The organism is Flagellimonas zhangzhouensis (genome assembly GCF_900102925.1).
In the GTDB taxonomy this organism is placed as follows: domain Bacteria; phylum Bacteroidota; class Bacteroidia; order Flavobacteriales; family Flavobacteriaceae; genus Flagellimonas; species Flagellimonas zhangzhouensis.
The window spans coordinates 1,266,312-1,323,982 of sequence record NZ_FNKI01000002.1 but is presented as its reverse complement, the minus strand read 5'-3'; the positions used below and the strand labels follow the sequence as shown (position 1 = coordinate 1,323,982).

Annotated in this window: 48 protein-coding genes (2 of these 48 cut by a window edge); 18 read left to right on the top strand and 30 right to left on the bottom strand. The window is 38.7% G+C overall.

Going from position 1 to position 57,671, the window contains the following annotated elements; all coding sequences use genetic code 11:
* Positions 1-832, bottom strand: partial view of a transporter gene (locus tag BLQ18_RS12890; RefSeq protein WP_090296926.1) — the 5' portion only. Its footprint begins 152 nt before the window's first position; only the first 832 of its 984 coding nucleotides appear in the window; the start codon lies at positions 830-832; its stop codon lies off the left edge, out of view.
* An 86-nt stretch (positions 833-918) separates the two neighbouring features.
* Between BLQ18_RS12890 and BLQ18_RS12885 the strand changes: the two genes are divergently transcribed.
* Genes BLQ18_RS12885 through BLQ18_RS12870 form a run of 4 tightly spaced genes read left to right on the top strand, consistent with a single transcriptional unit; the run spans position 919 to position 6,373 of the window.
* The gene (locus BLQ18_RS12885) at positions 919-1,182 is read left to right on the top strand and encodes a DUF4834 family protein (RefSeq protein WP_090296922.1); all 264 of its coding nucleotides are present in this window, start codon (positions 919-921) and stop codon (positions 1,180-1,182) included.
* A 24-nt stretch (positions 1,183-1,206) separates the two neighbouring features.
* On the top strand, positions 1,207-3,639 hold the full coding sequence (locus BLQ18_RS12880; RefSeq protein WP_090296919.1) for a YfhO family protein: 2,433 nt from the start codon (positions 1,207-1,209) through the stop codon (positions 3,637-3,639).
* Entirely contained in the window at positions 3,639-4,907 is a 1,269-nt protein-coding gene (locus BLQ18_RS12875; protein ID WP_090296914.1) for a glycosyltransferase, read from the top strand. The genes BLQ18_RS12880 and BLQ18_RS12875 overlap by 1 nt, the downstream gene beginning before the upstream one ends.
* Positions 4,907-6,373 (top strand): lipopolysaccharide biosynthesis protein, encoded by a 1,467-nt coding sequence (locus BLQ18_RS12870; RefSeq protein ID WP_090296908.1) that lies wholly within the window; start codon positions 4,907-4,909, stop codon positions 6,371-6,373. Before BLQ18_RS12875 ends, BLQ18_RS12870 begins: the two co-directional genes overlap by 1 nt.
* A 42-nt stretch (positions 6,374-6,415) precedes the next feature.
* Here the strand turns inward: BLQ18_RS12870 and BLQ18_RS12865 are convergent, their stop codons facing one another.
* From BLQ18_RS12865 to uvrA, 5 genes are all read right to left on the bottom strand, one after another.
* The gene (locus BLQ18_RS12865) at positions 6,416-7,597 is read right to left on the bottom strand and encodes a hypothetical protein (RefSeq protein WP_090297617.1); all 1,182 of its coding nucleotides are present in this window, start codon (positions 7,595-7,597) and stop codon (positions 6,416-6,418) included.
* 113 nt (positions 7,598-7,710) lie between these two features.
* Positions 7,711-9,627 carry an OmpA family protein gene (locus BLQ18_RS12860; protein WP_090296900.1) on the bottom strand — a complete coding sequence of 639 codons (1,917 nt, stop codon included), beginning with the start codon at positions 9,625-9,627 and terminating at the stop codon, positions 7,711-7,713.
* Positions 9,628-9,636: 9 nt separating this feature from the next.
* Positions 9,637-10,587 (bottom strand): PorP/SprF family type IX secretion system membrane protein, encoded by a 951-nt coding sequence (locus BLQ18_RS12855; RefSeq protein WP_090296896.1) that lies wholly within the window; start codon positions 10,585-10,587, stop codon positions 9,637-9,639.
* 54 nt (positions 10,588-10,641) lie between these two features.
* The gene (locus BLQ18_RS12850) at positions 10,642-15,135 is read right to left on the bottom strand and encodes a gliding motility-associated C-terminal domain-containing protein (protein ID WP_090296892.1); all 4,494 of its coding nucleotides are present in this window, start codon (positions 15,133-15,135) and stop codon (positions 10,642-10,644) included.
* A 285-nt stretch (positions 15,136-15,420) separates the two neighbouring features.
* Positions 15,421-18,198, bottom strand: a complete 2,778-nt coding sequence (gene uvrA / locus BLQ18_RS12845; RefSeq protein WP_090296889.1) for an excinuclease ABC subunit UvrA — start codon at positions 18,196-18,198, stop codon at positions 15,421-15,423.
* A 249-nt stretch (positions 18,199-18,447) separates the two neighbouring features.
* On the opposite strand from uvrA, the gene BLQ18_RS12840 reads away from it, so the two are divergent.
* Complete coding sequence (locus tag BLQ18_RS12840) at positions 18,448-19,029, top strand: RNA polymerase sigma factor (protein WP_090296884.1); 582 nt, start codon at positions 18,448-18,450, stop codon at positions 19,027-19,029.
* A 251-nt stretch (positions 19,030-19,280) separates the two neighbouring features.
* Here BLQ18_RS12840 and BLQ18_RS12835 read toward each other — a convergent pair whose 3' ends face one another.
* Entirely contained in the window at positions 19,281-19,943 is a 663-nt protein-coding gene (locus tag BLQ18_RS12835) for an endonuclease III domain-containing protein (RefSeq protein ID WP_090296881.1), read from the bottom strand.
* Positions 19,944-19,999: 56 nt separating this feature from the next.
* On the opposite strand from BLQ18_RS12835, the gene bcp reads away from it, so the two are divergent.
* Entirely contained in the window at positions 20,000-20,455 is a 456-nt protein-coding gene (gene bcp, locus BLQ18_RS12830; RefSeq protein WP_090296878.1) for a thioredoxin-dependent thiol peroxidase, read from the top strand.
* Positions 20,456-20,684: 229 nt separating this feature from the next.
* Here bcp and BLQ18_RS12825 read toward each other — a convergent pair whose 3' ends face one another.
* The gene (locus BLQ18_RS12825) at positions 20,685-22,136 is read right to left on the bottom strand and encodes a nicotinate-nucleotide adenylyltransferase (protein WP_090296874.1); all 1,452 of its coding nucleotides are present in this window, start codon (positions 22,134-22,136) and stop codon (positions 20,685-20,687) included.
* 89 nt (positions 22,137-22,225) lie between these two features.
* Between BLQ18_RS12825 and BLQ18_RS12820 the strand changes: the two genes are divergently transcribed.
* Positions 22,226-22,990, top strand: coding sequence for an MBL fold metallo-hydrolase (locus BLQ18_RS12820; protein WP_090297614.1), 765 nt, complete (start codon positions 22,226-22,228; stop codon positions 22,988-22,990).
* 4 nt (positions 22,991-22,994) lie between these two features.
* The gene (locus tag BLQ18_RS12815; RefSeq protein ID WP_090297611.1) at positions 22,995-23,489 is read left to right on the top strand and encodes a hydrolase; all 495 of its coding nucleotides are present in this window, start codon (positions 22,995-22,997) and stop codon (positions 23,487-23,489) included.
* Between the two features lie 193 nt (positions 23,490-23,682).
* On the opposite strand, the gene BLQ18_RS12810 is transcribed toward BLQ18_RS12815, so the two are convergent.
* From BLQ18_RS12810 to BLQ18_RS12765, 10 genes are all read right to left on the bottom strand, one after another.
* A complete protein-coding gene (locus tag BLQ18_RS12810; protein ID WP_090296869.1) occupies positions 23,683-24,345 on the bottom strand; it encodes an alpha/beta hydrolase in 663 nt (220 codons plus the stop codon).
* Between the two features lie 9 nt (positions 24,346-24,354).
* Complete coding sequence (locus tag BLQ18_RS12805) at positions 24,355-24,678, bottom strand: hypothetical protein (protein WP_090296864.1); 324 nt, start codon at positions 24,676-24,678, stop codon at positions 24,355-24,357.
* On the bottom strand, positions 24,678-25,931 hold the full coding sequence (locus BLQ18_RS12800; protein WP_090296861.1) for a dihydroorotase: 1,254 nt from the start codon (positions 25,929-25,931) through the stop codon (positions 24,678-24,680). The genes BLQ18_RS12805 and BLQ18_RS12800 overlap by 1 nt, the downstream gene beginning before the upstream one ends.
* The gene (locus BLQ18_RS12795; RefSeq protein WP_245668119.1) at positions 25,928-27,850 is read right to left on the bottom strand and encodes a BatA domain-containing protein; all 1,923 of its coding nucleotides are present in this window, start codon (positions 27,848-27,850) and stop codon (positions 25,928-25,930) included. Before BLQ18_RS12795 ends, BLQ18_RS12800 begins: the two co-directional genes overlap by 4 nt.
* Positions 27,851-28,294: 444 nt before the next feature.
* A complete protein-coding gene (locus tag BLQ18_RS12790) occupies positions 28,295-29,302 on the bottom strand; it encodes a glycosyltransferase family 2 protein (RefSeq protein WP_090296854.1) in 1,008 nt (335 codons plus the stop codon).
* A gap of 35 nt (positions 29,303-29,337) precedes the next feature.
* The gene (locus BLQ18_RS12785; RefSeq protein ID WP_090296850.1) at positions 29,338-29,787 is read right to left on the bottom strand and encodes a hypothetical protein; all 450 of its coding nucleotides are present in this window, start codon (positions 29,785-29,787) and stop codon (positions 29,338-29,340) included.
* A gap of 11 nt (positions 29,788-29,798) precedes the next feature.
* Positions 29,799-30,569 carry a sterol desaturase family protein gene (locus BLQ18_RS12780; RefSeq protein WP_217630554.1) on the bottom strand — a complete coding sequence of 257 codons (771 nt, stop codon included), beginning with the start codon at positions 30,567-30,569 and terminating at the stop codon, positions 29,799-29,801.
* 74 nt (positions 30,570-30,643) lie between these two features.
* Positions 30,644-32,425 carry a tetratricopeptide repeat protein gene (locus tag BLQ18_RS12775; RefSeq protein WP_139150396.1) on the bottom strand — a complete coding sequence of 594 codons (1,782 nt, stop codon included), beginning with the start codon at positions 32,423-32,425 and terminating at the stop codon, positions 30,644-30,646.
* A 109-nt stretch (positions 32,426-32,534) separates the two neighbouring features.
* Positions 32,535-33,224: an SGNH/GDSL hydrolase family protein gene (locus BLQ18_RS12770; protein WP_090296842.1), complete on the bottom strand. Its 690-nt coding sequence runs from the start codon at positions 33,222-33,224 to the stop codon at positions 32,535-32,537.
* A 109-nt stretch (positions 33,225-33,333) separates the two neighbouring features.
* A complete protein-coding gene (locus BLQ18_RS12765; protein WP_090296838.1) occupies positions 33,334-34,818 on the bottom strand; it encodes a S10 family peptidase in 1,485 nt (494 codons plus the stop codon).
* A 144-nt stretch (positions 34,819-34,962) separates the two neighbouring features.
* Between BLQ18_RS12765 and BLQ18_RS12760 the strand changes: the two genes are divergently transcribed.
* Positions 34,963-36,102, top strand: coding sequence for a Gfo/Idh/MocA family protein (locus BLQ18_RS12760; RefSeq protein ID WP_090296835.1), 1,140 nt, complete (start codon positions 34,963-34,965; stop codon positions 36,100-36,102).
* Positions 36,103-36,114: 12 nt separating this feature from the next.
* On the opposite strand, the gene BLQ18_RS12755 is transcribed toward BLQ18_RS12760, so the two are convergent.
* The 3 genes from BLQ18_RS12755 to BLQ18_RS12745 all read right to left on the bottom strand — a co-directional run bounded on the left by BLQ18_RS12755 (position 36,115) and on the right by BLQ18_RS12745 (position 39,463).
* A complete protein-coding gene (locus tag BLQ18_RS12755; protein ID WP_090296831.1) occupies positions 36,115-37,914 on the bottom strand; it encodes a serine hydrolase in 1,800 nt (599 codons plus the stop codon).
* Between the two features lie 114 nt (positions 37,915-38,028).
* Entirely contained in the window at positions 38,029-38,793 is a 765-nt protein-coding gene (locus BLQ18_RS12750; protein WP_090297605.1) for a TIGR02757 family protein, read from the bottom strand.
* A 1-nt stretch (position 38,794) separates the two neighbouring features.
* The gene (locus tag BLQ18_RS12745; RefSeq protein WP_090296826.1) at positions 38,795-39,463 is read right to left on the bottom strand and encodes an ABC transporter ATP-binding protein; all 669 of its coding nucleotides are present in this window, start codon (positions 39,461-39,463) and stop codon (positions 38,795-38,797) included.
* A 143-nt stretch (positions 39,464-39,606) separates the two neighbouring features.
* Here BLQ18_RS12745 and msrA point away from each other — a divergent pair, with 143 nt between their 5' ends.
* From msrA to BLQ18_RS12730, 3 genes are read left to right on the top strand one after another with little or no spacing between them, the layout of a single operon-like run.
* Entirely contained in the window at positions 39,607-40,170 is a 564-nt protein-coding gene (msrA, locus tag BLQ18_RS12740; RefSeq protein WP_090296821.1) for a peptide-methionine (S)-S-oxide reductase MsrA, read from the top strand.
* A complete protein-coding gene (folE, locus tag BLQ18_RS12735) occupies positions 40,157-40,756 on the top strand; it encodes a GTP cyclohydrolase I FolE (RefSeq protein ID WP_090296816.1) in 600 nt (199 codons plus the stop codon). The genes msrA and folE overlap by 14 nt, the downstream gene beginning before the upstream one ends.
* 40 nt (positions 40,757-40,796) lie before the next feature.
* Positions 40,797-41,093 (top strand): hypothetical protein, encoded by a 297-nt coding sequence (locus tag BLQ18_RS12730; RefSeq protein ID WP_090296813.1) that lies wholly within the window; start codon positions 40,797-40,799, stop codon positions 41,091-41,093.
* A 154-nt stretch (positions 41,094-41,247) separates the two neighbouring features.
* Here the strand turns inward: BLQ18_RS12730 and BLQ18_RS12725 are convergent, their stop codons facing one another.
* From BLQ18_RS12725 to BLQ18_RS12690, 8 genes are all read right to left on the bottom strand, one after another.
* Positions 41,248-43,509 (bottom strand): TonB-dependent receptor, encoded by a 2,262-nt coding sequence (locus BLQ18_RS12725; protein WP_175443759.1) that lies wholly within the window; start codon positions 43,507-43,509, stop codon positions 41,248-41,250.
* Between the two features lie 39 nt (positions 43,510-43,548).
* Positions 43,549-43,887, bottom strand: coding sequence for a hypothetical protein (locus tag BLQ18_RS12720; RefSeq protein WP_090296810.1), 339 nt, complete (start codon positions 43,885-43,887; stop codon positions 43,549-43,551).
* A gap of 54 nt (positions 43,888-43,941) precedes the next feature.
* Positions 43,942-44,457: a DUF6787 family protein gene (locus tag BLQ18_RS12715; protein WP_090296807.1), complete on the bottom strand. Its 516-nt coding sequence runs from the start codon at positions 44,455-44,457 to the stop codon at positions 43,942-43,944.
* Positions 44,458-44,490: 33 nt separating this feature from the next.
* Positions 44,491-44,949 carry a DUF6146 family protein gene (locus tag BLQ18_RS12710; RefSeq protein WP_090296802.1) on the bottom strand — a complete coding sequence of 153 codons (459 nt, stop codon included), beginning with the start codon at positions 44,947-44,949 and terminating at the stop codon, positions 44,491-44,493.
* Between the two features lie 69 nt (positions 44,950-45,018).
* The gene (locus BLQ18_RS12705) at positions 45,019-45,660 is read right to left on the bottom strand and encodes a DUF937 domain-containing protein (protein ID WP_090296798.1); all 642 of its coding nucleotides are present in this window, start codon (positions 45,658-45,660) and stop codon (positions 45,019-45,021) included.
* Between the two features lie 78 nt (positions 45,661-45,738).
* A complete protein-coding gene (locus BLQ18_RS12700; protein ID WP_090296794.1) occupies positions 45,739-46,692 on the bottom strand; it encodes a D-2-hydroxyacid dehydrogenase in 954 nt (317 codons plus the stop codon).
* Between the two features lie 5 nt (positions 46,693-46,697).
* Positions 46,698-47,762: a 3-phosphoserine/phosphohydroxythreonine transaminase gene (gene serC / locus BLQ18_RS12695; protein WP_090296790.1), complete on the bottom strand. Its 1,065-nt coding sequence runs from the start codon at positions 47,760-47,762 to the stop codon at positions 46,698-46,700.
* 71 nt (positions 47,763-47,833) lie between these two features.
* Positions 47,834-48,850, bottom strand: coding sequence for an acyl-CoA reductase (locus BLQ18_RS12690; protein ID WP_417935108.1), 1,017 nt, complete (start codon positions 48,848-48,850; stop codon positions 47,834-47,836).
* 106 nt (positions 48,851-48,956) lie between these two features.
* Between BLQ18_RS12690 and BLQ18_RS12685 the strand changes: the two genes are divergently transcribed.
* The 6 genes from BLQ18_RS12685 (at position 48,957) to BLQ18_RS12660 (ending at position 57,238) form a co-directional block, all read left to right on the top strand.
* Positions 48,957-49,307 (top strand): 4Fe-4S dicluster domain-containing protein, encoded by a 351-nt coding sequence (locus BLQ18_RS12685; RefSeq protein ID WP_090296783.1) that lies wholly within the window; start codon positions 48,957-48,959, stop codon positions 49,305-49,307.
* Positions 49,308-49,542: 235 nt separating this feature from the next.
* A complete protein-coding gene (gene ychF / locus BLQ18_RS12680; RefSeq protein WP_090296779.1) occupies positions 49,543-50,637 on the top strand; it encodes a redox-regulated ATPase YchF in 1,095 nt (364 codons plus the stop codon).
* Positions 50,638-50,704: 67 nt separating this feature from the next.
* On the top strand, positions 50,705-51,601 hold the full coding sequence (locus BLQ18_RS12675) for a DMT family transporter (RefSeq protein WP_090296775.1): 897 nt from the start codon (positions 50,705-50,707) through the stop codon (positions 51,599-51,601).
* A gap of 108 nt (positions 51,602-51,709) precedes the next feature.
* Positions 51,710-53,569 carry a DNA topoisomerase IV subunit B gene (locus BLQ18_RS12670; RefSeq protein ID WP_090296769.1) on the top strand — a complete coding sequence of 620 codons (1,860 nt, stop codon included), beginning with the start codon at positions 51,710-51,712 and terminating at the stop codon, positions 53,567-53,569.
* Between the two features lie 24 nt (positions 53,570-53,593).
* A complete protein-coding gene (locus BLQ18_RS12665) occupies positions 53,594-56,221 on the top strand; it encodes a DNA gyrase/topoisomerase IV subunit A (RefSeq protein ID WP_090296766.1) in 2,628 nt (875 codons plus the stop codon).
* A gap of 60 nt (positions 56,222-56,281) precedes the next feature.
* Complete coding sequence (locus BLQ18_RS12660; RefSeq protein WP_090296763.1) at positions 56,282-57,238, top strand: sterol desaturase family protein; 957 nt, start codon at positions 56,282-56,284, stop codon at positions 57,236-57,238.
* On the opposite strand, the gene BLQ18_RS12655 is transcribed toward BLQ18_RS12660, so the two are convergent.
* Positions 57,235-57,671, bottom strand: partial view of a TerC family protein gene (locus tag BLQ18_RS12655; protein ID WP_090296759.1) — the 3' portion only. It continues 379 nt past the right edge of the window; only the last 437 of its 816 coding nucleotides appear in the window; the start codon falls outside the window, past its right edge — the gene reads right to left on this strand; the stop codon is at positions 57,235-57,237. The genes BLQ18_RS12660 and BLQ18_RS12655 overlap by 4 nt on opposite strands.

Here is a 57,671-nt window from a genome sequence, read left to right as displayed (position 1 = left end):
GCACGGCAAATACTCTAGATGGAGAATTGTTAAAACCAGATCCTAAATGAAAATCGGCCTGAAAGTTTTTATTGATCAAACGGGCGACACCAGTTCTTAAAATAACATCAGAATAGCGTTCACCAGAAATCCCCTGTCCTTCAAAAAACACACTCCATCTTGGATCACGGAACGCATGGGAAACCGAAAGCGCAAAGCGCCATTCAGGAAAATCAGTGGTAATTCTGTCGTAAACAATATTGGAAATCAAAACAAACCTTGGTGAAAGCCTACTTTGTGTAGATACGGCACCACGATAAGATACAGTCGGTTCGCCAACATAAAAAGGATTATCGCCCAGGGTAAAATTGGCACCACCATAAAGCGACACGGCAGGAATCAAGTTTTTCCATTGGAACAAATTGTTGGCCCTCCAGCTGTATAAATTGGGCTTATTTCGTTCTGGATCTTTATAGGGATCAAAAATCAAATATTTTATACCTGCGCGATTACGGGAAAAGTTGGTCAATTTACCTTCGATGCCCAAATCGGGGTAGGTAATATTTTGGGTGATAAAGGAGCCTTCCACAAGAACTTCCAATTCTTCAAAAAGTAATCCGTATCTAAGAGCATAATCAACTCCTAGAATATTGGAATCGGAATTTAAATCTACATTATCCTGCTGTTCATACAACATACCCACCTCGGCCTGAACCACATTTTTACCTACGGAATAGGCGCTTGGGGCCCTTCCTGGTCGGTTAGAATTGATAACATCGGTATATTGTGCACAAAGAATGGCAGGAAAAAATAAGAATAAGGGTAATGACTTTTTGATGATGGAAAAATCCATATAACTAGGTTTTAATACTATTTTAAGATACGTTTTACGGGTTTACGTGACTAACAGTGTAATTTTGATACAATAATGAAAGCTATATGGTTTTACTGAAAACGATATTAATAGCCATCTTATTATACTATGGCTTTAAATTGCTTTGGAAATGGCTCGCACCCAAAATGCTGAACTATGCCGTAAAAAAGACGGGGGAAAAGTTCGGTCAGCAGTTTGGCAATTATGAAGATAGCTACCGAGAACAAACAAGAGAAGGGGAGACCACTGTGGATAAAAAGCCTTTCAGAAGAAAATCGAATCCCTCAAAAAAAGTTGGAGAATACATAGATTTTGAAGAAATTGATTAATATTTGTCTTTTCAAAACCTATCCATGAATCTTTCTCCAAAAGCCCTTATTACACATATTTGCGTTATCGGTTTATTTATTCTTGCCTCGCTGGTTTATTTCTATCCAGTGCTGCAGGGGAAGGCCATTTACCAATCGGATATTGCCCAATACAAGGGTATGGCCAAGGAAAGAAACGATTTTAAGGAGGTCACAGGTGAGGAATCTTATTGGACCAATAGTGCCTTTGGAGGTATGCCCACCTATCAGTTGGGCGCCAACTATCCGCACGATTATGTGAAAAAACTGGACCGATTGATTCGGTTTTTGCCCAGACCAGCAGATTATCTCTTTTTGTATCTGATTGGATTTTACATTTTATTGCTTTGCCTTAAGGTCGATTTTAGACTGGCAGCCTTAGGTGCACTGGCTTTTGGATTTTCCACCTATCTGATTATTATTTTAGGGGTAGGACATAATGCCAAAGCCCATGCTTTGGGCTACATGCCCATGGTTTTGGGTGGAATCATTCTGGTCTTTCGAAAAAAATACATCCTCGGATTTATACTTACGGCATTGGCCATGGCCTTGGAGATTAGTGCCAACCATTACCAAATGACCTATTATTTTATGTTGTTGGTCTTGGTTTTTGGATTGGTCTATCTTATTTATGCCATCAAGGAAAAGGAGTTAAAACATTTTTTTATTTCTGTTGGACTTTGTGTGTTAGCGGTTGTTTTATCCATAGCCACGAATGCAACTGGACTAATGGCCACCAAAGAATATGCAGACTGGAGTACGCGTGGCAAATCGGAATTGACCATTAATCCTGATGGAAGTCCAAAAGCAATTAGTACAGGATTGGACAGAGATTATATTACCCAATACAGTTATGGCATTGCTGAATCTTTGGATTTGTTTGTTCCAAGATTGTTTGGAGGTTCAGGAAATGAGGATTTGGGTAAAAATTCCAAGGCTTTTGAATATTTAACCAATCAAGGATTAGCGCCAAGCAAGGCATTGGAATTATCCAGTGGTTTGCCCTTATATTGGGGAGACCAGCCGATTGTTGCAGGTCCAGCCTATGTGGGTGCTATAATTTTCTTTTTGTTTGTATTGGGCGTGATTTTGGTGCCTGGCAAGAAAAAATGGTGGTTGCTTTCTGGAGCAATTTTGTCATTGGTGCTGTCTTGGGGTAAAAATTTCCCAGTGCTCACCGATTTCATGATAGATTACTTCCCACTCTATAATAAGTTTAGGGCCGTTTCCTCTATTCAGGTAGTGTTGGAACTTTGTTTACCGTTACTTGGTGTATTGGGACTTCGAGAATTGTTCAAATCTTCAGTGGATTCCAAAGAAAAATTAAAGGCGTTAAAGTTGAGTTTCTTTATTGCTGCAGGATTGGGCATTTTGATTTTCCTATTAAAAGGTTTCTTCAATTTTGAAGGATTACGCGACGAAATGTACCGTGGTTATTTTGGTGATGAACTTATGGGCATGATCCAACGAGATCGTGAGTCCGTTTATATCAGTGATACCATAAGATCTTTAATTTATGTTGGCTTGGCCGCTGCTGTATTATGGTTTTTCATCAAGGAAAAAATCAATAAAAATATCATGGTTTTTGCCATGAGTGCTTTGATACTTTTTGATTTGGTGGGTATTGCCCTTCGCTATGTGAACGAAGATGATTTTGTGCGTCAACGTCAAGTAAACGAACCTTTTCAGGCAAGTCAAGTTGACCAGATGATTCAGCAGGATACTGGAATCTTTAGGGTTTTTGATCCTAGTGAAGGTATCAATGGAGCAAGAACATCCTATTTCCATAAATCTGTTGGGGGATATCATGCTGCAAAACCAAGAGCCTTGGAAAATTTGGTGGAATACCATTTGTACCGAAACAATTTGGAGGTATTGAACATGTTGAATGTGAAATACATTATTCAACAAGATGAAGATGGCAGTAGTTTCCCTGCATTGAATGATGATGCCAATGGGAATGCTTGGTTTGTTTCACAATTATTGCCCGTTTCCAGTGCTGATGAGTCTATTCAAAAATTGGCAGATTTTAATTCCAAGTCACAAGCAATTGTAAATACACAATCCTATCCAAGTCTCACAAAACACCGTTACGAAGTAGATTCTTTGGCACAAATTAATTTGGTGGAGTATCGACCAGATTATTTGAAATATGAATCGAATAATTCAAATGAAGGCTTTGCTGTCTTCTCCGAAATGCATTATCCATCGGGTTGGGATGCTTTTGTGGATGGTGAACCTCAACCTCATTTTAAAGTAGATTATGCACTCAGAGGAATGAAGATTCCTGCTGGTGAACATCAAATTGAATTCACTTTTCAACCAGAAGTTGTGCAAACGGGAAGTCAAATCTCTTTAGCTGCTTGTATTTTGTTAGGATTGATTATTGTAGGTGGTGTGGGCTATTCTTTTTACCCTAAAAAATCGGAAGATTCGTAATGCGAAAGGTTTTGGTCATAGCGTACTATTGGCCTCCAGCAGGTGGACCAGGGGTACAACGCTGGCTTAAATTTGTAAAATACCTCCCTGATTTTGATATTGAACCTATAGTTTACGTTCCTGAGAATCCAAGTTATCCCATTGTGGATGAGAATATGGTTTCGGAAGTTCCAAAGAATATCAAAATACTGAAACAACCCATTAAGGAGCCTTACTTTTGGGCCTCTTTACTTTCCAAAAAGAAAACCAAGACCATTAGTTCGGGTATCATTAAGGAAAAAAATCCATCGGTTTTGGAAAAGTTATTACTCTGGGTTCGTGGTAATTTATTTATTCCTGATGCTCGTAAACTTTGGGTAAAACCCTCCATAAAATATTTGGCAAAGGTCATTGCAGAAGAAGGTATCCAAACTATCATTACCACAGGTCCCCCACATAGCTTGCATTTGATTGGATTAGGCCTCAAAAAGAAATATAACATTCAATGGATTGCAGATTTCCGTGACCCCTGGACATCGATTGGCTATCATAAGCAATTGCGTTTAACAGATTATGCAAGACAAAAACACAAAGCCTTGGAAAAAGGAGTGCTGTTGAAAGCCGATAAAATTGTAGTTACCAGTAAAACAACCAAATCTGAGTTCGAATCCATCACTCCGAAACCCATAAAGGTCATCACCAATGGATTTGATGATGAATTGTCACCAGTAACTTTGGATAAGGCTTTTACCATTTCACATATTGGTTCGTTGTTAACAGGGAGAAACCCTTTAGGGTTTTGGCAAGCTATTCAAGAATTAGTGAATGAAAATGAGGATTTTAGAAAAGTTGTAAAAATTCAATTGGCAGGCGTAGTGGGGGAAGAGGTGCTACAATCCATCCAGCATTTTGGATTGGAAAGTTATGTGCAGCAAATGGGTTATTTATCCCATGACGAAGTATTACAAGTTCAGCAAAAATCCCAACTACTTTTACTATTGGAAATTGATTCGGAAGAAACCCAAGGGATTATCCCAGGTAAGATTTTTGAGTATTTCAATGCAGAACGTCCTATTTTGGCCATTGGCCCGAAAGGGTGGGAGGCAGGCACCATGGTTGAGGAGCTTAAAGCAGGTAATTTTTGTTTGCATTCTAAGGTTGACCAATTAAAATTGGTACTTTTAAATGCCTTTCAAAAGTATCAAAACGGAACATTGGTTTGCGATTCCAAAGGAATAGAACAATTTCATAGAAAGGCATTAACGGAATCTTTGGCTAAATTTATCTAATGGGCGTTGTTCTTAAACAATCCATACAAAATGTGGTGGTTACCTATTTGGGTTTCTTGTTTGGTGCCGTCAACACCCTATTTCTCTACACCAAGATTTTACCTGACGAATACTACGGTTTGGTCACTTTTATATTGGCATCTGGAGCCATTCTTATGCCTGTAATGGCTTTTGGAGTGCACAATACTTTGGTGAAATTTTATAGCGGGTACAACGAAAAGGAGAAAGACCGATTTTTAAGTCTCATGTTATTGGTTCCCTTATTGGGCATTCTTCCCCTGGCATTGATTGGTTTTGTTTGGTATGATTCTTTGGGAGATTGGGTTTCGCAGGTAAACCCTATGGTGAAAGATTATTTATGGTATGTCTTTTTTGTGGGACTTGCCATGGCCTTTTTTGAAGTGTTTTATTCCTGGTGTAAAGTGCACATGAAATCGGTCTTTGGAAATTTTATGAAAGAGGTTTTTGCACGAATTTGTGTTTCTGTGTTATTGCTCCTTTTTTATTTTGATGTGATTTCATTGGATGTGTTTTTTAAATGTTTGGTTGGAATATATCTTTTACGAACTATCATCATACAACTCTACGCTTTTAAATTACGCTTTCCTAAAATCAATTTTAACTTCCCAAAGGGAACAAGGGAAATATTGTCCTATTCGTTTTTGATAATTTTGGGAGGTTCAGCTGCCCTGATTTTATTGGAAATTGATAAGGTGATGCTCAATCAGTTTATCAGTATTGAAAACGTGGCCTATTATGGCGTATCGGTTTATATAGCTACGGTGATTATTGTTCCATCAAGAGCTATGCATCAAATTACATATCCATTAACTGCAGAACTTTTGAATGCTGGGGATATTGATGGGCTGGGCAAGTTATATCAAAAGTCATCGTTGACCTTGTTTATTGCATCTGGAATTTTATTCGTGCTGATCATTTTAAATCTGACGGACCTTTATCAGATGTTGCCAGAGAATTATCGAAATGGCTTTACCATTGTTTTTTTGATTGGTTTGGCCAAGGTGATGGATTCTTTATTGGGAAATATAAATTCTATTCTATACAACTCCCAATACTATAAAACCGTATTGATTTTTGGGGTTTGCTTAGCTGGTTTGACCATTGTTTTAAACCTTGTTTTGATTCCCAAACTAGGGTTAGAGGGAGCAGCATTGGCGAGTTTTGTTTCCATTTTTATTTTTAATGTAGTAAAACTGATTTTTGTGAAGATGAAGTTCGGCATCACTCCATTTACTGGGGCAACGTTTAAAGTTTTGGCGACACTTATATTGTTAGGGGCCTTATTTTCCTTCTTGCAATTTCCTTTTCATCCTATTTTAAACATTGCTATTAAATCAGCTTTGATCATCATCATGTTTTTGGGGATCTTGTATCGCTTTAATCTATCGGAGGATGTAAATGGAATTTTGGCCAAATGGCTCAAAAAAATACCCCGCAGTGAATAAATTCAGCTACGGGGTAAACAACTAACCAACCTAAAAATTTATTTAATTCCTTCTAGAATTATTTGATTTTGTAGCTCTTGAAGAACTCGATTTCACAGTTCTTGAGCTTCTATTTGGACTACTTTTAACTGTTGTCCTTGAGCTTTTACTAACAGTCGCTCTACTACTGTTTCCATTACCTCGACTGCTTACAGATTTACTTGATTTTCTGTTTACAGTTTCTGGCTTTCTATAATTTGTTTTTGTGGAACGTGTTACAGTTCTACCGTTGTCACCTTTAGTTACCCTTTTTGTGTTCACACTTGTTTTGTTGGGTGAACGTGTAACTGTTGTGCTTGAAACGCTTCTGCTACTTCTATTGCCATTATCTCCTCTTTTATAATCGCTTTTACGAATAGCTTTGGTAGGAGTTTCTTGTCTTCTAATAGAACTATTGGAACGGGTTACACTGTTTCCTTTTTTGTAATTGTTTTGTTCCACATATCTATTGCTTCTTCCAGAATCGCCACGTCTTTGAACGTTGTTGTCACGTACCGCAACTCTCCTGTCATTTTTGTAGATATTATCTCTTCTGTAACGGTTATCGTTACGATATTCCCTACCAATTTTCGCGTATGCTCTACGAGTGTTGTATCTGTAAGGAGCATAATACGTATATCTTACAGGGCTGTAATATCTTCTATAAGGTCTTGCGTATACATTACAGAATCCAACTGCTGGTCTAGCAAAATACCTGTGGAATGGTCTGTAAACATAATACCTGTTGTAGATGTTGATGTATCCTGTATAGTGGCTAAAAACTCCACCTCTATAATAAATGTTCAATCCACCGATTCTACGAACTCTACCATTGTTATACCAGATGTCTACATTACCAATTTGTGAAACACGTCCGTAGTAATCATAAAAAACAGGAATGTTCTCTACTTGAACTACAGCACCGTAATCATCGTACTGTACAAATGGGTTATAGTTATAGCCTGAGTTGAAAGTTACACCTACATTACCAATTCGGGCACCAACATTTACATTGACCCTATTGTCCATATAAAAGTCGAACTCACCATCTGGATATACGGAAAAGGTTACTCCATCTTCCACAAAGATGAAAGAATTTCCATATCGATAATTGTCAACAATTGTGGTTGTATTATCTATTGATGCTGCTTGGATACTTGGTATTCCAAAAGCTATCGCTGCTATAAAGAGTACTAACTTTTTCATACTATAAGGTTTTAAGTTCAAGATGTACCTATTTACATCCACCCTATATTAATCAAGCAGCGTGCCAAAAAATAATTATAATTATAAATCACTGATATACAATTAAATAAAGTTTAATTTTTGATGATGAACATAGATCTTCGATTGAGCTGATGTTCCTCTTCAGAACATTTTACACCGTTGGAACAGTGGTTTAGCAATTGAGTTTCGCCATATCCTTTGGCAGTTAATCTATTGGATTGAATACCGTGTTCGATCAACCAATTTCGGGTGGAACGAGCCCTGTTTTCAGACAATTTTAGATTGAATGATGAACTTGATCTAGAATCGGTATGGGATTCAATATGGATTTTTAATTGTGGATATTCTTTTAAGGCCTGTAAAATTTTAGCCAATTCTACTTCGGCATCAGGTCGAATATTGAATTTACCATAATCAAAATAGATAGGTTGAAGATCCAATCGGCAACCAAGATCTTCAGGAGGGCAATCTGGTGGTACCAATTGAATATTTACTTGAAGTGCATTTTTTCCTTGAGGTGTTGTCAAAGTAGTTTCTGTAGGCAAATACTTTTTGGTCTCATTGGAAACTCGGATGGCATACTGCTTTAAACAGTCTACATTAACTGGAAAAGAGTAGGTGCCTGTTTCAGATGTTTGTTGATTGTCTATCGGATTGTTCTTATCATCAATCAGCGTAACGTTAGCTCCAGAAACAGGGGAGCCAGTTATGGCATCTGTTACCAGGCCCTCAATGGTAACATTACAACTTTCATAGAATGCGTAAATATCATCGGAAACACTACCATCCTCACCATCTCTATTGGAAGAAAAATAACCACTGTTCAAGGTTTCATTGATGATGAAACCAAAATCGTCTTGATTTGTGTTTAAAGGTTTTTTTAGATTGGCTACCTCTGAAAAATTGCCTTTAATGTTCAAGGAAACCACAAAAATATCCAATCCACCAAGTCCTACATGACCATCACTGGAAAAATACAAGTTATTGGTCTCACTAATAAAAGGGAACGACTCACGCTCTATGGTGTTTATGGTATTCCCAAGGTTAACGGGTTTGCTGTAATTGTCCCCACCCAAAATGTCAACATACCAAATATCAGATTTACCTAAAGTGCCTGGCATGTTCGATGAAAAATACAATCGCTTTTCATCTATGCTCAATGTGGGGTGCGCTACGGAATAGGAATCACTATTAAATGGCAATTCTTTTATATTGGTCCACTCACCTTTGGTATTTTTTTCTGCTTTATAGATCTTAAGACCAATCAATCTGTTTTTTCCCCTCCGTTTTTTCCCATTGAGGTAATTATTTCTCGTAAAATAAACGGTTTCCCCATCTTTGGTAAACGCAGTTGAAGATTCGTGATAAGGTGTATTTATATTTCCTCGCAGCGCAATGGGATTTTTTAATTTCCCAAGAGAATCTTTTTCTGCTTCGAACAAATCCAGAAAGGGGAGTCCTGTCCATTCATCTGTTTTACTGCCTTTGGTGTTTTTTGAAGCCGAGGCATACACAATTTTTTCTCCATAAAACGATGGACCAAAATCTGAACTTCCTAATGATTCGGTGGCATTTATTATATCGTATGTTGTTTCCGTGGAGTCTAAAAGAGCATTCAAACTATAGTTACTACCTAAAGAATTTTGAATAGACTCTCGGTATTTTTCCATCATTTTTGAAGCTGCCGCGTATTGATCTATACTTTTTAAGGACTGTGCATACCTATAATAATAGTCCGTTTCCATGGCCTCGGGATAGTTCATCAGTAGTCTGTTGTACCACTCCACAGCTTCAATATATTCACTGTTGAAATAATAAGTGTCCGCCAATTTTTTGAACACCTGTACAGATTGATAACCATCCTTAACAATGTTCAGATAAATTTTTCGTGCATCGATATAGGCATAGTTGTCAAATTCTTCATTGGCTTTTTTAATTTTTGGATTTTGTGCCCAAGCGGTCAAGGTTAATAGAAATAATGATATGATTGGGATGTATTTTGTTTTCATGCTAAAATTTTAAAAGAACCTTGGGGTAAGGATTCGGTCCGACCTGTTGAAAATTTCTAAGCGTAGAAACGCTTCGAAGGAACCATTGCTGTATTGTTGAATGTTGGTAGATTGGTAGTCGTAGGCCAATCCTGCAAAGAACCCTCTGGAAATCTGGAAACCTGTCATTGCACTGAATGAAGCACTCCAGCGATAGGAAGCTCCAAGTACAAATTTTTCATTGAACATAAAATTGGCTGCAATATCCCATTGTAGAGGGGCACCACTTACATATTTAACCAAAGTAGTTGGCTTGAACTTTAGATTCCTGTTCAGATTAAAAACATATCCAGTAATAAAGAAATAATGCAAACGTTCCACGGCTATGTTTTCGGTATCAACATTGTTCAAGGAATTTTCATCGAAGTGTTTGGAGTTCAGAAAATTTGGAACGGAAAGTCCAGCGTAAAATTTCTCGCTATATACGTAAAGGCCAGAACCCAATTGCGGTTGAATTTTGTTGTCTATCGTAACTTGAAAGTAGGGGTCATCAGGTTCAAAAATGTTTAATTTAGAATAATCGACATTTAACATGTCCAAGCCAGCTTTTAGACCAAAAGCTAATCTTGTGTTATTGGTCAAATAAATTTTATAGGACCAATCCATTACCAAATTTGATTCGGTTGCAGGGCCTATTTTATCATAAACTAGGGAAAGTCCCAAGCCCATATCGTTGTAACGGCCCACAGGAGAGTTAACTGATAAGGTACCTGTTTCTGGAGCACCTTCAAGATTCATCCATTGTGTACGTCCCAATATACCAATGTTAAGTGCACCCCTTGATCCCGCATAGGCTGGATTCACAATTTGGGTATTGTACATATATTGGGTGTATTGTGGATCTTGTTGGGCAGAAGTTATATGGGATATAACCAAACATAATAGTGCTGTAAGACAAAGAATCTTGGTTGGTTTAAACATTTTAATTGTTTATAAAGTAGGTAATTGGGCTTTGATTTGTATTTGAAATGATTATTAATCCCTGTTGATATAGAGGTATCCTGAGTAGCTGCTTTCCCCTGGGTTGTCTCCTGTAAAACTTAAGATGTAGAAATAGGTGCCACTCGGCAGTTCTCTATCTTTTTGAAGTGTTGCACGACCTTCAGAAACTCCGTAGAACCATTTGGAATCCAATCCGTAACCATCTGCTTCATAAATCAATACACCCCATCGATTAAAGATTTTCAGGTTGTTATTGGGGTAAATTTCTATTCCATTGATTTGGAAATAGTCATTGATGCCATCATTGTTAGGTGTGATTCCATTAAAAATCTCAAAAGCTTCAATGGGACCAGTATTATCACAAATATCACTTGGTATTAAAGTTTGGGTGGGATCATTCTCATCTGGACTGTTATCGTCGGAAGTGTCCCATACGGAAACATCAACATTGACCAAATTTGCTGAAACAGTGGCAGAATTGGTCACTATTCCTGAATCTATATCATCTGGGGTTAGGCTATAATTTACCTCAAAAGTCCATGTTTCACCCACCGATAGTATTTCATCATTGTTGGTGTCGGTTGCAGAAACGGGTACTGAAATAGTAGCAGTAAACAATTCAGCATCCGAAATAACTACATCACGTAAATCTAAATCTCCCAGATTTGAGACCGAAAAAGTATAATCAATACTCTCGGGGCATCCATCATCATCCAAATCGGATAAAGTTGCTGTCTTGATTAAGGTAATCCTAGGTATAGCATCGCCCAAACAGCTACCTGCAGGAACCAGTGTAATTGTAAATCCATCATCATCGATAGTAGTTTCGTGTGAATAATCTGTAATTGGTATGTTGGTTTGATCTACCAGTCCTGATGCCAAAGCACGGTTGGAAACTTCACCTGTATCCAAATCTTCTGGGGTAAGGGCATATAAAGCTTCGTAAAACCAAGTTTCACCTACGGATAAAATTCCATCATTGTTGGTATCGGATTCTGGTAGTAACCCAATCAAGTCAGGGTCTATAAATTCATCTTCAAGGGATATTTCAATGATATCTACATCACCATTGTTGGTGAGTTCAAATCGATATAAAATACTATCGGAACAGCCATCACCATTTACATCAACCAAGTCACCAGTTTTTAAGAGGTACATATTTGCAGCACCTTCGATACAGGCTTCATTGAACATGGTTACCGTTTCGCGATTTTCAACAGTGTTGGTGTGATCGGAAAGATCTGAAACAGGTAGATCATAACCTACGGTTAATGCGGTAACCGAGGCTTGGTTATGTACTTCACCTAAATCGACATCTTCTTGGGTCAAGTCATAAATAGCTTCGAAAGTCCAAGTTTCATTGGGGGATAACATTCCATCCAAACCAATATCATCACCATCTAAAGGACCAGGAATGTCTGCAAGTCCCAACTCATCCTCGTCTTCCACGACAATATTATAAAGGTTGGTTGCACCAATATTTGTTACTTTAAATTGATAACGAATACTTTCAAAACAGCCATCATTATTTACATCTATTGGTGTTCCTGTTTTTATGAGTCCGATAGCACCTATACCTATAACACAGGCATCATTCGGGACTAGGGTAATTGTTTCACGATCCTCAATATTGTTTGTGTGATCGGAGAAATCGAACATTGGTAGATCAAGTCCCTCAGTTAATGCCGTAACCGATGCTTGGTTGTGTTTCTCACCTAAATCAATATCATCTTGGGTCAGTTGATAGAGTACTTCATAAGTCCACACTTCTCCTGCTGAAAGCATACCGTCCATACCAATATCACTTCCCTCGGTCGGACCTGGAATATTGGCTAGACCCAATTCATCTTGATCTTCCACTATAATTTCATGAAGTGCTACATTTCCTGTATTGGTGACCCTAAAAGTGTAACGAATACTATCATCACATCCATCTTGGTCCACATCGATTACCAGTCCGGTTTTAATCAATCCAATACCAGGACCGCCATCCACACAACCATTGGTTATCTCGGTTCTTGTGGGTCGGTTGTTAAATTCATCGGTATGATCTGAATCATCGGCTACGGGGAGTTCAAGGCCTACTGTTTTGGCGACAACTGTTGCTTGGTTAACTTTTACCCCCAAATCCAAATCTTCTTGTTTTATGTCATACACGGCCTGATAAAACCAAACTTCTCCCACCGATAAGATTCCGTCCATTCCAATATCATTACCTTCCAGGGGGCCAGGAATATTGGGAAGCCCAAGTTCATCTTCATCTTCCACAACGATCTCTTTTAGATTTACATCCCCAACATTTCTTACCTCAAAAGTGTAAAGAATGCTTTCGTCACAGCCATCTTCATCCAAATCCTGAACAACGCCAGTTTTTATAAGTGCTATGGCACCAGACCCTTCGGTACAGAAATTATTGTCGACCAGGGTATGGGTTTCGTTGTTATCATTGTTATTGTCAAAATCGGAGTCGTCCACCACTGGGAGATCTAGGCCAACGGTAAGCCCAACCACGGTAGCTTGATTAATTGCTTCTCCAGCATCAATATCGTCTGGTTTAAGTGCATAAATGGCTTCATAGGTCCATACCTCACCAACGGATAAAATATCATCTAAACCGATATCACTACCATCGGTTGGCCCAGGGATATCTGCCAGACCCAATTGATCTTCATCTTCAACAACAATGGAATGGAGATTTATTTCGCCAACATTGGTTACGGTAAAAGTGTAACGGATACTTTCGAAGCAGCCATCTTCATCAACATCGATTGGCTCTCCCGTTTTAATTAATGCAATTTCTGGATTACCATCGGCACAACTTTCAGTGACAATAACCCTTGTCCATCGATTGTTGAAATTATCGGTATTATCTGAATTATCAGAAACAGGCAATTCAAGTCCTACCGTCTTACCCATAACCGTTGCTTGATTCACCACGGAACCAAAATCTATATCTTCTTGTGTAATGGCATAAACAGCATGATAGGTCCAAACTTCTCCCACGGAAAGTACTTCGTCCCCTCCAATATCGTCTCCGTCCAGAGGTCCAGGAATATCTGCAAGTCCCAACAACTCTTCATCCTCCAAAACAATATCTTTAAGGTCCACATCGCCCATGTTGGTCACCGTGAATTCATAAAGAATACTTTCTTCGCAACCATCTTCATCAAGATCATATAATTCCCCTTTTTTTATGAGCCCAATGCCTCCTGCACCCTCAGCACATGCAACATTAATAGGTGTTCTGGTAATTCCATCCATGAAAAGATCACTGGCATGAGAATTATCTTCAATCAGAATGTCGGTACTAACGGTATACGCATCAACAGATGCTTGGTTATTTACGCTTCCATTATCAATATCGATTTGTTTAATGGCGTAAAGTGCTTCGTAGGTCCAAGTTTCGCCTGCTGAAAGTATTTCATCCATTCCCACATCACTGTTTTCGGTGGGACCTGGAATATCTGCTAAACCGAGCACATCTTCATCTTCAATTACAATATTGTAAAGTGCAACATTTCCAGTATTGGTCACTGTAAATTTGTAAAGGATACTATCATCACATCCATCTTGATTTACATCCACGAAACCATCACTTACTTTAACTAAACCGATTTGTGCAAAATTTATGCAATCGAGATCGTCAACTGGTGTTGAAGTGAAATCATCACTGTTAAAATCATCTGGATGCGAAAAATCGGATACTTGCGTGTTAGTGTTCTCAATTTCAGCATTAACAATGGCTTGATTATCCATATTTCCACCAATCAATAAGTCAGTGTCAATTAGCCAATTAAAGGTATAGTTCCATGTCTCACCTGGTGATAAAATTCCGTCATTGCCTATATCATCAGCAGCTGCAGGACCAGGGATATTCCCTTCATATACCACTGGATCTGTTACCACCACTTGATCTAAGGGCATATTACCTGTATTTTGCACCGTAATCATATAGATGATAGTCTCTTGACAACCATCACCATTTAAATCTTGTATATCACCAAATTTGATAATACCAATAGTTGGGTTTTGGCAGTTGGTTAGATCTACAGTGGCTTCAGCATTTTCAATAACATTAACCCCCTGTCCTTCAACATTGGCAGTTACAGTTGCTTGATTGGTTACTTCACCAGCTATTATGTCAGTTGGTTGAATATTATATTGGTCGCTATATTCCCAAGTTTCACCAGGATCAAGTTTATCATTTAAATTGGTGTCTCCACTTGGGAGAATGTTTAAAACCCCTCCAAGCATTGGGTCGTTTAGAACAACGTCTATAAAGATTTCCCCTTCTGTACTTTGGTTTTTTAAAGTAAAGGTGTATGCAATCGTGTTGCAATCAACGGCAAACCCAGATTTTTCAAATGAAATTTGGGGAACGTAGGGGGTAGGGTTTTCTTCATGTTTTACGGACAAAGAATTATGGTCCTTATATTTTCCAAAAAGACTTATGGAACAGAAGAATAGTATAAGCAATAGAACCAAAAAAGTGGTGGTCCTTTTATTTGGGAGTAGTTGTGTTAGCATACGTTAGCTTTTTGGTGTGGTTGGTCACCATTCACCAAATTGCTTTTATGATAAACTCAGGAAGATTTGGGAACAGCAATCAATCCGTAAATATCGTTTTAAGGTAAATGCGGTGTTGCTACCAATTAACGGATAGGGGGTTTGAGTTGACGGTTCGCCATTTTGGTTTGACGAAAAAAATCAGGAAGCAGCAATTAAATTTTAAAACTCCCTGATTTTATAAGTGATATCCTACAATGTTGAAAAAGAGGAGCATATGAATTGGTGATATTCCCAATAAGCTTATTAAAGCTTGGTTTTCAAATAGCTGACAGTGTATGATGCTTTATTTGATATGATTTCTTCAGGGGTGCCTTCCACAACTAAATTACCACCATCTTCACCTCCTTGAGGACCAAGGTCAATGATATAATCGGCACATTTGATGAGGTCGATATTATGCTCGATTACAATAACCGAATGTCCTTTGTCAATTAACTCATCAAAAGATTTAAGTAGTTTTTTAATGTCGTGAAAATGAAGTCCCGTAGTGGGTTCATCAAAGATGAAAAGTGCCTTTTCTTTGGTGTGTCCTTTCACCAAAAACGAAGCCAATTTTATACGTTGAGCTTCACCGCCAGAAAGGGTAGAAGATGACTGGCCGAGAGTAACATAACCTAATCCAACATCTTGAAGGGGTTGTAATTTGTTTACAATTTTGGTCTGTTTAAAGGTCTTGAAATGCTCTATGGCATCATCGATGGTCATATTTAAAAGATCATCAATGTTTTTATTTTCAAACTTAACCTCAAGGATGTCTTTTTTGAAACGCTTTCCATTACAGGCATCGCACTCCAAATGCACATCGGCCATAAATTGCATTTCCACGGTGATTTCACCTTCGCCCTTACATTTTTCACATCTACCACCATCCACATTAAATGAGAAATGCTTGGCCTGATATCCTCGAAGCTTACTTAATTTTTGGGAAGCGAAAAGGCTTCGAATATCATCATAGGCTTTTATATAGGTAACAGGATTGGAACGCGACGACCTGCCAATGGGATTTTGATCCACAAATTCCACATGCTTTATGTGGGCATATTTCCCTTCGATAGAGGAAAACTGACCTGCTTTTTCTCCATATCCTCCAATTTCCTTTAAAATGGCAGGATACAATATTTTTTTGATGAGCGTACTTTTTCCACTGCCCGAAACTCCTGTAACCACGGTAAGCATATTTAAAGGAAAAGTAACATCGATGTTTTTTAGGTTGTTCTCGCGCGCTCCTTTTATTTGTATGTAATGTTTGGAATTACGACGTTCTTTTGGCACTTCAATCTCCAAGGTGCCATTAAGGTATGAAGCCGTTAACGAATCTGAATTTAAAATGACTTCCCATGGACCAGCAGCCACTACATTTCCACCCAAAGTTCCTGCTTCTGGACCAATATCAATGATTTCATCCGCTGCTTTCATGATATCCTCATCATGCTCCACTACAATCACGGTATTTCCCAAATCACGGAGGGATTTTAAAACCTCAATTAAGTTTTCGGTATCCTTGGGGTGCAATCCAATGCTCGGCTCGTCCAAAATGTACATAGAACCCACCAAACTACTTCCTAATGAAGTGGCCAAGTTGATTCGTTGGCTTTCACCACCAGATAGTGTGTTTGATTTTCTATTGAGGGTAAGGTAGCCCAAACCAACTTTGTCCAAAAACTCTAAACGGGTCGTGATTTCTTTCAACAAGCGATTGGAAACTTGGGAATCGTGTTCTGATAATTGGAGTTCCTCAAAAAAAGGAATCAATTTTTTAATGGGAAGTTCAATCAGATCAGAAATGGATTTTGCTCCCACAATCACATAATTGGCTTCTTTACGCAATCGCTTTCCTTTACAAATGGTACATTTGGTTTTTCCACGGTAGCGAGAAAGCATTACCCTATTCTGGATTTTATAGCTTTTTTCTTCAAGCTGTTCGAAAAACTCATTCAACCCCACAAAATGTTCGTTGCCATCCCAAACCAATTGTTGCTGTGCTTCCGAAAGTTCGAACCAAGGTTTGTGAATGGGGAAATCAAATTTATAGGCCGAATTGACCAATTGATCACGGTACCAACTCATACTTTCACCTCTCCATGGAAAAACAGCATTTTCATACACCGATAGCGCAGTGTTGGGAATCACCAAATCTTCATCAATTCCGATAACGTCACCATAGCCCTCACATTTGGGACATGCACCATAAGGGTTATTAAAACTGAACAAGTGCACATTGGGTTCTAAAAACTTCATGCCATCCAATTCAAACTGATTGCTAAAGGTTCTAGTTTCTCCATTGGCCAAGTTCTCAATTGCACAAACTCCTTTGCCTTCAAAAAAGGCATTGTCCACTGCGTTTGCCAATCGATTGTAAAAATCCTCATCATCCTTTACAATGATTCGGTCTACCACCAAATTAAATTCACGGCCGATATCTTCAGGTGCTTGGTCTATTCGTAAGACTTCACCTTTGTATTTTATCCTAGCGTATCCTTGTTTGGAAAAAAGCTCCAACGATTTTAAAGGTTCCCTGTCTTCTTTAATTTGAATGGGAGCCAAAAGCAATAATTTTTCACCCTCGGGCAATTCCTTTATATAATTTATGACATCGGTAACGGTGTTCTTTTTCACCTCCTTACCTGAAACAGGGGAGATAGTCTTGCCAATACGGGCATACATTAATTTAAGGTAGTCGTAGATTTCAGTCGTAGTTCCAACAGTTGACCTTGGGTTGGTGGAATTCACTTTTTGCTCAATTGCAATCGCTGGTGCTATACCTTTAATATATTCCACCTTGGGTTTGTCCAACTTGCCCAAAAACTGTCTGGCATAAGATGAAAGACTTTCCACATACCTGCGTTGTCCTTCGGCATAAAGGGTATCAAAAGCCAAACTAGATTTTCCTGAACCGGATAAACCCGTAATAACCACCAACTTATTTCGTGGTATAACAACATCAATATTTTTAAGGTTGTGCAACTTGGCACCTTTTATGATGATATTTTGCTTTGGATCAACGTTGATATTGACTGGCATATGCTAAAATTAGGGACTCAAAGATACGATTCACAACACTTAATACGTATATTGCACCAGTTAACATATAAAAATCGACAACTCACAACATAGATTGTAGATCGCCTTCCTATTTATCTATATTTGAAGTGTAATTAAAATTCTGATAGGCCTATACAGCAATAATTACTTTTTACAGATTAAAAACTATTAACTAAAGTCTTTCTTGGAAAGGAGAGGCTGTGATTTTAACCAAAAAAAGTAATTTGTATGGAACTACAGATTAATGACTCGATTTTAGTAAAGAATTATATTGACGGAGACGAAAAAGCTCTTGAAATTCTTATCAACAGGCACAACCAACGAATCACCAGTTTTATTTACTCAAAGGTTTTGGACCGCGATGTTGCAGAGGACATCTTCCAAGATACCTTTATTAAAGTGATCAAAACCCTAAAAAGAGGATCGTACAGCGAGGAAGGTAAATTTTTGCCTTGGGTGATGCGAATTGCACACAACCTTATCATCGACCACTTTAGAAAAAACAAAAGAATGCCCAAGTTCGAGGGTAGTGATGATTTCAATATTTTCTCTGTTATACATGATGACAAGCTAAATGTTGAAAAACAAATCATCAAAGATCAGATTGAAAGCGATCTTACCCTATTAATAGATGAATTGCCTGATGATCAAAGAGAAGTATTGATCATGCGTATCTACAAGGATATGAGTTTTAAGGAAATCTCCGAAAACACTGGGGTTAGCATCAATACAGCATTGGGTAGAATGCGATATGCCTTGATCAATTTGAGAAAAATTGTTGATCGCAAGAATATCGTTTTAACGAATTAATCGGGCATTATAACGAAGCCTGCAATATTTCCATTTTAGTGGCGTTATCTAATTGTAACATTTTTACGCTATAATATGGAAAACATTTACTCTGAAGAACAAAAATCCGTAAAAACGGTAAGAGCAAGTAAGAGAACAATTGACTTCTTACTTAGCTATTCGAAATCGATTCATGTAGTTGACTACAAAAAACATCAGTTTGAAGTAACGTTAAATTAATTTAAGGGTCAAACTGACAGAAAGAGCCGCAATTAGCGGCTCTTTTTGTTTTTATAATATTCGTTGATCACTGATTTTCTACCGATTGTCTTGGTGATGATGTCCTTGTCTAAATCCCAACCTCTCGCAGGGGAATATTCCCTTCCATACCATATAATTTGAAGATGTAAACGGTTCCACAGCTCTTTAGGGAACAATCTTTTGGCATCACGCTCCGTTTGTACCACATTTTTACCATTACTAAATCCCCAACGGTACATAAGTCTGTGAATATGGGTATCCACAGGAAAAGCTGGAATCCCAAACGCCTGGGAAACTACTACACTTGCGGTTTTATGCCCCACGGCGGGCAGTTCTTCCAAAAGGGCAATATCCCTAGGTACCTCGCCATTATATTTTTCAATCAAAATTTTGGAAAGACCGTAAATTCCTTTGGCTTTCATGGGTGATAATCCCACAGGTTTAATGATTTCCCGAATCTCATCTTCTGAAAGTTTTACCATATCGAACGGATTGTCCGCCTTGGCAAAAAGTAATGGTGTAATCTGATTCACCCGTACATCGGTACTTTGGGCCGACATCAATACCGCAATTAGTAGGGTGTAGGGATCCTTATGATCTAAAGGAATTGGAATGGTCGGATATAATTCATCCAAGGTTTTTATTGTGAAATCAACCTTTTCTTGTTTGGTCATAATTGTTTAACTTTACATATCATTTCATTAAACAATAATTTAAAGAAACAATACCTATGAACATGTTAAAAGTAGGGGATAAAGTACCTGAATTTTCTGCAAAAGACCAAGACGGCAATACCATAAATCTAAGTGACTATAAAGGAAAGAAACTGGTAGTTTTCTTTTATCCGAAAGCAAATACGCCTGGTTGTACCGCTGAAGCCTGTAATTTGCGTGATAATTATGCTGAGTTGCAAGCACAAGGTTTTGAAATCTTGGGTGTAAGTGCCGATTCTGAGAAAAAACAGACGAATTTTAGGGATAAATTCGAATTTCAATATCCTTTATTGGCAGATGAAGACCATACCGTAATCAATACGTTCGGTGTTTGGGGACCTAAAAAATTTATGGGAAAAGAATACGATGGCATCCACAGAACCACATTTGTAATTGATGGAGATGGGGTATTGGAAAAAGTCATTGATAAGGTAAAGACCAAAGACCACGCAGCGCAGTTGTTGGAAGGGTAGTTTTGGTTAAAGGTTGATGGATATGGGTTAAAGGTTGAAGGGTGAAAGTTAAAAGTGAAAAGTAGAAGTCGGGACACCGAAAAACCGTCAACCATCAACGAAAAACGAATAAACAAATTTCAGACTTCAAAAAATCCAACTATCGAGCAATCTGAAAATCGAGTTGTAAGTTTTAAGTTGTAGGGTAGGTAACCGAACAACTATGAACCATTAACGAATAACCAATCAACTACTCCTTTTCCTCCAATACCTGACGAGTAAAGAGCTGTTTCTCTTTAATGATTTCAGCAATACCTTCTGGTAATTCGTTTTCCCAGCCTTCTTCGTTGTCGATGATTTTCTTGAGCACATCCCTTGAGAAAATATGCATCACATCGGGGTCGTAGTCAATAATATCCATCACCTTACCATTGTACTTGAAGAATTTGTACAATTCTTTCATTCTCGGGTGGACTTTTACGTTGTTGCTGGTCAAGATTTGGCCAGTTTCTGGATCTTTCATTGGGTATAAATACACCTTCAAATCCTTAAAGAACAATTTACCAAAGGCTTCAAGAATACCACCACTTAAGTGTCGGTAGTATTTTTCATCGAATACATCTACCAAGTTGTTTACACCCATGGTCAATCCAATTTTGGCTTTGGTGTAGTTGTTGAAGAATTCAACCAGCTTGTAATACTCTTGGAAGTTGGAAATCAATACATTATGACCTAGTGAACAAAGAAGTTCCGCACGGTCCATAAAGTCTTGTTCGTCAATTTCTCCAGCCGCTTTTAGGTTGGATAGCGTTATTTCAAAAACCACGATGGTGTTTTTGTATTCAACAGTCTGTTCACGCACAAAAATATCGTAGGATTTCTGGAACATATCCATATTCACCTTGGTCACAGGTCTAAAACTACCACGAAGCGCCAAAATGTTCTTTTTATAAAGTACGGCCGCAGGCAATAGGTTATTTCCATCTGGACCAAACATAACAGCATCTGTCATTCCGTTTTTGATCAACTGCAAGCTCATCAAACGGTTGTCCACATCTGCGAAATTAGGCCCCGTAAAATTGATCATATCAATTTCCAAAGTATCCTTATCAATGTGGTCGTATAGATATTTCAGCAGTTTTTTAGGCTTGTGGAACTTAAAGAACGCCCCATACATTAAGTTCACTCCAAGAATACCCAAAGTCTCTTGCTGTAAACGGGCTTCATTTTGTTTAAATCGAATATGAAGTACAATTTCGTCATATTCTTTTTGATTTGGATCTAGCTGAAATCGAAGTCCAACCCAACCGTGTCCCTTATATCTTTTCGAGAAATCGATGGTTGCTACAGTATTCGCAAAACAAAAGTAGAGGTAATCTGGATTGTTTTCTCGGCCAATACGTTCTTCAACCAAACGCATTTCGTGGTCCAACATCTTTTTTAAACGTGACTGTGTCACATATCGACCATCCTCTTCTACACCATAAATGGCATCACTAAAACTTTTATCGTAGGCACTCATTGCCTTTGCAATGGTACCAGATGCACCACCAGCCCTAAAAAAATGTCTTGCGGTTTCTTGTCCAGCTCCAATTTCTGCAAACGTCCCATAAATATCCTTGTTCAGGTTTATGCGCAGGGTTTTTGCTTTTATAGAGGGAATATTTTCGAAGTTATTTTCTTTACTAGGTATAGCGGGCATATCCGAAAGTTTATCGTAGGGCAAAGTTACACTCTTAACGCAATCTATTAAATAAATAAGTTATAATTTTGGAAATAATGGATGATCAAATGACCATTACTTTTCTGGGCACGGGTACTTCGCAGGGAATTCCCATTATTGGAAGCAATCATCCCGTTTGCTTAAGCACTGACCCCAAGGACAAAAGATTACGAGTTTCCGTATTGATTTCATGGAAAGATTATAATTATGTGATTGATTGTGGCCCTGATTTTAGGCAACAAATGCTGACCAACCCCATTGATCATTTGGATGGAATTTTGTTTACCCACGAGCATGCGGATCACACGGCTGGAATTGATGATATCCGCCCTTTTTTCTTTCGACAAGGAGACATTCCCATTTATGCGCATGCAAGGGTGGTTGAATCCTTAAAACGACGTTTTGATTATATTTTTGCCAACGAAAACCGTTACCCTGGAGCCCCAGCAGTTCAAGTGTTCGAAGTGGAAAAGGATAAAAATATCCCTTTGGGCGATTTGAAGGTGGTTCCCATTGAATGTTATCACAACCGCCTTCCTGTTTTGGGCTATCGTTTTGGGGAATTTATATACCTAACGGATGTGAAAAAAGTACATGAGGATGAAATCAAAAAAATGAAAGGCGCCAAAGTTTTGGTGGTCAATGCACTTCGAATTGAGCCGCACCATTCCCATTTTAATTTAGAAGAGGCCTTGGAATTCGCCCAAGAAGTGGGAGCGGAGCAAACCTATTTTACACATATTAGCCATTTGTTGGGTTTTCATGAAGAAGTGGAAAAAAATCTGCCCGAAAATGTACATTTGGCCTATGATAACCTACAAATAAAAATTTAAGATGTTGAAGAGTAGAATATTTTTATACTTGTTTGTTTTCACCTTTTTGTTGGTGCTTTTTCAATTTGTGACGGCCAATAATATACAAAAAGCATTGACGGAAGATGTACAACAGCGGGACGTACGACTGGAAAAATTGGAAGATTCCCTAAAAACCATGCACCTAAAGGTGTTGGACATGCAATACTTTTCTTTGGAAAACAATGATGATGCCTTAGTATACTACGACCATTTGAATTTGGAAAACCCTACACGTTATATTGAAGATAAATTACTGGAAACCAATGAGAAAACTGGAGACAACCCTCTGATTCCGTATGAGGGAATGGAAAGTGATTTTAAAATCAATAAAATTAAGGTGCTCAACCACAAATGGATCTTGACCGATTTTTCAGATGGAAAATATTGGGGTGAACTGCTTTTGGAATACGAACTAAAAGATGATCTAAGCGTTGACTTCACCATGTTGGATCATTTATTGTACGCACGGAGCAATTAACAGTGAACAATTAACAATTAGCAATTTCCAATAAACAATTTAACGTCATGCTGAACTTGTTTCAGGATCTCATAAGAGTTTGACGCGAATTTTTCGAATTGCACGAATTACCCAAATGACATATTGATTGGAGTTTGTCATTCTGAACGGAGTGAAGAATCTTACTTTAAAATTACCAACTCCTAATTACTTATTACTGCAACCTAATTTCCAACCACTTTTTAAAAGAGTAGAAATTTTGCGGGGAAACACCATGCCCAACAGGGAATTCTTCAAAAGTATTGTTGATGCCCATTTCATTTAAGAATTCTGGAGCTTTTTGCGCCCATTCCAAAGGAATTATTTGGTCTACTTGCCCATGAGAACAATAGAAATTTAGTTGGCTATGGTCTTTTGTTTGGTAATTTTCAACTAGTATTTTCTGGTTGATGTATCCGCTTAAAGCAATCACATTCTTTACTTTTTCTGGATAGGATAGGGCAACTGCATAACTAAGAATAGTCCCTTGGCTAAACCCTAAAAGTGTAATGTTCGTAGCATCCAAATTGTAAGCTGCTATGGCCTCATCAATAAATTGCGCAATTTTATCCCTAGACTCCTTAGCCTGCTCATCATCACTCCATTTGCCTTGTTCGGCATCAAAATTAATGGCATACCAGGCATGGCCAAAAGGCTCCAAATTATAGGGGGCTTTTACCGAAAATACCATCAATTCCTCTGGTAGTTCAGGAGCGAAAGAAAACAAATCCTCTTCATTACTTCCATACCCATGAAACATGAAAAGGGCTGGCTTTTTTTCGAGATTGGAAGTTGATGGACGTAAAAGGTATTCTAAAGAAAGTGGAGTGGGGGACATTGTAATGTTTTATGAAATGAATGTGAACCATTTTTGAAAATAGACACCTAAAAAAGGCAGTGGTTTGGTTTTTTCGTTCAAGGCCTGAAGAAAGCCGAAAACCCAAATCACCAAATAAAAAATATAAATGGGAATGGACAAATAGACCATTCCGGAATACGTAAGCAAAATGGCCAAAGCATGAAATAGTACGTGTATTCCGAATGCTTGTCGAATATGGAATCTGGCAAAAGCATTTTTGGGCTCCATATTCATCGTAATGGCAATCAAACAACCAATAATGGTGATATATGCCACAATGGCTGCGGATTTACCTTCCTGAACTTCACTCATTACAGTACTATTTGATCGTTATTGATAATTCCGTAGACCTTTCCTTTTAATTCAGCACCTAAATACATGCTGTTTTTGGAGGTGGAAAGAATGTCCTTATCCTCGAAAGTATAAGTCCCTTCTGGATTGAAAAGTGTTAGGTTGGCTTCAGCACCTTCTTCCAATTTTGGACATGCAACACCAAATCTTGCTCGGCCTTGGGTTAAAAAGGATATGGTCTCGTCCAATTCGAATAATGTATTTAAGCTACCGAATGCTGATTCCAGACCCAAACTTCCGTTTTTGGCATTGTCAAACTCCACGCGTTTGTGTTCCACATCCATGGGAATATGATCCGTGGTCACAAAATCAATGGAACCATCTTTTAATCCTTTGATCAATGCTTTGGTATCCGATTTTGTTCTCAGTGGTGGGGATACTTTAAAATGCGTATCAAAACCTTTTAGGGTTTCGTCCGTAAAGAACAAATTGTGAATAGCTACGCTACAACTTACATCCAATCCTTTCTTCTTGGCATTGGCAATCAATTTTACTGAACCTGCTGTAGAAATGGTGGGAATATGCAACTTACCACCTGTGTATTCTAAAATGAACAAATCACGGGCAATCTGAAGTTCTTCGGCCAAAGCTGGGATCCCTTTCAACCCTAAAATGGTGGAAACTTCACCCTCGTGTGCCACACCATGCCCTTTTATGCTTCCATCTTGAGGAAAGGAATAGACCAATCCCCCAAAGTTTTGGGCATATAGTAATGCTATTTTAAGCAAATTGGCATTGCTGATTTGTCTTTTAAAATCGTAATAGGCCACTGCGCCTGCATTTTTCATATCAAAAAGCTCGGCCAAGTCAACCCCTTCAGCATTTTTGGTAAGTGTTCCAAGTGGATGGATGTTGGTGGGTTTACCCAACCCTCTTTCCTTTAGGAAAACCACATTGGAACTGGTATCGGGCACAGGCTGTGTATTCGGATTGAGTACGATATCGGTAAAACCACTTTTTCCAGCAACATACAATCCGTTGGCGATGGTTTCACGTTCTTCAAAACCAGGTTCTCCAAAACTTACACCGCTATCAAACCATCCGAGAGAAACATGAAGATTTTCCAAATCGAGCAGCTTGGTATTCGCTGGGGATTCGATTTTTGCTCCAATTTTTTCAATGATTCCTTTTTTAATAAGGATATCCCGTGTTTTGAGGTGGAGCTCCTTGTTTTCTGGGCATACAATTTTTGCCGATTTCAGCAGAATGTTCATGTGACAAATTTTTGAATGATAACCTCTACAAGCGCCAGAAGCAACGCTAAAATAACAAACCATTTCCAATAAGCGGTTATGTTGCTGTCAGCTTTCAAATAATCGAAAAGCTTTGCAACCGAATCTTGGGTACTGGTTTTGGGCAACTCGTTAATGGATAAGTATTTGAGTTCACTTTCCCATCTGAGGTAATTGAAACTTATTTTTTTTAAGACTTGCTCGTTTTGCATCACTGAGTAAATACCATCTTCGGTAGGAAGTTGGTCGAACGACAGTCTAACCCGATTCGGAAAATTCTGCTGCAACGGAATAAATTCATAACCCTCTTTGGCAACTTTTAAAATGTCATCGCCGCTAGTCTCAGTTGTAATATCTATAGAACTTGGTTCACCCAAAGTTTGATATAATTGAGGACTTTTTGATCCAGACTGTGACATATTATAAAAAGTGGGCACAATCAATGGGGAATTTATAAAGTTGGAATTTTCGAGATCTAAGGAGGTTGAAAACACATAAACACCATCCAATCCTACCAAAAAGGGTTCTCCACCCTGCAAAGACAAAATATTGGGCAATCTGCTTTGAAGTCTAAAATGTGATTGTATTGTTGGATATTGAAAATTGGTCACCTCCCTTTCAAACACATTAGTATATAATGGATGATCAAAAGCAATTTGTGTGATGTTGGAGGGTTGAACTATTTTTTCGGTAAATCTGGTTCCACCCAAAGATGACAACAATACATTGTAATTATTGATATCACTATCCGCTGCAGGAACAATAATTACGGTGCCACCATTGTTTTTAAAACTGTTCAACACATTTTGCAAACTTGTTGGAATGGAGGTCAAATCATTTAAAACCACCACGTTTTGCTCATCCAGTTCACTATAATTGAATTGGTTCAAGGTGAACTTTTGAAATTCAAATTCCTCACCTTGAAAAAGTCGATTCAAATAATCCCCATCTGAATTGGAAATAGCGACAACCTTTACTTTTTCTGGAGTATTAATGTTGAAATAGAACGTATTGTCGAAGCTCAACCCACTTTCCGAAATGAATAATCTCCCATTCAGCTCCTGATTGTTGGGTACGGTGAACAAGACTTCCGCATTTCCATATGAAGAGAATTTTGCGGCGGATTTAGCAATCAACACCTCATTATTATATAATGAGATGGGTAAATTATCCTCTTCATTACCCCCTGAAAGCAAAACTTTGAGTGATGCTTGCTCACTAGAATTATCCTCAAAATATATGGAGTCGATGGAAACATTTCCAATGTCTTGGGGCTGCATGGGCACCAAATGGACATTCAGTGTAGAATCCAATTCCGAATTTGAATCCAATATTCGTTGTTGGAAATCGGAGATGACAATCAAGTTTTTTATAGTGGCTGACGATTTTGAAAACAGGGTGTTTGCCTTTAATCCAATCTCATTCAGGTTTAATTGTTTGGGTGAAAAAGGGAGTGCCAAAAGCGAATTTTGAATGTCCTTTATCGTGACGTTGGCAAAGGTTTTTTCGTTGGTGAATAAACTGAAAACTTGTTCTTGCTCACTGTTTTTAATCAGGTCTTGAACCGCACGTTCGAGCAATGAAAATCCATTGTTTTTAGCTTGCATACTGAACGAATCATCCAAATAAATAACGGTTTCCTTTTCTTGCAAAGCTGTTACGGAAGATGAAAAAGGTTGGGCAAAGGCTAATATTAGGGCAACCAATAACAGTAGGCGGGTGAATAGGAGCAACCATTTTTTCAGGCTATTGCTTTTACGTGATTCGGAAACCACCTTTTGTAGCATGGCCACATTGGTAAAAGGTGTTTTTTTAAATCGCCTTAGTTGAAATAAATGAATGAGAATAGGAATGATAAGAAGAAAAAGTGCCCAAAGAATTTCTGGATGTTTAAACTGCATTCCCATTATTGCTTGATCAAAGATAGGCATTAAAATATTCGGATTGCAATAATCAATGTTCAATAAACAATAAGCAATCAACAATCAACAATCAACAATGGGTAAAGTAGAATAGTAAAGTAAATTATTGTCATTTCGAGATGTCATCCCGAGCGGAGTCGAGGGAGCATTCGAGAAATCTTATTACTCAATAAACAATGACTAATCTGCAATAATCACTTGATGTATAGAAAAAAGTGAATGTATGTCATACTGAGCAACGCGAAGAATCTAAACCTCAGATATAAGATATTAGATTTCTGAAATCCAACAATCCAAAAATCTAAGAGTCAAAAAGAGATTCCTCGTCGCTACGCTCTGTCGGAATGACAAAAGCTTGGTCAGGGAAAAACGACAAACCATCAACCAATAACTATTAACGAAAAACGAATCAACAATCAACAATCAACAGAAAAAGAAATAATCAATCATAGGTTTTTGCCCTAGTTCATTAAAACATCCCACAATTTCGCGCTGAGAATCTTCATTCGCAACGGTAATTATACTTTGAGGGTTTTCAAGATTTTTCAATTCATTAAAATGAACCATTCGCTTACCGTAAATTTTCTTGCCAATCTTTTTAGGGTTATTGCACAGCCAAACAAAGTCGATTTTTTGCTTTTTAAGTCCTAAGGCGATTTTCTTTCCTTTAAACCCAGCGCCCCAAACCACCAGCGGACGGTTTTTATCAAATTCCAGTTTTAGGAAATAGTACAGTTTAATATCCAAAAAATAATTTTGGGCGTAGTGTTCGTGCGTGCGGGAAGTTCTTGTGTTGTAATCGCGCCATAAATGGAGTATTTGGTCACAAGGAATAATTTTTAATCCTGCTTCATAAAACCGAAAGGTAAGGTCGTAATCTTCGGGATAACTATGGTGTTCAAATCCTCCACAAGCCTCAAAATCTTGTCGATAGGTCATCCAGCAAGGGGAAGGAATCACACATTCCTTAAAAATTTCCGAGAAATTGGTTCCTTGTGAAGTTAATTGGTTCAACCATGCTTCGTAGCGTTCATAGCCATTACTGATTCCACGCTTTGAAAAGTATTTGACTTGCCCGACAGCAACATGACCCTCACCATTTTTTAATAACGAATCCACCATGACCTGCAATCGATTAGGTTTCATAATGTCATCAGAATCCATTCTGGTTACAAATTCACCAGTACTTTGGGCATAGCCTGTTTGTAAGGCTGGGATTATGCCGTTTCCCTTAATTTGAAATACCTTGAAACGTTCATCTTTTTCAGCATAGGCCGAAACGAGATTAAAACTTTGGTCTTTGGAGTGGTCGTTGACTGCTAAAACCTCCCAGTTTTTATAGGATTGGTTTAAGATGGAATCCAAACATTCGGGTAGAAAATGGGCGGTGTTTTTAAATGGAATTATAATGCTGATTTTGCCACTTTGCATGTTGTAAAGTAACAAAAATCTCATCAGTCTGATTTTTAATCGAATGGGAGTAAGCCAGGAGCAACATATTCCGTTTTTGCATTTTCAATGGTTAGCGGGTTGCTACCATAATGTTTTAACACCAAAGATTGAAATGCTTGAATTAAACGTGGATTTTCATTAATGAACTCGATAAAAGTTGTTGCTTTAGACTTCTTCTTAAAATGTTGAACCACTTTTACCGAAGCAACGGTTAGCGTCAAATGGAACTTTGTCCCGTCTCCATGTAATTGATTAAAGTTTTGAATGGTATGGCAGGTCTTTTCAATGGCCACTTTCTCATCAAATTGATTCAAATAAAGCCAAGCCAATCGAATATGGGCCTCATGGGTAAAGAGGTTTGGGGGAAAACCTCCTTTTTCCATGTCGTTTATGAATTGTTCGTTCGATACCTCCAAATGGTGGTTGGGTCGATGCGTTTCCAAATTAGGTCGTGTGCAGGGCATACCAAGAAATTTTATTTTTTATTGATATCCTTAAAGGTCAACATATCCCAAATACGTTTGGATGCTCCATTATAAAAACCTGTTTCATCCACATAACTCTTTGGGTTATTGAACGTACCAAAAATGATGTCATAAAGTGAAATATCGGAATAGTTGTAGGCATGAATTCCTTTGGCATGGTGCACTGCATGTGCTTCAGGACGCTGCACAATATAGCCCAACCAAACAGGCGTTTTAATATTGGCATGTTGAAAAATGGCCAAAAAAGTAGTGAACAAAATAAATGCTGTTGCTGCTTGTGGTGTAAATCCAGCAACCACCACCAAACAAAGGCTTCCCAAAAGGCTAAAACCAATCATATCCATTGGACTAAAATAAAAGGCACCATAACTGTCCATACGCTCCGCACTGTGGTGCATCTGGTGGAACACTTTCCAAAGCGTATCGTTTTTGTGCATGGCGTAGTGCCAAACATACAATCCAAATTCATAGATCATTACTGCAACAAAGGCGCCCCAAAAGGTCCCCAAAGAAGTAAGGTCAAAAATTTGATAATCCACCAAATAAGCATCCCATATTAATGGAAAATAAGTGGATAAATAAAAGAATACAGCAAAAGAGGAAAGTCCAATAAGCCTCCAATTTTTGACTTTTGGCAATTCTCTGGCTGGAAAAAGCTCTTCCCAAAGGATCAAAATGGCATACATGCCCAAGATAATCAAGGAAATCGGGTCAGATAGTACTGCCCATGGATTCGGTAAATTTTTTAAAATCTCTAACATTGTCTAAAAGGTTTTGTTGTTTACCTATTAGGCATAAGTTTAAAACTTACATTGTAAGGTGGGGCCGTAAGTTTTTAAAAAATCCAGTCGTGGGGCACTTCTGGGGTATAACTGCAATAACTTCCCGTTTTAATGGAAAGCGTTAAATGTTTTGCCAATTGCGGATGCGATTTTTCAATTTTTTTAATCGTATTTCGAATTCGCCATGTTACCGCTGCCCTTGCTTTTTCAATGGACGAGCCAGTCTTTCTTATTTTATTGGAAAGTCCAACGGTTTGTGATAATTGCTCCGAAAATAACTCTAATTCTTCACGAAGCGCATCTGCTTTTTCATAGAGTCCTATCTCTTCAGCATCAGCAATAGCCACTTGTAATTTTTGTGCTTGTTGCTTGTATGCTGTTTTGGCTTTTTCATCAATCAATGGAGTTCCACTTTCAATTAAAACGCTTCCCATGAGGTCCGTGCAATGGAAATCCTTTTCAGGTTCTTGAAGTAATTGAGCAATATCATGCAACCCTTTACAATCCTTTAAGGTTGTGGTTTGGTTGGCATATTGAATCTCCCAAAACTCCCCATTTTGAATAAAACTTCCAGATTGGGCTATTTTATTTAAACTTGGAATTGGATTGGATTTTAACAAAGTCCCTCCTGAGAAATGATTCCAAAAAGGTTCTAATTGGGTTTTGTTCTTATAAGGATTTACAACCTGTTGCCATTCCACGGCTTCTTTGTCGGTAGCTGCTTTTCCTTTGTTGATGTTCTTTTGGAAATAGCCTTTATAGAGTTTCCAATATTCATTCATTTTATCGAACTGCCCTAAATGAAAGCAAATTGCGGAAAGAAAGGCCGTAAAATCGGTCCAGATTCCTTGATTGGAAACTTTTTCGCCAATTGCCAATGCTTTTTCAAATTCCCCCTTTTCAAAATAAACGAGCATTCCTGCCAACAAATAAGCCTCAGGTTGCAATGGATTTAAATTCCTTGCCTTATTGTACAATTGTTCGGCTTCCTCCAGATACCCTAACCACACAAAACAATTGGAAATCAAAATCAGGTTGTCAGCATCACTTGGATTCATGCGAAGCGATTTGCGTAGCACATGTTCTGATTTTTCATATTCTCCTAAATAAGCAAAGGTGCGTCCTAAAACAGAAAGGGAGACATAATCGTTTTCATCCAACTCAATGGCTTTTAACGCATTTTCATGGGCACCTTGTTGACTCAAATTCCAGCGGTCCCACAATTGGCAACTCCATTCATTAAAATAGGAAAGTGAAATTCCCGTGTATGCCCTAGCAAAGTTCGGATTGATTTTTAAGGCGTTTTCAAAGTAATTGCGGGCCTTTAAATCGCTTTCAATCGTTCCTTTTTTTATTTCATCCATCCCCAACAACCAATTTTCATAGGCGGCTAGTTCTACGGATTCCTTTTTATAGGAATAGGATAGGAGGTCGTGTTTTATCTGTTGTTGCAAGACACTCACCATTTGTTGGGTGATGGTATCTTGGGTATTTAGAATGGAATCCATGGTTTCGTCATGGTTACCCGCAAAAACAATTTTATTGTCTTTGGAACGCACCAATTGCACACTGATTCTGAATCCTTTAGGGGTAGTTCTAAAACTTCCTGTAATGAGATAATCCGTTCCTAATTTTGCAATATTTTCGGAATCATAAATATCTTGAATGCCAATACTTGAGTACTGTGAGATGACGGACAGCCCTATAAACTTGGAGAAATTTATTATGAGGTCGTCCGTAAACCCTTTTATTATTGGACTGATGTTTTCGTTGACACCAATAATTTGAAAGGGTAAAACTGCTAAAGTAGTTTCCCTGTTTTGAATAAGTTCCACGTTGATTTGATTGATGGGACTAAGATACAAAACAATGCTATATGGCTGATGTTCAATGTGTCAATGCCCAAAAAGTTTGTGCAACGGTGAAAATTAGTTATTGGAAATGTTATTTCAACGCTTGCTGAATGCTTTCGTTGACCATTTTTTCCATGATTTTGTAACCCTCTTTGGTCACATGCACTTCATCGGTGGTCAATTCGGTAGGTAATCCATTTCTATCGTCTGCCATTGCGGCAAAATAATCTAAATAAATGGCTCCTTTTTTAGCAGCAACCTCTTTTAGAAGCTCATTGAGTTTTGGAATCTTAATATTAGGATTCAATCCTGGTCTCCAAGGATAATCGTAAGCAGGTAATACGGAACAAACAATGGGTTTAATGTTGTTGGCGTTGGCCAATTCTACCATACCGAGGATGTTATCTCGAATTTGTTCCAAGGTCATAGGGCCTGTATTTCCAGCAATATCGTTGGTGCCAGCCAATATTACCACTACTTTGGGTTGCAGATTAATCACATCTTGACGAAAGCGCAATAGCATTTGCGGAGTGGTTTGTCCGCCAATGCCACGATTCACATAATTGTTTTCGGTAAAGAAATCTGGGTTGGCACCGCCCCACATTTCGGTAATGGAATTGCCCATAAAAACCACTCTGTTTTCATCAGGAGCAGGGGAGGAAAGTTCCATGTTTGCTTTTGCGTATTTTTCCAAATTGGGCCAATCTTGGGCCATGGTTTTTGAGGTAATTGTAAATCCTAAAAATGAGAGCATTATCCATAGGATGCTTTGTTTGTTCATAATGTGCAGTTTGGATAAAAATAGGAATTAAAATACAACTGAATGAAATAAAAAAGCGGCGTGATTCATATAATCACACCGCTTTAAAAGCTTTTATAAAACTATATTTCTAGTATTTCGCGCTTTTCCCGTTGGCTTGGGTTCTTAAAATAAACGCTCTAATATCTTCGTTGGCTGTTTTTAAATCTTCTTTTCTCAAATACATCATGTGTCCAGAACGGTATCCTTTCCAATCAAATCTATCTTTCATTTTACCGCTTGGGTCAACTTGAGACATAGTGTATTTGGCTGCAAAATATGTACAGGCTCCATCATAATAACCAGACTGTACCAAAACGTTCAAATAAGGATTTTGTGCCATGGCTTGACGTAGATCATCACGTACGCTGTCGTTACTATCATCCCAAGGGTGAACTGGGCCGAACATATTGTATTTAATGTCGGTTTTAAAGTCCAATTCCTCTTGCAAGTAATAGTTGATGGCAGGTGTAAAACTGTGCAACCAAGAAGTTAACTCAGGAGAATAATCAGGTCTTGTCCCAAACAATTGCTTATCGATACCTAAATAACGGCTATCCAAACGACCAATAGTGTATCCACCATCTTCTTTCAACAAAGCTTTCCAGAAAAATTGGGTAGGAACGTCCAAGTTATGATCAATGATGTCTTTGGCATCCAAGCCAGAATAACGTGCCATTTTATCGGCAATCGCTTTACGTTCCGCATCAGGGATAAAACCACCTTTTGCAATGGCAGGCAATAATTCTTCAATGGTAAATTTTTCTACTTCTGGCAATACCTCTAAAAGGTCTTTGCTTTGCAAATCGGAAGGAAGTTTCTTGTGGTGCCAAGCTGTTGCAGCATAATACGGCATGTTCAAGGCGCTGGAAACGGGGTCGTTGTCTCTAAAAACTTTGTAATCGGCAGGGGAAACCATAATCACCCCGTTCAAGTACATCCATTGTTGGTTTTGTAGCGCCAAGGAAAGTCCCATTACACGGGTACCTCCGTAACTTTCACCCACAATATATTTTGGAGAGTTCCAACGGTTGTTTCTTGTTACGAAAGTGTTCAACCACTCAGATAAATACTTTGTATCGGCATTGATTCCGAAGAACTTTTTGCGATCCACATCTTTCCCTGTTTCAGGAATTGTTCTTGAGTATCCCGTGTTTACTGGGTTTACGTAAACAATATCGGTAACGTCCAATACGGAATATGGGTTTTCTTTCACCCCATAAGGTTGAACAGGATATCCCTCATCATCAATTTTAAGGATTCTAGGACCAGTGTACGCCAAGTGCATCCAAACGGAACCTGAACCAGGACCACCGTTGAAAGAAATCAACAAAGGTCTGGAAGATCTATCCTTTACACCATTTTTAGTGTAGTAGGTGTAATGAAGCGTGGCAATTGGTTTTCCCAATTCATCCCAAACAGGTTGCATACCAGTAACTGCGGTATAATCAATTCGAGAACCATTAATGGTCACAGCATGTTGGGAGGTAATGGTTGTGTCAACGGGGATTTTTCGTTCTTGGGCAAACACAAGGGTCGTGCAAAGGGACAACCCCAGGAATAATAATTTTTTCATTTTTTTTGGTTGAATTAGTCTAGACCTTAAAAGTAAGAATTTTGGAATGGCTTAAACTGTTAAAAGAATTGTAAATGCTTCAATAAATTCAAGTTTAGGTGATTATCCTTAATTTTAAATGAAAACTCACTAAATCCTAAGGCCATGAACAAAATATCCAGAAGAAACTTTAATAGTATAACTGTCAAAGGCATTGGTGGTGCCGCCATTCTATCTGCAACTCCATTTGCCTGTGCGTTAGGTGCAAATCAAGATAAAAAAAGTTTGGGCATTGCCTTGGTTGGACTTGGGAGTTATAGCACCTATCAATTGGCTCCAGCGTTGCAGGATACCCAACATTGTCATTTGGCTGGAATTGTGACGGGGACGCCAGAAAAGGAGAAAATCTGGGCTGACAAGTACAATATTTCATCCAAAAATATTTACAACTATAAGAATTTTGATGAGATCTCTAATAACCCTGATATCGATGCCATTTATGTGGTGTTGCCCAATAGTATGCATGCCGAATTTTGTATTCGTGCAGCCAAAGCAGGAAAGCATGTGATTTGTGAAAAACCTATGGCCGTTAGTGTTGAGGAGTGTGATGCCATCATCAATGCCTGCAAGGAGGCAGGAGTGAAATTAGGAATGGGATATCGTTTGCAGTCAGAACCATATACGCAACAAGTGAAGCGGTTTGTTAAGGAAAAAACCTTTGGCGATATCAATTTTGTGTCAGCGGATGCAGCGTATCGCTCTGGAGGAAATCCTGACCAATGGCGATTGAATAAGGCCTTATCTGGTGGTGGAGCCTTGATGAACATGGGCGTTTATGCTATTCAAAGTGCCATTTATGGAACAGGTGAAAATCCTATTTCGGTTTCAGCCCAAGAATTTAGTACACGCCCTGAATATTTTAAAGAAACGGATGAAACCATTACCGCGCAATTTGAGTTCCCTAGTGGAGCAATTGGTAATATTTCTACCTCTCATAATTTCAATGCAAATGCCATGTATGTTTCAGGAACATCAGGTTGGTTTAGATTAAACCCAGCAAACAATTATGGACCATTGAGCGGAGAAACGTCAAAAGGTGATGTGCTTAAATTTCCACACGAGAGCCAACAAAAACTTCAAATGGACGATTTTGCCAAACATGTTTTATTTGATGAACCCAACATAGCCCCAGGCGAAATGGGTAAACGTGATATGATGATTGTCGAGGCCATTTATGAATCCATAGCCAAAGGTGGACAGAAAATTGCATTGGATTTTGAACCTGAATTTGGGTTTGGGGGATAGCCTTAGATTTTGTTACTTCCTCGTAGCTACAAAAGTTCCATTGGGTTGAATCAAAACTAATTCTTTCATCATATCATTATCCAAGGTTCTAAATTTAGTCTTGAATCCCTCCAGTCCTTTTATATTGAAACCATCTTCACCTGTAGCCAACAGATTATATTCTGGCTGGCCAGGGACAAACATATATAGTCCTTCACCCTTAATGTAGACTTTAATTTCTATTCCAGTAAGCTCATATGTTCCTTCGTATTTTTTCAATTCAGACACATCAATATCCAGTGCTTTGGGTTCTCTTTTGAATTCAATCGGATGGTCTAAAGAGGGTTCCACATTTATGTTCACGGAAGAGATATCGCCAGAATTGTTGGTAGAAAAATTGAATTTCACAGGGAGTTCATCAAATTCTTCAATACCTGTAGATGTTACTTCCAAAGGTTCAAAAATGTCATAATACTTATGTTTTAAATAAAATTTGATCAACTTAAAATGCGCAAAAAGTGAATCGGATTCTTTTGTGATTTCAAAACGACCATACCCTTGATTTTCATAATATCCTGTATAAGCACTTAGGTCATGGCTGGGTGTTGTATTTATTATTTCAGTGGAATCGGATGCCTTTTTTGCAGCTTCGGAAGCTTTTTGTTGTTTCTCCTTTAAATCGTTGAACCAAGCCACCCAATCTCCCTTTTTTTCATTTAACATTCGGTCCGCAACCGTATTTCTGACCATGGAGGGAACTCTTGAGCCATTTTGGTTGGTCAATACCACTATCCCGAGACTATCTGTGGGATAAAAAGCCACACTGGCTGAAAATCCATCTATATTTCCGCCATGTTCCACACGATAATGCCCTCGGTATGAACTGATCATCCAACCATACCCATAATTGGATAAAAATAAATCTGGATTTTCGTCACTAGGGAATCCAGAAGAAATAACGGACTGGGAGCTCATGGCTTCATTCATATAATTTTCAGGAAGTATGGTCGAATCTTTGAATTTTCCATTGTTGATCCAAACTTTTAACCAATTGGCCATTTCAGATACACTGCTGTTAATACTTCCTGCAGGTGCCATGGCAGCAATGCGGTAATAATCCATTTTTCGGGTGATGCTGTCTTTGTAATATTCATAACCCAAGGCGGCATTTTCGCTATTTTCCAATTCTTTGATGGACACATTGGAACGATTCATTTGTAACGGTCTAAAAAAACGTTCTTGTATATTTTCTTCCCATGATTTTCCTGTGATTCGTTCCGCGATAACACCTTGCAGCAAGAACATAAAATTGTTGTAATGCCATTTTTGACGTAACCCAGTAAATGGTTCTTGATATTGAATTCTTTGGACCAAACTATCGCGATTAAAAGTAGGGAAGAGGTACCAGGAACCATCGTGTCTAGGAATTCCTGTTTGATGGCTCATTAAATCCCTGATATTTATATTGCCATTTAATTGGTTGTTATAAAATCGAAGTTCAGGAATATATTCGATGGGGCTATCGTTAAAAGTTAAAGCCTCGTTGTTTCGAAGTTGACCCAAAATTGCACTGGTAAATGCCTTGGAAGAGGAACCAATGGCCAACAAGGTGTTTTCGTCCATTGGAATTTTATTTTCAACATCCCTATATCCAAAGCCCTTCGCATAAATAGTTTTATCGCCCTCAACTATAGCAACAGCAAAACCAGGAGCATGTGTGGCTTCTAAAATATCTTCAAATACTTTTTCAATATTTTTTAATCGTTTATCCGTTTGTGAAAATCCTAAGGTGACACAAAGCAATAAAATTGCCAAAAGAGATTGGTTTTTCATAGATTGGTAAAATTATGGTTATGTTTAGTCCGATTAAGATACTATTTTAATGGGCTAAAAGGCAGATTCTTAGGCTGAAAATGAATTTTGATTTACGTATCTAAGAGAAAACTATTAAAACCTTTCAAAAACCCCCAAACCAAAAAGGGCAAAATCGTATTTCACGGGATCGGTAGGGTCCAATTTTCGTAGGTTTTTATCCAATTCAGATAATGCTTTAGCATCGTTTTGTTTGCGCTTCAGCAATTTAAGTTTGCGAGCCACATTTCCTGAATGCACGTCTAATGGACAGGAAAGTTTAGCTGTTTCGATGTCTTTCCATATGCCAAAATCTACTCCTGTACTATTGTCACGAACCATCCAACGTAAAAACATGTTAATGCGTTTTGCGGCCGAACCTTTATTGGGGTCGGAAACGTGCTTTTTGGTTCTGTTTTGGTGAGGCAATTCAAAAAATACTTCCTTGAATTTGGATATGGAAGGTTGCATGGAATCCTTGGTCTGATGATCTGTGAAGACTGTTTCCAATCCACCATGATTTTTATAGATATTTTGCAAGCTAGTTACAAAGTAACCCAAATCAATCCCATTAAAAGTGCGGTGTACAAAAGGGGAGAGGGACTCTAAATCTTCCTCAGAATGGCTCATCACAAAATCATAGGGTGAGTTGCCCATCAACACCATTAATTTTGTGGCGTTATTAATGATGCTTTTTCTGTTTCCCCACGCAATGGTAGAAGTTAAAAAGGCACTGATTTCAATATCTTCTTTTTGAGAAAATAAGTGTGGAATCTGCAAGGGGTCGTCCTCCAAAAATTTGGGATTGTTATACTCCTGCACTTTGGCATCCAAAAATTCTTTGAGCTCCGCTTTGGTCATATCAATCCTTGGAAACAATCACACCATCTACCATGGTCAATTTTCTGTCGGCCATATCGGCCAATTCCCGATTATGGGTCACCAAAACAAAGGTTTGTCCGAATTCATCCCGCAATTGAAAAAACAGTTTATGTAGATTGTCTGCACTTTCAGAATCCAAATTTCCACTGGGCTCATCGGCAAAAACCACGGAGGGATTGTTCATAAGGCTACGTGCAACAGCTACGCGCTGTTGTTCCCCTCCTGAAAGCGCATTTGGCTTGTGGTGATAACGGTCTTTCAATCCTAAAAAGTCCAATAATTCTTTAGCTCGGGTTTCTGCTTCGGCTTTAGGTGTTTTTTTAATAAAAGCTGGGATGCAAACATTTTCCAAGGCCGTAAACTCAGGCAATAACTGATGGAATTGAAAGATAAATCCAATATGCTCATTCCTGAACTTGGCCAAACTTTTGTCATTCAGTTGGGTTGTATTGATTTCATTGATCAACAAGGTGCTTTCAGCGGTGTTTGATGGACTGTCCAAAGTACCCAAAATTTGCAATAGGGTGGTTTTTCCTGCTCCTGAGGCCCCTACAATGGACACCACTTCGCCTTTTTTTATTTCAAGGTCAACGCCTTTTAAAACTTTAAGATCTCCGTAACTTTTCTGAATGTTTGTGGCCTTAATCATAAATACAACTTCGCTGGTCGAAGATAATCATTACTGTTATATCGCAAAGATTGTATTTTCTGAATATAAATTCGACTAAGCAAATGATAAATATTAGTTAGAATTAATTTTCTCAATCAAATATTGTTTAACTTTGATTAATAATGAATAAACAAAATAGCACACAATTGGAAACCGCAATTTTCGCTGGCGGATGTTTTTGGTGTACCGAAGCAGTTTTTCAACGACTCAATGGAGTAGAGGAAGTTCTTCCAGGGTATACAGGAGGAACGATAAAAAATCCAGCGTATCGTGAAATATGTACTGGAAGAACTGGTCATGCTGAGGGGATTAAAATCACTTTTAACCCTGAAAAAGTTAGTTATACGGAATTGTTGGAGGTGTTTTTTGCAACCCACGATCCCACAACGTTGAATAGACAAGGGAATGATGTGGGAACTCAATACAGAAGTGAAATATTTTATACTTCAGAACAACAAAAACAATGGGCAGAGGAATTCATTGCATTGTTGGAAAAAGAAGGCATCTTTGCATCACCAATTGTTACTGCTATTTCGGAGGAAAAGCCATTTTATTTGGCGGAGGAGGAACATCAAAATTATTATAACGATCACAGGCAACAACCATATTGCCAAGTTATTATAGATCCAAAAATCAAAAAGTTAAACACTTACTTTTCAAATAAAATACAGCATGGCACCTTATAGACAGCTTGAGGAATACAATATGGAAATCACCAATGAGGTGAAGGAGCATTTCGCCAATATTATGAACGATATTGGGGAGGATGTGGAGCGTGAGGGACTTATAAAAACCCCCGAACGTGCTGCCAAAGCTATGCTTTATTTGACCCAAGGTTACAAACAGAATGCCGAGGAAATATTAAGAGGCGCCATGTTTGCGGAAAGCTACGACGACATGGTCATTATCAAGGATATTGAACTGTATTCCCTTTGTGAGCATCATATGTTGCCGTTTTTCGGAAAGGCCCACGTCGCTTACATCCCCAACGGTCATATTGTGGGCTTGAGCAAAATTCCTCGTGTGGTTGATGTTTTTGCAAGAAGATTACAGGTTCAGGAGCGCTTAACACACGATATTTTGGAATGCATCAACAATACTTTAAAACCCAAAGGGGTTGCCGTGGTTATTGAAGCCGCCCATATGTGCATGATGATGCGTGGGGTACAAAAACAAAACTCCGTGACCACAACATCAGGATTTAGAGGGCAATTTGAAAAAATTGAAACCCGAAATGAATTCTTAAAGCTCATCAGTGCCGATTTATCATAAGTGATTTTTCCAAGTCGGTGGGAATTCCTATTTTTCATTCATGACAAAAGAGAAAGACGATAAATACCGTAATCTTTTATTGGGGTTATTGTTTGATGGTATTGGGATGATTTCCTTTATCATTCCAGGTATCGGGGAGTTTTCTGATGTAATTTGGGCTCCCGTTGCAGGATGGCTTATGACTCGACTGTACAAGGGAAGGGTAGGGCAAGCTGCAGGTATGATCGCTTTTACCGAAGAGCTTATTCCTGGTTTGGATGTGATTCCAACTTTTACTTTGACTTGGATTTACACCTATCTTTTGAGCAAGAAAAAAGGTCAACCTAAAAAAGATTGACCTTGAAATTTATAGTGTTAGTTCGAGTGTTTCCGACGAAAATGTATCGAGAACTGTTTACTGAATTCAAAATTCTTATTCTCGATACAATTTATTCGATTCACTCATAAATTACTCGAATTGACGAGTTTTCAATTATTAACAATCATTAATTCTACAACGGAACACTCAAATTCAAAGAGATATTTCTTCCAATATTGGATATTCCATCTGCTTTTAAACGTGATAAATGAGAAATATAGTCCTTGTCAAAAATGTTGTTCCCTGTAATGGAATAGCCCACCTTTTGATTGAAGATTTTCATATCACCACCAACACCAATATTAAATAAGTTGTAGCGAGACGTAGGGGTTTCAAACTCTGCCACCTTGTTTTGGTCAAAATTGGTTTGAACCGTTACGAAGGCATAGCATTTATAATCTTGGTTTCTTTTTTTCCATTCTACCCTAAATGTGTTTGTCCAACGGTTGGCAGGAATCAAAGGTAAATTGGTATTGTCGTCCAATTCTCCAAAAACAATATCGTAGCTACTCTCTAAATGCAACCAATCAATTGGGTGTGGGTGCAAATGGAACCCAAATTCACCACCGTATAAAATCGCATTTTGTTGTTGAAAATCGTAAACAGGGTCCAAATCCCTAAATTCTCCTTTTGGCTCTAAATAAATGTAATCGTTTACAATATTGTAGAACGTATTCACGTAAGCTTCCACATGTTTGTTGGCATATTCAAAAGCCAAATCAATTTGAAAGTTTTGCTCGCTATCCAAATCTTGATTTCCGATTTCCACACGATTGGCGCCACTGTGCAATCCGTTTGAAGATAATTCAGATAGGTTAGGAGCTCTAAATCCAGTAGCCAAATTTAAACGCCCCATAATATTTTGGGTCAAATCCATTCGGTAGCCAACAGCGGCATTAAAACTGCTGAAATTTTTATCCAAAGCAGGAATGTATTCTTCGTCGCCCTCGATTCCACTTGCTTCACCATTTAAAGATCTAATATCATAACGCAGTCCCAATTGAAGGTCGCTTTTATCAAAATGTATATGAGATGTGGCCAATACCCCAAAATCGTTGGTTATGGCATCTGGCACCAATACTTCTTCCCCAAAATTCTCATTTTTTTGGTGCATTCCCTGAATGCCGAAGATGGTGGTCATTTTACCCCAATGTGGGTTAAACTGAATGTTGTAATTAAACGTACTCAAACGCATATCCAAGGCTGCACCTTCTTCTTCCTCATGTTCTTCTTCTTCGTGCACTTCACCTTCTTCCTCCTCATGATGATGCTCTTCAAATTCCTTTCGATTGTTAATGGTGTATCCGAAAGTTGCATCCAAACTCGATTTTTTGAAAAAGAAACTGTTCTTGGAACTTATAATATGGGTTGAAAGCTCTTGATAGGGTTCCAATGGCTCCCTGTCGTTATTTTGAACACCGATTTCTTCGGGAATTCCTAGTTCTGAAGCATTATAGTTATATCGAAGTTCTGTTTTAAACTTGGATGCTTGGTAAGCCAAACCTGTTTTTAAGTCGGCTTCGTTAAATCTTGAATTGGTTACACTGGTTCCATTTCCAGTTTCATAATCGGCATTGGAAGCATAGGCTCCACGAACCAAAAACTTAAGTTTTTCACCAGAAGTTTTAAATCCTGCATTGGCATTGTACCCTAAAGTATTGGTAAAATACCTCATGTTTACATCGCCCGAAGTTTCTCCTGAGGTTTCAAATTTCTCAGGATTCAAATAAAGAACACCTCCAAGCGCATCTGAACCATACAACAAAGATGCTGGCCCTTTGATTACTTCTACGCTAGAAATACCTGCGTCGTTTATTCCAAGTCCGTGTTCCCCGCCGTATTGTTGATTTTCCAGTCTAACTCCTTGGGTATAGACCAAAACACGATTAAAACTCAATCCCCGAATCACAGGTTTCCCGATTCCCACACCTGTGGATACAGAAGACACCCCAGGAATGTTCGTAATTCCTTCCGAAAGTGTAATTCCACCTTGCTGTTTGAGTTCTTCCATGGATTTTTGCTCCACTTTCATCACATTTTCACGTTGTAATTTGTGGAAAGGGGTGGAAAGTACTACTTCATCCATTTCTATAGCCGAAGCTACCATTTGGTAATCAAAATTGTTGGTGCCTGATGCAATTTCAAAAGTGGCAGAATAGGTTTCAAAACCTATATAAGAAATCACCAATTTATAATTGCCTTCTGGTAAGTTTTTTAAGGTGAAATGACCAGTTTCATCAGTAACGGTACCATTTTCCAATTGGGGAATGTAAACGGAAACTTGCTCCAAAGGTGCACCACTATCGGCATCGGTGATGGTTCCTGTAATTGTATTTTGTGCGAATATAGATAAAGGTATCAATGCAAAAAGCATTGAAAAATAAAGTTGTTTCATTGTAAAAATTAAAAGGTTTAAAAAATTAAAATCCGATAATTAAGAAACAACTGGGGGACCCCGAAGAGCGTGGTACGAAAATTTATGGGGTTTAAAAGAAGAAATGTAAAATTCGGTTTGAAGTGCCAAATGAGGTGCTTCAACAGTTACATTTTCAAAAACAGGGGAGAAAAGGACCTTGGAGGCCAGATTGAAATCATGAAAGTCGCAATCCAAATCTCCATCATGAATGTGTATAGTGCCTTGGGCAACACATTGTTTTTCCGAATTATGCTCATAAATGGCATGTCCTAATTTTATAACCGAGGGAGCAAGTATCCCAATGGCTAAAATCAGGGATAGAAAAAAGGTGGTTTTTTTGTGGAGGATTGAGGTCATCTCCTGCAAATGTAACCAACACACACGGATTTATTGTGTTAAGGAAAACTTAAACTAAGGCAACAAAAAGCCCAATCCCATACGTTTCAGCATTTTTTTCTCAAAAGCCCAGAAGAATTTAAACTGACCGAACACCCAACCAATGCATACCAATAAGACTTGGTAAATGGGAAAAATCATTAATATTCTGCAAGTCCAATAGATGGCTTTGGGTACATTTTCATCATCCAATCCAATCCAATGCACCAAAGGCCCTGCTAATTTTCCAGCTAGACTCCCTGTAATGGCAAAAACGATGAAAATGGCGATCATTTCCCATTTTTCGTTCACCACCCATTTGTTTTCCAGCTTTTTAAAACACCAGATAAAGAATTTAATCAACCCATAAAAGATGGAAATACTAACAGTTCCCGTAAAAATCCATTCAGCAGCAGTGTTGTTCATCCCAAAAGCATGAAGTAACCTTCGAGCGATCGTGTACGCCGTCAAAAATGTAAGGAACGCTCCTAAAAAAGGAAAAAGAAGCTGCCAATTCTTTGAGATTTCCCAACGGGCTTTAATTTTCTGCATGCGAACCTATTAAATGGCTGCAAAAATAGCACATTATATTCTAGGTAGAAAAGGACCTAAGCGTTGATTGTATTTTCTTTGGAAATAAATAAAGTAATTGTAGAGTTTATAATTCACCTCGTAGCCATAATCAATATTTGGGTCGTAATTGATCTGCATCTCATATAAGTTGGGATTGAAACGGATGGGGTCCAACACTCTTTGGTTCCAATTCAGAACCAAAACAGCATTTCGGTTTTCCAAATACGATTGCGAATAATACCCCTCTGGACGAGCTATGGAGTTTAACCAAGTGTAAAATCCAGGTTCTATGATAATGATTTCGTATTCGGTTTCTTCATCGGATATTTCGACAGGTTCATCATCATCAGAATTAAATAGTGCTTTTTCATCTTCTGAAATAGCAACGGTCTCCTTTTGTGCAGAACAGGAATTGAATAAAAGCATTAAAACAAGAACAAATACAGTAGGGGCTAAAAGTTTCTTTTTCATGAATATAAGTTACAAAAAAAAGCCACTTGAAGATTCAAATGGCTTTGTTAAACTATGTGTAAAGCGATGTTATTTTCCAAATAGACCACCGAGCATTCCTCCGAGGCCACTACTTTTTTGTCCATCACTATTTAATACCATACCTGCCAAATCATCGATTACACTTCCATCACCATCACTATCCAAAAAGGATTCAACCAATGATTGTTGTTTTGCAGCAGCTTTATCTCCACCCATGAGTCCACCTAAAAGGCCATTTAAACCATCAGGTGTGTTTACCGATTGTTGTTTGGTTTGTTTCCCCAAATATCCCAATAGGATAGGGGCCGCTATTTTAAGAATTTGGGCGACAGTACCCGCATCAATTCCTGATTTGCTACTCAATGCATTTTCTACCTGAGGTTGTTTTGCTCCAAGAATATGGCCCAAAATTCCAGCTCCATCATCCATTACATTTTGGTCTACACCACCTCCGAACAATCCGCCAAGATCATCTAAAATTCCACCATCATGTTTAGATGAAAGTGCATCCATCAAACCTTGTGCTCCACCTGGAGTGGTTGTGTTTTTTTTCATGGCACCCATTAATAAGGGCATGGCCATACTCAATACATCGGCGGTTTTGCTCTCGTCTTGCCCCGTTTGGCCAGCTACTCCGCTCACCAATTGTTGTCCCATTGGGCTATTCAATAAATCTAGTAATCCTGACATTTTATTTTCAGTTAAGGTTAGAGGGTCAAGGTACGAAAAAAGTAGTGTTTAAAGGCTCTTTGGCACTTTGAAAATCGGCTATTTTAGCAATTTAATAACCTTGTTGGCCAGTTCCACTCCAATTCGTTCTTGGGCTTCTTTGGTAGATGCACCAATGTGTGGTGATAAAGAGATTTTTGGGTTCATCAGGATTTGAATTTCTGGAGTAGGTTCTGATTCGAACACATCCAACCCTGCAAAAGCAAGATGGTCGGAATCCAAAGCTTCCACCAAAGCAACTTCGTCCAATACGCCGCCGCGGGAAGTATTGATGATTCCAGCTCCTTTTTTCATCATTTCAAACTCTTTTTTACCAAGCACATAGGAATCTTGAGCAGGTACATGAATGGTAACAAAATCAGCTTCTTTTAAAACGGTTTCAAAATCTGACGCTTTCAAATCAAAACTAATGGATTGTCCATCAAAAAAAGGAACCTCTAGGGTGATGTCAGTAACATGATGGTCCGTAAAAATTACTTTCATGCCCAATGCGTAGGCCATTTTTGCCACAGCTTGACCAATGCGACCAAATCCAATAATGCCCAGTGTTTTTCCACGTAGTTCAATCCCACCTGCATAGCTTTTTTTCAGGGCTTTGAATTGACTATCGCCATCCAAGGGCATATTTCGGTTAGCATCGTGTAAAAAACGAGCAGCACCAAAAAGATGAGCAAAAACAAGTTCAACAACAGAGTCAACCGCAGCTTCAGGGGTATTGATTACTTGAATCCCCATTGCTTTGGCATATTCCACTTCAATATTGTCCATTCCGACACCACCACGGCCAATCAATTTAAGGTTGGGACAAGCGTCAATGATTTTTTTGGAAACTTCGGTGGCACTGCGGACTAAAAGTCCATCTATGTTGTTTTTGTTGATGTAATTAGCGAGCTGTTCCTGGGCAACACGGGTGTTTTTAACTTCGAAACCTTCTTTTTCAAGCAAATCTATTCCTGCTTGAGCAATTCCGTCGTTAGCTAATATTTTCGTCATTAAGTTTATCCTTTCTTTTCCAATTCACTCATAATATCCACCAATACACCAACACTTTCCAAAGGAAGTGCGTTGTACATGGAGGCTCTATACCCACCCACTGAACGGTGACCATTAATTCCACTAATGCCAGCTTCTTTGCACATGGCATCGAAAACATCTTTTAGTTCATCATCGGTGATATTAAAAGTGGCATTCATTATGGAACGGTCTTCTTTGGCTGCAAATCCAGAGAAAACAGGGTTGAGTTCGATTTCAGAATAAATAAGATTGGCTTTACGCTCATTGATTTCCTCGATAGCAGCAATTCCACCTAAATCTTTCAGCCACTTCATGGTCAACATGGAAACATACACAGCAAATACAGGAGGGGTGTTGAACATGCTATCCTTACTCACATGCACCGAATAATCGAGCATGGATGGAATGATATGGGAAACCTTACCCAAAATTTCTTCTTTTACCACCACCAAAGTTGCTCCTGCGGGTCCCATATTTTTTTGCGCCCCTGCATAAATCAAATCAAACTTGGAAAAATCCAATTGTCTTGAAAAAATATCGGAGCTCATATCGCAAACCAATGGCACATCAGTTTCTGGAAACTCCTTGATTTGCGTACCATAAATGGTATTGTTCGAGGTAAGGTGCAAATAATCCAAATCGGACGGAATGCTGTATCCCTTTGGGATATACTTGAAATTATCTTCTTGGGAAGAGGCAACTTCCACAACTTCACCGAACAGTCGGGCTTCTTTTATGGCTTTTTGACTCCAAGTTCCTGTGTTTACGTATCCAGCCTTTTTGTCCAGCAGGTTATAAGCAGTCATTAAAAATTGCATACTGGCGCCACCTTGAAGAAATATGGCTTGATACCCTTTGCCCTCCAAGCCTAAAAGTTCCAAAGCAAGTGAGCGGGCCTTTTCCATGATGGCCACAAACTCTTTGCTGCGGTGGGAAATTTCTATAAGTGAAAGTCCAATGCCATCGAGTTCTACGACAGCTTCGGAGGCCTTTTGCAATACCTCTTTGGGTAAAATACAAGGTCCAGCGCTAAAATTGTGCATTTTCATAGTGATGATTTGAAAGGTAAAGGTCTAAAAATTTCTTGGATGATAAAACGAAAGTTGAGCAATGAATTTATTTACAATTGAAGCAGAAATTCTAGAGTGTCAACTCCATCTGCGTAGTCGTTTAATTTTGGTTTTTGGGTAGCCCCGAAAGGCACATCCCCTTTAGCGGAAACAACACATTGTATTTCCTCTTCCATTACATTCAATTGTTTTCTTAAATCTGATTCATCTTCGTAGTAGGTGTAGAATAAAGCCGAAATAGGCGAGGAGAGGCTTTCATCTTCTTTGAGCACCAAAAATCCGTTGTCCAAAATTTTGAATTCACTCATTAAATACACCGCTTTATTGTAGTCGTAATTGTTGGCGTATTTATGTTCGTTGATGATATCCTTAAATTCAAAAATGGCATTAAAGAACGGTTCAAAATCATAATCCTTGGGCACAAAAATCTTGGAAACATTTCGGCATCCCAGTCCGTAATAGCGGAAAATATCTTCACCCAAAGCCATCAATTCTTCTTTGGTTTCATTGCCAGTTAAGATGGCCACCGAATTTCGGTTTTTACGAATGATATTGGGTTTCTTCCCAAAATAATATTCAAAATAGCGACTGGTATTGTTGCTTCCTGTGGCGATTACGGCATCAAAATCTTCCATCTTACCCTCTACAAAGGTGATGGAATCTTTAAGGGCTGGTTCTTGTTCAACCAAATATTTTGTTAGAAAAGGAAGCAATATCTTATCGTTGGAAGATAATTTGGCCAACACCCTATTTCCTGATAACAATACACAGATAAAATCATGAAAACCTACCAAAGGAATATTACCCGCCATCACAATTCCGATGGTTTTAGGGGCTGCTACGGGTTGAATGTCATATTTGGACAACCATTCAGTCAGGTTTTCTTCGGTCAAGGCATCTCCCCATTGTTGTAAAGAAAATAAGATGTTTTCCCTGGTAAACCAACCGTTATGCTGCTCTGCACTGTAGATGGCCTGCATCAATCCATCATCAGGATTTCCGTCTGTGGAGTGATAATTTTCACAAAAATCCCTGAGATAATTTCCGAGTTTAACAAAAGCTGCCATGGTTTGCATATGCGACCTCATTATATTTGTTCACTAATTTAGTAGGGTTTATTTTTGTCAAAAGTAAGCATGCTGAAAAGAATCAGCTTAATAAGGAAAAGAAAATATGGCAATAATTATAACGGATGAATGCATAAACTGCGGTGCTTGCGAGCCAGAGTGCCCAAACACAGCGATTTATGAAGGTGCGGATGATTGGAGATACAGTGATGGAACTTCGTTAACTGGCAATGTGGTTTTGCCGAACGGTAAAGACGTTGATGCCGATGAGGCCCAAGAGCCTGTGAGCGACGAACTTTATTATATCGTTCCTGATAAATGTACAGAGTGTAAAGGATTCCATGAGGAGCCACAATGTGCGGCAGTATGCCCTGTTGATTGTTGCGTTCCCGATGAGGACCATGAAGAAACAGAAGAAGAACTTTTGGGAAAACAGAGGTTCATGCACCCTGAATAGGGCATAAAAAACATGTAATTTAGCCCCGAATTTAAGTTCGGGGTTTTTTTATGCAAAAAGAAGAAAAAGAATATAGGGGTGTTTGGAAGCAGATAGGATGCATATTGTCTTTGGTGGCCATTTTTGGCATGATTGGACTAATAATCATGGGGCTTTATTTATTGATTCAAGGGTATTAGCACCGAGTACCAAAACTTCAACTTATATTTGCACCCTCAAAACACAAATTTATTAGATGAAAGCTGGTATTGTAGGATTGCCGAACGTAGGAAAATCAACATTGTTCAACTGTTTGTCCAATGCAAAGGCACAAAGTGCCAACTTCCCTTTTTGTACCATTGAGCCCAATATTGGTGTGGTAAATGTGCCCGACACTCGTTTGGAAAAATTGGAAGAATTGGTGAATCCTGAAAGAGTGATTCCTGCTACCGTAGAAATTGTGGATATTGCTGGTTTGGTAAAAGGAGCGAGCAAAGGTGAGGGATTGGGAAACCAGTTTTTGGGAAATATCCGTGAAACCGATGCTATTCTTCACGTATTGCGTTGTTTTGATAATGATAATGTGGTGCACGTTGATGGTTCTGTAGATCCAATTCGCGATAAGGAAACAATTGATATGGAGTTGCAGTTGAAAGATTTGGAAAGCGTGGAAAAAAAGCTTGACAAAGTGAAGCGTGCTGCCAAAACTGGAAATAAAGAAGCTCAAAAAGAAGAAGCTGTTTTGACCAAACTAAAAAATGGTTTGGAGGCTGGAACTTCAGTCCGTGCCATTGAACTTTCTGATGATGAGCGTATTGAGTTTGTAAAACCCATGCAACTGATTACGGATAAACCTGTAATGTATGTTTGTAATGTAGATGAAGCTGCTGCCGTAGAGGGCAATGCTTACGTAGAAAAGGTGAAAGAAACCGTTGCCAACGAAAATGCCGAAGTTATCTTTTTGGCCGTTGGGACAGAAGCAGATATCACAGAGTTGGAAACCTACGAAGAACGCCAAATGTTTTTGGAAGACCTTGGACTTTCCGAGCCAGGCTCAGCCAAATTGATTCGTGGCGCCTATAAACTATTGGATTTGGAAACGTATTTCACTGCAGGGGTAAAAGAGGTTCGTGCTTGGACCATTCATGTTGGTGCCACAGCTCCTCAAGCTGCTGGAGTCATCCACACAGACTTTGAAAAGGGATTCATCCGTGCCGAAGTAATTTCTTATAACGACTACATTCAATATGGTAGCGAAGCCAAGGTAAAAGAGGCTGGCCGTATGCGTGTAGAGGGCAAGGAATATGTGGTGAAAGATGGTGATGTGATGCACTTTAGGTTCAACGTGTAAGGGTTGAACGTTGTAATTCCAAATCATTTACTTTTCTAAAATTGTAGGTAGGGAGTAGCTTTATTCCATGTACAACAAAAGCTTAGGAATTTTTTACGGCATTCTGGGAGTAGTTTTATTCTCCTCAAAAGCTGTGATGGTAAAATTGGCGTATCAATATGAAGTAGATACGTTGGATTTACTGTTGTTCCGAATGCTGTTTTCGCTTCCTTTTTACATACTGATCTTATTTTTGATTCGTAAAAAGATACCAACGGTTAAAATCCAAGCAAAAGATTACGCTTGGTTGTTCGCTTTTGGTTTCATCGGATATTATTTAGCCAGTTATTTCGATTTTTTAGGGCTAAACTACATCAAAGCAGGGCTGGAGCGGATTATTTTGTTTGTGTATCCTACTATTGTGGTATTTCTCTCGTGGATTATTTTCAAACAGAAGATTTCTCGAGTTCAGTTTATTGCCATTCTCATAACCTATTTGGGCGTCCTTATTACGTTTTGGGATGAATTGGATGTAGCTGTAAATCAGGTTTTATGGGGAGGATTTTTAGTATTGTTGAGTGCCATTACCTATGCTTCGTATTTGGTGGGCAGTGGTTGGTTGATTCCCAAATTTGGAGTGTTGCGGTTTACCTGCTACGCTATGATAGTTTCTACCTTTTGCATCGTATTGCACTATGTATTTGATGGAGGTTGGGAATTTATGGATTACCCTTGGCCTGTCTACATCTACGGATTTGCCATGGCGATTATTGCCACTTTGATTCCATCCTTTTTGGTTTCCGCAGCCATTGAGCGTTTGGGAGCCTCGAATTTTTCCATTTTGGGAAGTTTGGGGCCGATTTCCACTATCTTATTGGCATTTGTCTTTTTAGATGAAAAATTGACCCTTTGGCAATTGTTGGGAATGGCGGTTGTGATTTTTGGGGTGACTTATCTTTCCATTAACAGAAAAAAACAAGCCTGAGAATCACTAATATTAACAATAAATCCGCGCTATTGTTGATTACTTTTTGCCCACATTACTTTTATTTTTGCCCCTAAATTTTATATTGCATGGATTAACCCAAAACTTATGGCAGATACCCAATATACTGAAGATAATATCCGATCGCTCGATTGGAAGGAGCATATTCGTATGCGTCCTGGAATGTATATTGGAAAATTGGGTGATGGTTCTTCCGCCGACGATGGAATTTACATCCTGTTAAAAGAGGTCATCGACAACTGTATCGATGAGTTTGTGATGGGTGCAGGAAAGACCATCGAAATCAACATCAAGGAAAATACGGTACATGTTCGCGATTACGGTCGTGGAATTCCTTTAGGAAAAGTAGTGGACGTAGTTTCCAAGATGAATACGGGTGGTAAGTACGATACCCGTGCCTTTAAAAAGTCTGTTGGTCTGAACGGGGTAGGTACAAAAGCTGTGAATGCCCTTTCCACCTATTTTCGAGTGGAATCCAACCGAGATGGACAATCCAAATCTGCAGAGTTTGAAACGGGAAACCTTACCAACGAAGAGCTATTGGAAGAATCTTCCAGAAGACGAGGCACCAAGGTAACCTTTGTTCCAGACGAGAGCATATTCAAAAAATATAAATATCGAAATGAGTATGTGGAACGCATGCTCAAAAACTATGTGTACCTAAATCCTGGATTAACCATTGTTTTTAATGGAGAAAAATTCTACTCCGAAAATGGTTTAAAGGATTTATTGGAAGACAACAATAACGAAGAGGATTTTCTTTATCCCATTATTCACTTAAAAGGGGATGATATTGAGGTCGCCATGACCCACAGCAAAACCCAATATAGTGAGGAGTACCACTCTTTTGTTAACGGACAGCATACCACACAAGGAGGTACGCACCAAGCCGCTTTCCGTGAAGCTGTGGTTAAAACCATTCGCGATTTCTACGGAAAAAATTACGATGCTTCCGATGTGCGCAAGTCTATTATCTCAGCTATTTCCATTAAAGTTATGGAACCCGTTTTTGAGAGTCAGACCAAAACTAAATTGGGTTCTACCGATATGGGCGGTAAACTTCCAACGGTTCGTACGTACATCAACGATTTTGTGGGAACCTATTTGGATAATTACCTACATAAAAATCCGCAGACTGCGGAAGCACTTCAACGAAAAATTGTTCAGGCGGAAAAGGAGCGTAAAGAACTTTCTGGAATTCGTAAATTGGCCAGAGAGCGCGCAAAAAAAGCAAGTCTGCACAATAAAAAACTTCGTGATTGTCGAGTGCATTTGCAGGATATGAAAAAGGACAGAAGATTGGAGTCTACCCTATTTATAACAGAGGGAGATTCGGCTTCAGGTTCCATTACCAAATCTCGGGATGTAAATACCCAGGCCGTATTCAGTCTTCGTGGTAAGCCTTTGAACTCTTATGGCATGTCCAAAAAGATTGTTTACGAGAACGAAGAATTCAATCTGTTGCAAGCAGCGCTCAACATTGAGGATTCCATGGAGGATTTGCGCTACAACAATATTGTAATTGCTACCGATGCCGATGTGGATGGGATGCACATTCGATTGCTGTTGATCACATTCTTCTTGCAATTTTTTCCAGAACTGATAAAAGAAAACCATTTATATATTCTTCAAACCCCATTATTTAGAGTGCGCAATAAAAAAGAAACCATTTATTGCTACAGTGATGAGGAAAAAAGAAACGCTATTGAAAAACTAACAGGTAAGGCAGAAATAACCCGATTTAAGGGATTGGGTGAAATTTCCCCCGATGAGTTCAAGCACTTTATTGGTGATGACATTCGTTTAGAGCCTGTAATGTTGGATAAAGCGATGAGTATTGATAATCTGTTGCAGTTCTACATGGGTAAAAACACGCCAGATAGACAGGAATTTATCATCAATAACCTTAAAGTAGAACTTGATTTAGTAGAAGAAAACCAACTATAAACCAAACTAATGCCTCCCTTCTAAATGGAAGAGAACGAAGAACTGAATGATGAAGGTTTAGAAAACCAAGAAGAACCCCAAGACAGTCTGGTAAAGGTTACTGGAATGTACAAGGATTGGTTTTTGGATTACGCATCCTATGTGATTTTGGAACGTGCTGTTCCCGCAATCGAAGACGGGTTCAAGCCTGTACAGCGTAGGATCATGCACTCCTTAAAAGAGTTGGACGATGGGCGCTACAACAAAGTGGCCAATGTTGTGGGGCATACCATGCAATACCACCCTCACGGTGATGCCAGTATTGCCGATGCCATGGTGCAGTTGGGGCAAAAAGACCTATTAATCGATACCCAAGGAAACTGGGGTAACATTCTTACAGGGGATGGCGCTGCAGCCTCACGATACATTGAGGCAAGACTTTCCAAATTTGCCCTTGAAGTAGTTTATAGTCCAAAAATTACAGAATGGCAACTTTCGTATGATGGCCGAAAGAAAGAGCCTGTAAATCTTCCAGTTAAATTCCCATTGTTGTTAGCGCAAGGGGCAGAGGGTATAGCGGTTGGACTTTCCACCAAAATTTTACCGCACAATTTCAATGAATTGATTGATGCCTCCATCAAACATTTGAGAGGTAAGCGCTTTACTTTATATCCAGATTTTCCAACCGCTGGAATTATAGATGTAAGCAATTACAATGAAGGAATGCGTGGTGGCAAAATTAGGGTAAGGGCCAAAATTTCAACCTTGGACAAAAACACCTTGGTGATCAACGAAATACCTTACGGAACCAATACTTCCTCTTTAATTGACTCCATCTTAAAGGCTAACGATAAGGGGAAAATCAAGATTAAAAAGATAGAGGATAACACAGCTGCTGAAGTTGAAATCTTGGTGCATCTGCCTACTGGAATTTCTCCAGACAAGACCATCGATGCCCTCTACGCCTTTACAGCTTGTGAATCATCCATTTCACCACTTGGTTGTGTTATTGAGGATAACAAACCATTGTTTATTGGGGTAAGTGAAATGCTGGAGCGCTCCACGGACAACACTGTAGAGTTACTTAAAGCAGAACTTGAAATCCAGCTAGGTGAATTAGAGGAGCAGTGGCATTTTGCTTCTTTGGAGCGCATTTTTATTGAAAATAGGATTTATCGTGATATTGAAGAGGAGGAAACTTGGGATGGTGTAATTTCTGCTATCGACAAAGGATTAAAACCTCATATCGGTCATTTAAAAAGAGAAGTGACCAAAGATGATATTGTTCGATTGACGGAGATTCGAATCAAGCGTATTTCCAAGTTCGATTTGGAAAAAGCGCAACAGTTAATAGAGGGTCTTGAAGAGAAAATTGCCCAGACCAAACACCATTTGGAGCATCTGGTGGATTTCGCCATTGACTACTTCAAAGAGCTTAAAAAGAAATACGGGCAAGGAAGAGAGCGTAAATCCGAGATCAAAGTATTTGATGATATCGAGGCCACTAAAGTGGTTATCCGAAACACCAAACTTTATGTAAATCGCGAAGAGGGTTTTATTGGAACCTCGCTAAAGCGCGACGAATATGTTACCGATTGCAGCGATATTGACGACATAATAGTCTTTACCCAAAAAGGGGAGATGATGGTCACTAAGGTAGACTCCAAAGTCTTTGTGGGTAAAAACATTATCCATGTGGCCGTCTTTAAGAAAAAGGACAAGCGAACTACATATAATATGGTGTACAAGTTGATGAAAGGTGGGCCTAGTTACATTAAACGTTTCAATGTAACCAGTATCACTCGTGATAAAATCTATCAACTCACAGGAGATAAAACTTCAGCAGAAGTACTTTATTTCTCTGCCAATCCAAATGGTGAGGCGGAGGTGATTACCATTTTGCTACGTCAGTCAGGAAGCATCAAAAAACTGAAATGGGATCTTGATTTCTCCGATGTCCTTATTAAAGGTAGAGCTTCCAAAGGAAATTTGGTTACCAAATATGCTATCAAACGTGTTGAACTCAAAGAAAAAGGCGTATCTACCCTTAAACCTAGAAAAATATGGTTCGATGATGTAGTAAGTCGCTTAAATGTTGATGGACGAGGAGAGTTATTGGGTGAGTTTAAAGGTGATGATATGCTTTTGGTCATTGAGCAAAAGGGTATCGTAAAAACCATTATTCCAGATTTGCTTACTCGTTTTAACGACGATATGATTGTTTTGGAGAAATGGAACCCGAACAAGCCCATTTCTGTGGTTCATTTTGAAGGAGAAAAAGAACGCTACTACCTGAAAAGGTTCGTTATTGAAAATCCAAGCAAGGAAGAAGTGGTAATTTCCGAAAGTGCAAAATCCCATTTGGAATTGGTTTCAACCGATTGGCGACCAAAATTGGAAATTGAGTTTATAAAACCACGTGGCAAGGACGCTAAACCCAATTTACAAGTGGATGTTGAAGAATTTATTACTGTAAAAGGTATTAAAGCACTAGGGAATCAGCTTACACCTGAAAAAGTAAAAAACATTAACTTATTGGACCCGTTACCTTACGATGAGCCAGAAGAACAACAAACAGAGGACATTGAAGTGGTAGATGAAGAGCAAATAGACAATTCAAATAACGATATAGGAACAAAGAATGATGGTAATGACCAAACCGCTTTGTTTTAATCCATTTTCTACCTATTTTGCCTCCGTCACAAAACTAAAGCAGACGCTTAACTTTTCTATATGGATTTCACAAACCCGCTGGTATATGGTGTACCAGTTTTTATTGCCTTTATTTTATTAGAATTAACCTATAGCAAAACCCACGACCATGATGATCTGTACAACTGGAAGGATTTAGCGGCCAGTGGTTTTATGGGAATTGGTTCTGCGATTTTAGGACCACTCTTTAAGGTGGCATTTGCCATTGCACTTTTTGAAGGGACTTATGAATTGTTTAATCCTGAAGTAGGGGGCGTGCGAACCAATATTTTTGGTTACGAATCCTTTGGTTATGCTTGGTATGTTTGGATTCTTTGCCAATTGGCCGATGATTTTACATATTATTGGTTCCACAGGGCCAATCACGAAGTTCGAATTTTATGGGCAGCACATATTGTGCACCATTCCTCTGATAATTTCAATTTAGGAACTGCCATTCGAAATGGATGGTTCACCATTTTGTACAAACCTTTCTTTTACATATGGATGCCAGCCATTGGTTTTCCTCCAGAAATGGTGCTGGTCTGCCTAGGAATTGAAGCATTGTGGCAATTTCAATTACATTCCGTTTATATTCCCAAACTTGGATTTTTGGAAAAATTCATGAATACCCACACCATGCACCAAGTACATCATGCACAAAATGTGGAGTATTTGGATAAAAACCATGGAGGATTTTTAAACTTCTTTGATAAGATCTTTGGTACGTGGAAAGAATTGGATGATGATATTGATGTAAAATATGGCGTTATCCATGCGCCAGAATCATACAACCCAGTTGTGATTCTTACCCATGAGTTTAAAGATATTTGGAACGACACCAAGAAGGTGAAAAGTCTTAAACATAAGCTTATGTACATCTTTGGTCCTCCTGGATGGAGTCATGATGGGAGTACAATGACCGTAAAACAACAACAACGCTTGTTCAAAAAACATAAAGAAGCAAATCCGAAGCTCGCGTACCAGCGACCGAATTAGTGCTCTTCCAAACTTTCTTTTTCTTGGGGATGCTTTTTTTGAATCCGCAGATTTATAAACTCCACCATTAGTGAGAATGCGATGGCGAAGTACAAATACCCTTTGGGTATGGCGCCAACTTCGTTATCAAAAATCACCAAATGGGACAGGTGTGCAGATTCGGCAATCAACATAAATCCAATTAAGATCAAAAAGGACAGCCCCAATACTTGAATTGAAGGGTGATTGTTCACGAATTCCCCAACAGGATTTGCGAATAACATCATAATCAAAACAGAAATCACCACTGCGGTAATCATCAAAATCAGAGCGTCGTTTGGATTGGGTGATATGCCATTCGTCATACCAATAGCAGTTAAAATAGAATCAAAAGAGAATACAATATTAATTACGGTAATTTGAACAATGGCATTCATTAATGACGAAGATCGTG

Coding starts and splice junctions, on each gene's coding strand:
- BLQ18_RS12765 (WP_090296838.1), bottom strand. CDS start 34,818: ATGAAAAAATTATTATTCCTGGGGTTGTCCCTTTGCACGACCCTTGTG.
- ychF (WP_090296779.1), top strand. CDS start 49,543: ATGAAAGCTGGTATTGTAGGATTGCCGAACGTAGGAAAATCAACATTG.
- BLQ18_RS12870 (WP_090296908.1), top strand. CDS start 4,907: ATGGGCGTTGTTCTTAAACAATCCATACAAAATGTGGTGGTTACCTAT.
- BLQ18_RS12675 (WP_090296775.1), top strand. CDS start 50,705: ATGTACAACAAAAGCTTAGGAATTTTTTACGGCATTCTGGGAGTAGTT.
- BLQ18_RS12730 (WP_090296813.1), top strand. CDS start 40,797: ATGACAAAAGAGAAAGACGATAAATACCGTAATCTTTTATTGGGGTTA.
- BLQ18_RS12820 (WP_090297614.1), top strand. CDS start 22,226: ATGACCATTACTTTTCTGGGCACGGGTACTTCGCAGGGAATTCCCATT.
- BLQ18_RS12850 (WP_090296892.1), bottom strand. CDS start 15,135: ATGCTAACACAACTACTCCCAAATAAAAGGACCACCACTTTTTTGGTT.
- BLQ18_RS12800 (WP_090296861.1), bottom strand. CDS start 25,931: ATGAACATTCTGCTGAAATCGGCAAAAATTGTATGCCCAGAAAACAAG.
- BLQ18_RS12835 (WP_090296881.1), bottom strand. CDS start 19,943: ATGACCAAACAAGAAAAGGTTGATTTCACAATAAAAACCTTGGATGAA.
- BLQ18_RS12805 (WP_090296864.1), bottom strand. CDS start 24,678: ATGAGTGAAGTTCAGGAAGGTAAATCCGCAGCCATTGTGGCATATATC.
- BLQ18_RS12875 (WP_090296914.1), top strand. CDS start 3,639: ATGCGAAAGGTTTTGGTCATAGCGTACTATTGGCCTCCAGCAGGTGGA.
- BLQ18_RS12725 (WP_175443759.1), bottom strand. CDS start 43,509: ATGAAACAACTTTATTTTTCAATGCTTTTTGCATTGATACCTTTATCT.
- BLQ18_RS12690 (WP_417935108.1), bottom strand. CDS start 48,850: ATGGCAGCTTTTGTTAAACTCGGAAATTATCTCAGGGATTTTTGTGAA.
- folE (WP_090296816.1), top strand. CDS start 40,157: ATGGCACCTTATAGACAGCTTGAGGAATACAATATGGAAATCACCAAT.
- BLQ18_RS12750 (WP_090297605.1), bottom strand. CDS start 38,793: ATGACCAAAGCGGAGCTCAAAGAATTTTTGGATGCCAAAGTGCAGGAG.
- BLQ18_RS12860 (WP_090296900.1), bottom strand. CDS start 9,627: ATGAAAACAAAATACATCCCAATCATATCATTATTTCTATTAACCTTG.
- BLQ18_RS12720 (WP_090296810.1), bottom strand. CDS start 43,887: ATGACCTCAATCCTCCACAAAAAAACCACCTTTTTTCTATCCCTGATT.
- BLQ18_RS12880 (WP_090296919.1), top strand. CDS start 1,207: ATGAATCTTTCTCCAAAAGCCCTTATTACACATATTTGCGTTATCGGT.
- BLQ18_RS12670 (WP_090296769.1), top strand. CDS start 51,710: ATGGCAGATACCCAATATACTGAAGATAATATCCGATCGCTCGATTGG.
- BLQ18_RS12705 (WP_090296798.1), bottom strand. CDS start 45,660: ATGTCAGGATTACTAGATTTATTGAATAGCCCAATGGGACAACAATTG.
- BLQ18_RS12770 (WP_090296842.1), bottom strand. CDS start 33,224: ATGAACAAACAAAGCATCCTATGGATAATGCTCTCATTTTTAGGATTT.
- serC (WP_090296790.1), bottom strand. CDS start 47,762: ATGAAAATGCACAATTTTAGCGCTGGACCTTGTATTTTACCCAAAGAG.
- BLQ18_RS12745 (WP_090296826.1), bottom strand. CDS start 39,463: ATGATTAAGGCCACAAACATTCAGAAAAGTTACGGAGATCTTAAAGTT.
- BLQ18_RS12795 (WP_245668119.1), bottom strand. CDS start 27,850: ATGCAGTTTAAACATCCAGAAATTCTTTGGGCACTTTTTCTTCTTATC.
- BLQ18_RS12810 (WP_090296869.1), bottom strand. CDS start 24,345: ATGTCCCCCACTCCACTTTCTTTAGAATACCTTTTACGTCCATCAACT.
- BLQ18_RS12665 (WP_090296766.1), top strand. CDS start 53,594: ATGGAAGAGAACGAAGAACTGAATGATGAAGGTTTAGAAAACCAAGAA.
- BLQ18_RS12700 (WP_090296794.1), bottom strand. CDS start 46,692: ATGACGAAAATATTAGCTAACGACGGAATTGCTCAAGCAGGAATAGAT.
- msrA (WP_090296821.1), top strand. CDS start 39,607: ATGAATAAACAAAATAGCACACAATTGGAAACCGCAATTTTCGCTGGC.
- BLQ18_RS12780 (WP_217630554.1), bottom strand. CDS start 30,569: ATGTTAGAGATTTTAAAAAATTTACCGAATCCATGGGCAGTACTATCT.
- BLQ18_RS12715 (WP_090296807.1), bottom strand. CDS start 44,457: ATGCAGAAAATTAAAGCCCGTTGGGAAATCTCAAAGAATTGGCAGCTT.
- BLQ18_RS12855 (WP_090296896.1), bottom strand. CDS start 10,587: ATGTTTAAACCAACCAAGATTCTTTGTCTTACAGCACTATTATGTTTG.
- BLQ18_RS12790 (WP_090296854.1), bottom strand. CDS start 29,302: ATGCAAAGTGGCAAAATCAGCATTATAATTCCATTTAAAAACACCGCC.
- uvrA (WP_090296889.1), bottom strand. CDS start 18,198: ATGCCAGTCAATATCAACGTTGATCCAAAGCAAAATATCATCATAAAA.
- BLQ18_RS12660 (WP_090296763.1), top strand. CDS start 56,282: ATGGATTTCACAAACCCGCTGGTATATGGTGTACCAGTTTTTATTGCC.
- BLQ18_RS12840 (WP_090296884.1), top strand. CDS start 18,448: ATGGAACTACAGATTAATGACTCGATTTTAGTAAAGAATTATATTGAC.
- BLQ18_RS12685 (WP_090296783.1), top strand. CDS start 48,957: ATGGCAATAATTATAACGGATGAATGCATAAACTGCGGTGCTTGCGAG.
- BLQ18_RS12760 (WP_090296835.1), top strand. CDS start 34,963: ATGAACAAAATATCCAGAAGAAACTTTAATAGTATAACTGTCAAAGGC.
- BLQ18_RS12785 (WP_090296850.1), bottom strand. CDS start 29,787: ATGCCCTGCACACGACCTAATTTGGAAACGCATCGACCCAACCACCAT.
- BLQ18_RS12865 (WP_090297617.1), bottom strand. CDS start 7,597: ATGAAAAAGTTAGTACTCTTTATAGCAGCGATAGCTTTTGGAATACCA.
- bcp (WP_090296878.1), top strand. CDS start 20,000: ATGAACATGTTAAAAGTAGGGGATAAAGTACCTGAATTTTCTGCAAAA.
- BLQ18_RS12825 (WP_090296874.1), bottom strand. CDS start 22,136: ATGCCCGCTATACCTAGTAAAGAAAATAACTTCGAAAATATTCCCTCT.
- BLQ18_RS12710 (WP_090296802.1), bottom strand. CDS start 44,949: ATGAAAAAGAAACTTTTAGCCCCTACTGTATTTGTTCTTGTTTTAATG.
- BLQ18_RS12755 (WP_090296831.1), bottom strand. CDS start 37,914: ATGAAAAACCAATCTCTTTTGGCAATTTTATTGCTTTGTGTCACCTTA.
- BLQ18_RS12885 (WP_090296922.1), top strand. CDS start 919: ATGGTTTTACTGAAAACGATATTAATAGCCATCTTATTATACTATGGC.